This window comes from Celeribacter sp. PS-C1 (genome assembly GCF_019429625.1).
Taxonomy (GTDB): Bacteria; Pseudomonadota; Alphaproteobacteria; order Rhodobacterales; family Rhodobacteraceae; genus Celeribacter.
This window is the reverse complement of record NZ_JAHXRW010000009.1, coordinates 1-54,040: the sequence shown is the minus strand read 5'-3', so window position 1 is coordinate 54,040 and position 54,040 is coordinate 1. Positions and strand designations below refer to the sequence as shown.

General features: G+C 57.6%; 65 protein-coding genes and 1 tRNA gene. 7 read left to right on the top strand and 59 right to left on the bottom strand.

What is annotated here, in order from left to right; all coding sequences use genetic code 11:
• Positions 1–35 precede the first annotated feature (35 nt).
• Together argB and J5Y17_RS13620 are read left to right on the top strand one after the other, a co-directional pair.
• A complete protein-coding gene (gene argB / locus J5Y17_RS13625) occupies positions 36–932 on the top strand; it encodes an acetylglutamate kinase (protein ID WP_219785797.1) in 897 nt (298 codons plus the stop codon).
• Positions 932–1,447, top strand: a complete 516-nt coding sequence (locus tag J5Y17_RS13620) for a histidine phosphatase family protein (protein WP_219785796.1) — start codon at positions 932–934, stop codon at positions 1,445–1,447. The genes argB and J5Y17_RS13620 overlap by 1 nt, the downstream gene beginning before the upstream one ends.
• A gap of 50 nt (positions 1,448–1,497) precedes the next feature.
• Here J5Y17_RS13620 and J5Y17_RS13615 read toward each other — a convergent pair whose 3' ends face one another.
• The 32 genes from J5Y17_RS13615 to J5Y17_RS13465 all read right to left on the bottom strand — a co-directional run bounded on the left by J5Y17_RS13615 (position 1,498) and on the right by J5Y17_RS13465 (position 23,612).
• Positions 1,498–2,286: an amino acid ABC transporter ATP-binding protein gene (locus J5Y17_RS13615; RefSeq protein WP_107814991.1), complete on the bottom strand. Its 789-nt coding sequence runs from the start codon at positions 2,284–2,286 to the stop codon at positions 1,498–1,500.
• Between the two features lie 15 nt (positions 2,287–2,301).
• Entirely contained in the window at positions 2,302–3,612 is a 1,311-nt protein-coding gene (locus J5Y17_RS13610) for an amino acid ABC transporter permease (protein ID WP_219785795.1), read from the bottom strand.
• A 1-nt stretch (position 3,613) separates the two neighbouring features.
• Positions 3,614–4,834, bottom strand: a complete 1,221-nt coding sequence (locus tag J5Y17_RS13605) for an amino acid ABC transporter permease (protein ID WP_219785794.1) — start codon at positions 4,832–4,834, stop codon at positions 3,614–3,616.
• A gap of 249 nt (positions 4,835–5,083) precedes the next feature.
• Positions 5,084–6,109: an amino acid ABC transporter substrate-binding protein gene (locus J5Y17_RS13600; protein WP_219785793.1), complete on the bottom strand. Its 1,026-nt coding sequence runs from the start codon at positions 6,107–6,109 to the stop codon at positions 5,084–5,086.
• A gap of 229 nt (positions 6,110–6,338) precedes the next feature.
• A complete protein-coding gene (locus tag J5Y17_RS13595; protein ID WP_219785792.1) occupies positions 6,339–7,046 on the bottom strand; it encodes an ATP12 family protein in 708 nt (235 codons plus the stop codon).
• Positions 7,047–7,049: 3 nt separating this feature from the next.
• Positions 7,050–7,718: an HAD-IA family hydrolase gene (locus J5Y17_RS13590; RefSeq protein WP_219785791.1), complete on the bottom strand. Its 669-nt coding sequence runs from the start codon at positions 7,716–7,718 to the stop codon at positions 7,050–7,052.
• Positions 7,715–8,764, bottom strand: coding sequence for an RluA family pseudouridine synthase (locus J5Y17_RS13585; RefSeq protein WP_219785790.1), 1,050 nt, complete (start codon positions 8,762–8,764; stop codon positions 7,715–7,717). The genes J5Y17_RS13590 and J5Y17_RS13585 overlap by 4 nt, the downstream gene beginning before the upstream one ends.
• Positions 8,761–9,135, bottom strand: coding sequence for a fluoride efflux transporter CrcB (crcB, locus tag J5Y17_RS13580; protein WP_219785789.1), 375 nt, complete (start codon positions 9,133–9,135; stop codon positions 8,761–8,763). Before crcB ends, J5Y17_RS13585 begins: the two co-directional genes overlap by 4 nt.
• A gap of 49 nt (positions 9,136–9,184) precedes the next feature.
• On the bottom strand, positions 9,185–10,510 hold the full coding sequence (locus tag J5Y17_RS13575; protein ID WP_219785788.1) for a replication-associated recombination protein A: 1,326 nt from the start codon (positions 10,508–10,510) through the stop codon (positions 9,185–9,187).
• Between the two features lie 89 nt (positions 10,511–10,599).
• Positions 10,600–11,187 carry an acyl-homoserine-lactone synthase gene (locus tag J5Y17_RS13570; RefSeq protein WP_219785787.1) on the bottom strand — a complete coding sequence of 196 codons (588 nt, stop codon included), beginning with the start codon at positions 11,185–11,187 and terminating at the stop codon, positions 10,600–10,602.
• 54 nt (positions 11,188–11,241) lie between these two features.
• Entirely contained in the window at positions 11,242–11,853 is a 612-nt protein-coding gene (locus J5Y17_RS13565) for an autoinducer binding domain-containing protein (protein WP_219785786.1), read from the bottom strand.
• 242 nt (positions 11,854–12,095) lie between these two features.
• Positions 12,096–12,524, bottom strand: coding sequence for a 50S ribosomal protein L17 (gene rplQ / locus J5Y17_RS13560; RefSeq protein WP_219785785.1), 429 nt, complete (start codon positions 12,522–12,524; stop codon positions 12,096–12,098).
• A gap of 149 nt (positions 12,525–12,673) precedes the next feature.
• The gene (locus J5Y17_RS13555) at positions 12,674–13,690 is read right to left on the bottom strand and encodes a DNA-directed RNA polymerase subunit alpha (protein ID WP_167601453.1); all 1,017 of its coding nucleotides are present in this window, start codon (positions 13,688–13,690) and stop codon (positions 12,674–12,676) included.
• Between the two features lie 123 nt (positions 13,691–13,813).
• Positions 13,814–14,206: a 30S ribosomal protein S11 gene (rpsK, locus tag J5Y17_RS13550; RefSeq protein ID WP_167601452.1), complete on the bottom strand. Its 393-nt coding sequence runs from the start codon at positions 14,204–14,206 to the stop codon at positions 13,814–13,816.
• A gap of 15 nt (positions 14,207–14,221) precedes the next feature.
• Positions 14,222–14,590 (bottom strand): 30S ribosomal protein S13, encoded by a 369-nt coding sequence (gene rpsM / locus J5Y17_RS13545; RefSeq protein ID WP_219785784.1) that lies wholly within the window; start codon positions 14,588–14,590, stop codon positions 14,222–14,224.
• A 215-nt stretch (positions 14,591–14,805) separates the two neighbouring features.
• Positions 14,806–15,381 carry an adenylate kinase gene (locus tag J5Y17_RS13540; protein ID WP_219785783.1) on the bottom strand — a complete coding sequence of 192 codons (576 nt, stop codon included), beginning with the start codon at positions 15,379–15,381 and terminating at the stop codon, positions 14,806–14,808.
• On the bottom strand, positions 15,378–16,736 hold the full coding sequence (gene secY / locus J5Y17_RS13535) for a preprotein translocase subunit SecY (protein WP_219785782.1): 1,359 nt from the start codon (positions 16,734–16,736) through the stop codon (positions 15,378–15,380). The genes J5Y17_RS13540 and secY overlap by 4 nt, the downstream gene beginning before the upstream one ends.
• Before the next feature lie 105 nt (positions 16,737–16,841).
• The gene (gene rplO / locus J5Y17_RS13530; protein ID WP_219785781.1) at positions 16,842–17,318 is read right to left on the bottom strand and encodes a 50S ribosomal protein L15; all 477 of its coding nucleotides are present in this window, start codon (positions 17,316–17,318) and stop codon (positions 16,842–16,844) included.
• Positions 17,319–17,795: 477 nt separating this feature from the next.
• Positions 17,796–17,921, bottom strand: a complete 126-nt coding sequence (locus J5Y17_RS19235; RefSeq protein ID WP_255572094.1) for a hypothetical protein — start codon at positions 17,919–17,921, stop codon at positions 17,796–17,798.
• Positions 17,922–17,959: 38 nt separating this feature from the next.
• Complete coding sequence (locus J5Y17_RS13525; RefSeq protein WP_219785780.1) at positions 17,960–18,181, bottom strand: DUF1127 domain-containing protein; 222 nt, start codon at positions 18,179–18,181, stop codon at positions 17,960–17,962.
• Between the two features lie 421 nt (positions 18,182–18,602).
• Positions 18,603–18,791, bottom strand: coding sequence for a 50S ribosomal protein L30 (rpmD, locus tag J5Y17_RS13520; protein WP_219785779.1), 189 nt, complete (start codon positions 18,789–18,791; stop codon positions 18,603–18,605).
• 12 nt (positions 18,792–18,803) lie between these two features.
• Positions 18,804–19,373 (bottom strand): 30S ribosomal protein S5, encoded by a 570-nt coding sequence (gene rpsE / locus J5Y17_RS13515; protein ID WP_219785778.1) that lies wholly within the window; start codon positions 19,371–19,373, stop codon positions 18,804–18,806.
• Positions 19,374–19,505: 132 nt separating this feature from the next.
• Positions 19,506–19,865, bottom strand: coding sequence for a 50S ribosomal protein L18 (gene rplR, locus J5Y17_RS13510; RefSeq protein ID WP_167601440.1), 360 nt, complete (start codon positions 19,863–19,865; stop codon positions 19,506–19,508).
• A gap of 11 nt (positions 19,866–19,876) precedes the next feature.
• The gene (gene rplF / locus J5Y17_RS13505) at positions 19,877–20,410 is read right to left on the bottom strand and encodes a 50S ribosomal protein L6 (RefSeq protein ID WP_219785777.1); all 534 of its coding nucleotides are present in this window, start codon (positions 20,408–20,410) and stop codon (positions 19,877–19,879) included.
• Between the two features lie 12 nt (positions 20,411–20,422).
• A complete protein-coding gene (gene rpsH / locus J5Y17_RS13500; protein WP_219785776.1) occupies positions 20,423–20,815 on the bottom strand; it encodes a 30S ribosomal protein S8 in 393 nt (130 codons plus the stop codon).
• 13 nt (positions 20,816–20,828) lie between these two features.
• A complete protein-coding gene (rpsN, locus tag J5Y17_RS13495) occupies positions 20,829–21,134 on the bottom strand; it encodes a 30S ribosomal protein S14 (protein WP_219785775.1) in 306 nt (101 codons plus the stop codon).
• Positions 21,135–21,156: 22 nt separating this feature from the next.
• Positions 21,157–21,720, bottom strand: coding sequence for a 50S ribosomal protein L5 (gene rplE, locus J5Y17_RS13490; protein WP_219785774.1), 564 nt, complete (start codon positions 21,718–21,720; stop codon positions 21,157–21,159).
• Complete coding sequence (rplX, locus tag J5Y17_RS13485; protein WP_219785773.1) at positions 21,720–22,025, bottom strand: 50S ribosomal protein L24; 306 nt, start codon at positions 22,023–22,025, stop codon at positions 21,720–21,722. Before rplX ends, rplE begins: the two co-directional genes overlap by 1 nt.
• On the bottom strand, positions 22,025–22,393 hold the full coding sequence (gene rplN, locus J5Y17_RS13480; RefSeq protein WP_090060723.1) for a 50S ribosomal protein L14: 369 nt from the start codon (positions 22,391–22,393) through the stop codon (positions 22,025–22,027). The genes rplX and rplN overlap by 1 nt, the downstream gene beginning before the upstream one ends.
• 89 nt (positions 22,394–22,482) lie before the next feature.
• Positions 22,483–22,710, bottom strand: a complete 228-nt coding sequence (rpsQ, locus tag J5Y17_RS13475; protein WP_219785772.1) for a 30S ribosomal protein S17 — start codon at positions 22,708–22,710, stop codon at positions 22,483–22,485.
• Between the two features lie 14 nt (positions 22,711–22,724).
• A complete protein-coding gene (gene rpmC / locus J5Y17_RS13470; protein WP_167601433.1) occupies positions 22,725–22,922 on the bottom strand; it encodes a 50S ribosomal protein L29 in 198 nt (65 codons plus the stop codon).
• A 198-nt stretch (positions 22,923–23,120) separates the two neighbouring features.
• The gene (locus J5Y17_RS13465) at positions 23,121–23,612 is read right to left on the bottom strand and encodes a hypothetical protein (protein ID WP_219785771.1); all 492 of its coding nucleotides are present in this window, start codon (positions 23,610–23,612) and stop codon (positions 23,121–23,123) included.
• Positions 23,613–23,764: 152 nt separating this feature from the next.
• On the opposite strand from J5Y17_RS13465, the gene J5Y17_RS13460 reads away from it, so the two are divergent.
• Positions 23,765–24,388: a TIGR02466 family protein gene (locus tag J5Y17_RS13460; protein WP_219785770.1), complete on the top strand. Its 624-nt coding sequence runs from the start codon at positions 23,765–23,767 to the stop codon at positions 24,386–24,388.
• Positions 24,389–24,695: 307 nt separating this feature from the next.
• Here the strand turns inward: J5Y17_RS13460 and J5Y17_RS13455 are convergent, their stop codons facing one another.
• From J5Y17_RS13455 to J5Y17_RS13380, 16 genes are all read right to left on the bottom strand, one after another.
• Entirely contained in the window at positions 24,696–25,463 is a 768-nt protein-coding gene (locus tag J5Y17_RS13455; protein ID WP_219785769.1) for an ion transporter, read from the bottom strand.
• 209 nt (positions 25,464–25,672) lie between these two features.
• Entirely contained in the window at positions 25,673–26,086 is a 414-nt protein-coding gene (gene rplP, locus J5Y17_RS13450) for a 50S ribosomal protein L16 (protein WP_219785768.1), read from the bottom strand.
• A 13-nt stretch (positions 26,087–26,099) separates the two neighbouring features.
• Positions 26,100–26,810, bottom strand: a complete 711-nt coding sequence (gene rpsC / locus J5Y17_RS13445) for a 30S ribosomal protein S3 (protein ID WP_219785767.1) — start codon at positions 26,808–26,810, stop codon at positions 26,100–26,102.
• The gene (gene rplV / locus J5Y17_RS13440; protein WP_167601426.1) at positions 26,810–27,190 is read right to left on the bottom strand and encodes a 50S ribosomal protein L22; all 381 of its coding nucleotides are present in this window, start codon (positions 27,188–27,190) and stop codon (positions 26,810–26,812) included. The genes rpsC and rplV overlap by 1 nt, the downstream gene beginning before the upstream one ends.
• A 3-nt stretch (positions 27,191–27,193) precedes the next feature.
• Positions 27,194–27,472, bottom strand: coding sequence for a 30S ribosomal protein S19 (rpsS, locus tag J5Y17_RS13435; protein ID WP_090060730.1), 279 nt, complete (start codon positions 27,470–27,472; stop codon positions 27,194–27,196).
• 3 nt (positions 27,473–27,475) lie between these two features.
• A complete protein-coding gene (rplB, locus tag J5Y17_RS13430; protein ID WP_219785766.1) occupies positions 27,476–28,318 on the bottom strand; it encodes a 50S ribosomal protein L2 in 843 nt (280 codons plus the stop codon).
• 798 nt (positions 28,319–29,116) lie between these two features.
• Positions 29,117–29,413 (bottom strand): 50S ribosomal protein L23, encoded by a 297-nt coding sequence (locus tag J5Y17_RS13425; protein WP_090060732.1) that lies wholly within the window; start codon positions 29,411–29,413, stop codon positions 29,117–29,119.
• Positions 29,410–30,006 carry a 50S ribosomal protein L4 gene (gene rplD, locus J5Y17_RS13420; RefSeq protein WP_167601422.1) on the bottom strand — a complete coding sequence of 199 codons (597 nt, stop codon included), beginning with the start codon at positions 30,004–30,006 and terminating at the stop codon, positions 29,410–29,412. Before rplD ends, J5Y17_RS13425 begins: the two co-directional genes overlap by 4 nt.
• Positions 30,003–30,740 (bottom strand): 50S ribosomal protein L3, encoded by a 738-nt coding sequence (gene rplC, locus J5Y17_RS13415; RefSeq protein ID WP_167601421.1) that lies wholly within the window; start codon positions 30,738–30,740, stop codon positions 30,003–30,005. The genes rplD and rplC overlap by 4 nt, the downstream gene beginning before the upstream one ends.
• 15 nt (positions 30,741–30,755) lie before the next feature.
• Positions 30,756–31,064 (bottom strand): 30S ribosomal protein S10, encoded by a 309-nt coding sequence (gene rpsJ, locus J5Y17_RS13410; protein WP_066707020.1) that lies wholly within the window; start codon positions 31,062–31,064, stop codon positions 30,756–30,758.
• A gap of 178 nt (positions 31,065–31,242) precedes the next feature.
• Entirely contained in the window at positions 31,243–31,896 is a 654-nt protein-coding gene (locus J5Y17_RS13405) for a GIY-YIG nuclease family protein (protein WP_219785765.1), read from the bottom strand.
• Positions 31,897–32,047: 151 nt separating this feature from the next.
• Positions 32,048–33,223, bottom strand: a complete 1,176-nt coding sequence (tuf, locus tag J5Y17_RS13400; protein ID WP_219785749.1) for an elongation factor Tu — start codon at positions 33,221–33,223, stop codon at positions 32,048–32,050.
• Between the two features lie 71 nt (positions 33,224–33,294).
• On the bottom strand, positions 33,295–35,412 hold the full coding sequence (gene fusA, locus J5Y17_RS13395; RefSeq protein ID WP_219785764.1) for an elongation factor G: 2,118 nt from the start codon (positions 35,410–35,412) through the stop codon (positions 33,295–33,297).
• A gap of 30 nt (positions 35,413–35,442) precedes the next feature.
• Complete coding sequence (gene rpsG / locus J5Y17_RS13390) at positions 35,443–35,913, bottom strand: 30S ribosomal protein S7 (protein WP_219785763.1); 471 nt, start codon at positions 35,911–35,913, stop codon at positions 35,443–35,445.
• Between the two features lie 12 nt (positions 35,914–35,925).
• Positions 35,926–36,297 carry a 30S ribosomal protein S12 gene (gene rpsL, locus J5Y17_RS13385; protein WP_008204009.1) on the bottom strand — a complete coding sequence of 124 codons (372 nt, stop codon included), beginning with the start codon at positions 36,295–36,297 and terminating at the stop codon, positions 35,926–35,928.
• 318 nt (positions 36,298–36,615) lie between these two features.
• Entirely contained in the window at positions 36,616–37,512 is an 897-nt protein-coding gene (locus J5Y17_RS13380) for a DMT family transporter (RefSeq protein WP_255572093.1), read from the bottom strand.
• Positions 37,513–37,696: 184 nt separating this feature from the next.
• Between J5Y17_RS13380 and J5Y17_RS19330 the strand changes: the two genes are divergently transcribed.
• The 3 genes from J5Y17_RS19330 (at position 37,697) to J5Y17_RS13365 (ending at position 38,433) form a co-directional block, all read left to right on the top strand.
• Entirely contained in the window at positions 37,697–37,870 is a 174-nt protein-coding gene (locus J5Y17_RS19330; protein WP_370628960.1) for a glycosyltransferase family 2 protein, read from the top strand.
• Positions 37,871–37,875: 5 nt separating this feature from the next.
• A complete protein-coding gene (locus tag J5Y17_RS13370; RefSeq protein ID WP_219785761.1) occupies positions 37,876–38,049 on the top strand; it encodes a glycosyltransferase family 92 protein in 174 nt (57 codons plus the stop codon).
• A 237-nt stretch (positions 38,050–38,286) separates the two neighbouring features.
• Complete coding sequence (locus J5Y17_RS13365) at positions 38,287–38,433, top strand: hypothetical protein (RefSeq protein ID WP_219785760.1); 147 nt, start codon at positions 38,287–38,289, stop codon at positions 38,431–38,433.
• 237 nt (positions 38,434–38,670) lie between these two features.
• On the opposite strand, the gene J5Y17_RS13360 is transcribed toward J5Y17_RS13365, so the two are convergent.
• From J5Y17_RS13360 to rplJ, 5 genes are all read right to left on the bottom strand, one after another.
• Entirely contained in the window at positions 38,671–39,393 is a 723-nt protein-coding gene (locus tag J5Y17_RS13360) for an NAD(P)-binding domain-containing protein (RefSeq protein WP_219785759.1), read from the bottom strand.
• 125 nt (positions 39,394–39,518) lie between these two features.
• Entirely contained in the window at positions 39,519–43,763 is a 4,245-nt protein-coding gene (gene rpoC / locus J5Y17_RS13355) for a DNA-directed RNA polymerase subunit beta' (RefSeq protein ID WP_219785758.1), read from the bottom strand.
• A 55-nt stretch (positions 43,764–43,818) separates the two neighbouring features.
• Entirely contained in the window at positions 43,819–47,955 is a 4,137-nt protein-coding gene (gene rpoB / locus J5Y17_RS13350; protein ID WP_219785757.1) for a DNA-directed RNA polymerase subunit beta, read from the bottom strand.
• Between the two features lie 254 nt (positions 47,956–48,209).
• Complete coding sequence (gene rplL / locus J5Y17_RS13345; protein WP_219785756.1) at positions 48,210–48,584, bottom strand: 50S ribosomal protein L7/L12; 375 nt, start codon at positions 48,582–48,584, stop codon at positions 48,210–48,212.
• A gap of 72 nt (positions 48,585–48,656) precedes the next feature.
• Positions 48,657–49,169 (bottom strand): 50S ribosomal protein L10, encoded by a 513-nt coding sequence (gene rplJ / locus J5Y17_RS13340; RefSeq protein WP_219785755.1) that lies wholly within the window; start codon positions 49,167–49,169, stop codon positions 48,657–48,659.
• A gap of 466 nt (positions 49,170–49,635) precedes the next feature.
• On the opposite strand from rplJ, the gene J5Y17_RS13335 reads away from it, so the two are divergent.
• Positions 49,636–50,037, top strand: coding sequence for a hypothetical protein (locus tag J5Y17_RS13335; protein ID WP_219785754.1), 402 nt, complete (start codon positions 49,636–49,638; stop codon positions 50,035–50,037).
• A gap of 52 nt (positions 50,038–50,089) precedes the next feature.
• Here J5Y17_RS13335 and rplA read toward each other — a convergent pair whose 3' ends face one another.
• The 6 genes from rplA to tuf (J5Y17_RS13305) all read right to left on the bottom strand — a co-directional run bounded on the left by rplA (position 50,090) and on the right by tuf (J5Y17_RS13305) (position 54,039).
• On the bottom strand, positions 50,090–50,788 hold the full coding sequence (gene rplA / locus J5Y17_RS13330; RefSeq protein ID WP_219785753.1) for a 50S ribosomal protein L1: 699 nt from the start codon (positions 50,786–50,788) through the stop codon (positions 50,090–50,092).
• On the bottom strand, positions 50,788–51,237 hold the full coding sequence (gene rplK / locus J5Y17_RS13325; protein ID WP_219785752.1) for a 50S ribosomal protein L11: 450 nt from the start codon (positions 51,235–51,237) through the stop codon (positions 50,788–50,790). Before rplK ends, rplA begins: the two co-directional genes overlap by 1 nt.
• Positions 51,238–51,357: 120 nt before the next feature.
• Entirely contained in the window at positions 51,358–51,897 is a 540-nt protein-coding gene (nusG, locus tag J5Y17_RS13320) for a transcription termination/antitermination protein NusG (protein ID WP_219785751.1), read from the bottom strand.
• 243 nt (positions 51,898–52,140) lie between these two features.
• Positions 52,141–52,341 (bottom strand): preprotein translocase subunit SecE, encoded by a 201-nt coding sequence (secE, locus tag J5Y17_RS13315; protein ID WP_219785750.1) that lies wholly within the window; start codon positions 52,339–52,341, stop codon positions 52,141–52,143.
• A 107-nt stretch (positions 52,342–52,448) separates the two neighbouring features.
• Positions 52,449–52,524, bottom strand: a tRNA-Trp gene (locus J5Y17_RS13310).
• Positions 52,525–52,863: 339 nt separating this feature from the next.
• Positions 52,864–54,039, bottom strand: coding sequence for an elongation factor Tu (gene tuf, locus J5Y17_RS13305; RefSeq protein ID WP_219785749.1), 1,176 nt, complete (start codon positions 54,037–54,039; stop codon positions 52,864–52,866).
• Between the last annotated feature and the right edge of the window lies 1 nt (position 54,040).

The window sequence follows — 54,040 nt, the reverse complement described above, 5'->3', positions numbered from 1 at the left end:
TATTGAGGAACAAACCCTCATCTGGATTCCCGAATATGAAGAAGCAAGACATGAACAGAGACTGGATCGCGACCGCCCGCACTCTTTCCCAAGCGCTGCCGTATTTGCAGCGATATGAGGGCGCGACCGTCGTGATCAAGCTAGGCGGTCATGCGATGGGCTCGGATGAGGCCATGGAAGGCTTTGCCCGCGACGTCGTGCTGATGCAGCAAGTTGGCGTGAAGCCGGTGGTCGTCCATGGCGGCGGCCCGATGATCAATAAGATGCTCGCCGATCTCAACATCCAGTCCGAATTCGTCAACGGAAAACGGGTGACCGACAAGGCGACCGTCGAGGTCGTCGAAATGGTGCTCTCGGGCCTCGTCAACAAACGGATCGTGCAGGCGATCAACGGACAGGGTGGCCGCGCCGTCGGGATTTCCGGCAAGGACGCGAACCTGATGGTCTGTGAGCAAACCGATCCGTCACTGGGCTATGTGGGCACACCGGTGTCGATGAACCCGTCGATCATCAAGGAATTGGGCGACGAGAACCTGATCCCGGTGATCGCGCCAGTGGGTGCGGGTCGCAATGGCGAGACCTTCAACGTCAACGGCGACACGGCAGCCGGTGCAATCGCCGGCGCTCTGCACGCGGACCGCTTGCTGCTTCTGACCGATGTGTCGGGCGTGAAGGACGGAAATGGAGAGGTTCTGACCTCCCTGAGTTCGCAACAAATCAAGGACCTGACCAAATCCGGCGTCATCGCGGGCGGCATGATCCCGAAAACCCAAACCGCGCTCGATGCGCTCCGGGACGGGGTGCGGGCCGTGGTGATCCTTGATGGGCGCGCGCCGAATGCCTGTCTTTTGGAGCTTTACACGGAGCACGGTGCTGGCTCGCTCATTCGCGACACCCAGCCGCGTGTGAAACCGTCAAAGAAAAAATCCTGATGGCCCCCCGCCGTCTGATCCTGATGCGCCACGCCAAATCGGGATGGGACGATCCCCGGCTGGACGACATTGATCGCCCGCTCAGCACGCGCGGTCAGCGCAACGCGGTCACCATGGGGACATGGTTGAAAGACAATGGATATATTCCCGATCAGGTGCTGGTCTCTTCGGCCGTTCGAACCCGCGAGACGCTTGAGCGGGTGACGCGCGGGCTCGGGAGCCGCCCGTTGGAGACAGTGCTTGATACGCTCTATCTCGCCTCGGAACACCGCATCTTGAGCGCTTTGCGAAAGGCCAAAGGCGATTGCATTCTCCTGCTGGCACATAACCCCGGCATCGGGGAATTCGCGACGAATTTCGCCTCTCGTCCCTCGCAGCATCCAGATTTTCTGCGCTACCCGACCGCAGCTACAGCGGTGTTTGATCTCAAGGCAGCGACATGGGCCGAAGCGCGGTTTGGGGAAAATGAGGTGATAGATTTCGCCATTCCCCGCGAATTGGAAGCCGCCGAATAAGAGCAAAAAAGGGCGCCGAAGCGCCCTTTTGTCTGTCCTGAGGACCGATCTCAGTGACCCAAAATCTGCGACAGGAAAAGTTTCGTCCGTTCCGATTTCGGGTTGTTGAAGAACTCTTCCGGCTCGTTCTGTTCGACGATCTGACCTTGGTCCATAAAGATCACGCGGTTCGCCACCTGACGGGCAAAGCCCATCTCGTGGGTCACGCACAGCATGGTCATACCCTCTTCCGCCAGTTCGATCATGGTGTCGAGCACCTCTTTAATCATCTCCGGGTCGAGCGCCGAGGTCGGTTCATCGAAGAGCATGATCCGCGGCTTCATGCAGAGCGAGCGTGCGATGGCCACACGCTGTTGCTGACCGCCCGAAAGCATGCCGGGGTATTTATGCGCCTGATCCGGGATTTTCACCTTTTCAAGGAAATGCATCGCGATCTCTTCTGCTTCGCGTTTCGGCGTTTTGCGGACCCACATCGGCGCCAGCGTGCAGTTTTCCAGAATGGTCAAATGCGGGAAGAGGTTGAAGTGCTGAAAGCACATGCCGACTTCCGAGCGGATCTTGTCGATGTTCTTCAAATCCGAGGTCAACTCGGTTCCATCGACGATGATCTTGCCCTGCTGGTGCTCTTCGAGGCGGTTGATGCAGCGGATCATGGTGGATTTCCCGGAGCCAGACGGCCCCGCGATAACGATCCGCTCGCCACGGTTCACGGTCAGGTTGATGTCACGGAGAACGTGAAATTCGCCGTACCATTTGTTCATATTCGTGATCTGAATGGCCACCTCATCGGAGACGGTCAATTTAGAACGGTCAATAGCGCGGTCTTCTGCGAGAGACATATCTGGTCTCCTTTCTTAACGATGATCGGTGCGGAGCTTACGCTCCAGCCACTGAGAATATTGCGACATGGCGAAACAGCAGATCCAAAAGACCAAGCCGATGAAGATGAACAGCTCCCAATAGATGCCGTTCCACGCCGCGTTGGCGCGGATGGCGTTGGAGAGGCCCAGCATGTCGTAGATGCCGATGAACATCACCAGCGTGGTGTCTTTGAACAGACCGATGAAGGTGTTCACGATGCCGGGGATGGAGATCTTCAACGCCTGCGGCATGATGATCAGACGCTGCGCCTTCCAGTAGTCGAGACCGAGCGCGTCAGCCGCCTCATACTGGCCTTTGGGCAGAGCGGCGAGACCGCCGCGGATCACTTCGGCCATGTAAGCCGACGAGAACAGCGTCACCATGATGATCACCCGCAAGGTGAGGTCAAACGTCGTGCCCGGCGGCAGGAAGTAGTTCAACAAAAGCGAGGCAGTGAACAGCAGGGTGATAAGCGGCACGCCACGGATGAACTCGATGAACCCCACACAGATGGTTTTCACGATGAACAGGTCCGACTGGCGGCCAAGTGCCAAGACGATGCCGATGGGCAAGGAGAGCGCGATGCCGGAGATGCCGATGATCACACAGATCATGAAGCCACCCAAGTCGCGGCTTTGGACCTCTTCGAGATGTCCCAAAGGCAGCGTGGAGTTGAGCCCTTCGACCACCGACGGACCGATGAGCAGCCACCAAACCACGGCAACGGCAACAGCGGCAATCGCCGACAACGCCATGGAGCCGAAACGGTCTACGAGTTTAAACGCCACGCCACCGAGGACGAAACCGACAGCCACGGAGGTCACACCCCAGATCGCGCCCCCCCAGACCAGCCAGACAAGCAGGAAGGGGAAAGCCATTGTGAGGTAGAGCATCTTGCGCGGCACTTTGTCGAAAAGCACCGGCGCCAAAGCAGCCAACATAAGGAAGAAAGCTAGGTTGGCGCGCCAGTATTCAGTCTCCGGATAAAACCCGTAGAGCAACTGGTTCCAGCGTTCCGTCAAAACGGCCCAGCAGGCGTAATGGGTGTTGCCGAAGCGCTCGTTGAGGATAGTGCGGCATTGCTCCAGAGAGGTCGCATCCCAGACGCCACCAAAGAGCCATGGAAGTGTGCCCGCGAGGATTTTGTAGATCACAAAGATCGACACAATCGTCAGGATCGAATTGAACCATCCGGAGAACAGGTTTTCACGCATCCAACGCGTAAATCCGACCTGCGAGCGTGGCGCAGGCTGCTGTTCCAGCATCTCCTTGCGCACGTAAGAGAGGGAGTTTGTATTGCTCATCTCAGCGCTCCTTCAGTCTGACGGATTTGTTGTAGACGTTCATGCCCGAGGAAATCAGCAGGCTGACCACGAGGTAAATCGCCATCATCAAGAGCATACATTCCAACTCCCGCCCCGTGGTGTTGAGCGTGGTGCCGCCCAACGTGGATCGGAGGTCCATATAGCCCACGGCCAAAGCCAGCGAAGAGTTCTTCGTCAGGTTCAGATATTGCGAGATCAGCGGCGGGATGATGACCCGAAGCGCCTGCGGCAGGATCACGAGGTTCATCGTCCGCGACGGCCGCAGCCCCAGCGCGAAAGCGGCCTCGGTCTGGCCTTTGGAAATGGCAAGAATACCGGAGCGCACGATCTCTGCGATGAAGGAGCCGGTGTAGAAACTCAGCGCCAGCCACAGCGCCAACATCGAGTTGCGCATGTGCAGACCACCACCGAAGTTGAAACCCTTGAGTTCCGGGTACGACAGGGTGATCGGCCCGCCCATCACGAAATAGACGAGGATCGAGGGAACGAAAAAGATCGCCAGTTTGATCCAGAAATTTGGCAGGATCTGCCCGGTCGCCTCAAAGCGGCGCTGGGAAAATTTGCCAAAGGCCCAGATGCCCAGAAGCGACAGAAGGAAGGTGATGACAACGAAAACCGATCCGTCACCCCAAACAGGCGCCGGGATATAAGTGCCGCGATTGGTCACCGCCACACTGTCCCACAGCCACATAGAAGCCGCGGGATCTTCACCCCGGAAGGCGCGCGGCGCTGGGAGTGCTTCGGAAAGCACCGCCATAAAAGCGAGAATCCACAAAAGCACCGGAATGTTGCGGAAGCTCTCGACATAGAACGTCATGATACGCGCCGTCAGCCAATTCTTCGACAGGCGCAGAACCCCAGCGATGACCCCGATGACCGTTGCGAGAATACAGCCCAAAAACGCGATCAAAAGCGTGTTGAGCAACCCCACCAAGGTCGCCCGCCAATGCGAGTCGTCCGAGGTGTAGGGAATGATTTGTTGGTTGATGTCATAGGCCGCACGATTGAACAGGAACCCAAAGTTGATGTCCTTGCCCAAAGCCGAAAGGTTGATGATCGTGTTGCGAATGAGAAATGCCGCGATCAACATGAACGCCAGCATCGCAATCACCTGAATGGTGATCGAACGATACCGCGTGTCATAGATCAGCTGGCTCAGCCGAAAGCCCTGGTCTTCCGGCGTGTTTGTCGCTGTCGTCATGAGTGACGGTCCCCTGTTTATAGCATCCGGCCTATCACCTGAGACCTCAGAGAAAGGCAGGGCGCGTGCAACGTCCAGTTGTTGCGCCGCATTCAACCAAAAGCCGTGACGCCGATTTTGGTCAAACACTTTCGATATAGCCCCACCACCGCCCGGGCTTTCCCGTTCGTCTCTTTGATGGACTTGAAGTAAGCGGAGCCGGAAAGGCAAAGGGCGCGGAGTGATCCGCGCCCTTCCCTTTAGTCAGTCTTAGCGGAAGGGCGGCGAGTAGATCAGGCCGCCTTCGGTCCACTGGGCGTTCAGGCCACGAGCCAGACCCACCGGAGTGTTCTCGCCGATGTTTTTCTCGAAGCTTTCGCCATAGTTACCAACCTGGGTCAGGATGTTCAGAGCCCAAGCGTTGTCGAGGCCGAGCATCGCGCCCAGTTCACCTTCAACACCCAGAAGACGGTTGATTTCCGGGTTTTCGGTGCCATTGGCCAGCTCGGAAGCATTCGCGGAGGTCACACCGTACTCTTCAGCGGCGATCATCGCGTTCAAAGACCAGCGCACGATGTCGCCCCAGTTGTCATCGCCATGACGCACGAGCGGGCCGAGCGGCTCTTTGGAGATGATTTCCGGCAGAACCACATAGCCTTCCGGGTTCTCGAAGGACGCACGTGAGGCGGCCAGAGCGGAGGCGTCGGTGGTGTAAACGTCGCAAGCACCGGCGAGGAACTGCGTCTGAGCTTCGGTGAAGCTTTCGACCGGAACCGGTTCGTAATCCATGTTGTTCACACGGAAATAGTCAGCAAGGTTCAGTTCGGTGGTGGTGCCGGTTTCGATACAGACCGTTGCGCCGCCCAGCTCTTTCGCGGAGGACACACCGAGATCTTTCGGAACCATGAAGCCTTGACCGTCATAATAGTTCACGCCGACGAAGGTGTTTTTCAGGTCGACGTCACGCGAGAAGGTCCAGGTGGTGTTACGGGCCAGCATGTCGACTTCGCCGGATGCGAGTGCGGTGAAACGCACGGCGGAGGTCAGCGGCGTGTATTCTACGGCTTCGGAGTCGCCCAGCACGGCAGCAGCCACAGCACGGCACACATCAACATCAAAGCCAACGAAGTTGCCGTTTGCATCCGGTGCAGCAAAGCCCGGGGTGCCCGGGTTCACGCCGCACTTGAGAACGCCACGCTCTTTGACGGCGGCAAGCGTGGAGGAATCTTGGGCCATCGCGGTGCCAGCAGCCAGACCGGCCAGCGTCAGCGCGCCAAGAAATACGGATTTTTTCATATTTACCTCTTCCTGATAGTGCGCCGTTCGCGGCGCTTCTTCTCCGGCCCTCCCTGTGGGCCGGGGGCGATATCGAAATGAGCAAATGCCCTTTCAATGGGCTTAGTTTGGGAGGATTCATTCCAGAACGTCAAGGCTATGATCAAATTTACGCATGGTTACGCGGCGTTTGATCAAATTGCTCGCAGGATTGCGCGGGAATTAAACGCCTAGCGACAGCAAGCGCCTTTTAATTGACCACGCGGTAAAACAAGGCTGCCTGAACAAAGCTTTGGCGCTTGATCTCGACCGCCTCAGCAGCCTCTTCATCTTCGCCCCATTGCTCGATCTGGTAGTCTTCATCCACGCGAGAGAGCCGCCAGGCCTCCTCTGCGTCAAGATGTCCCTCCGTCACCGCAAAGCCCAGAATCAAAGAGCCCGACAGGCTGACAAGATCGTGAAAGGCCGCGAGTTCAAAGGCCGTGAAGCCATGGGTCTTGTCCCGCAGCGCGGCCAAAGCGGCCTCAGCTTGCGGCGCATGCATGATGCCCGTCCGGGGCTCCAACCGAGCCCCAAGTGCGTCTTCCGCCCAGTCGAGAAGCGGATCCCAGAGATCAGCTTGGCGTGCGACAAGCTCCTGCGGGTGATCGGCGCGATAGCACAAAAGATCGCTGTCGCCATACTCTGCCAGCATATCCGCCACTTCGGCGTGCTGGATCGACACCTTGTCGATCGCCGCATTGGCGCCACGGGTCGCGGGCATGGTATTCGGATCAATCGCCCCCTCTTGCGCATCCCATTCCGCCGCGACCAGATCGGCCAGCGCACGGGTCGGCAGGATCAGCGGCACCTTCGCAGGCGTGCGCACCGGACGACCATCGAGTTGCACCTCGAAGCCATCCTTCGCCTCTGCCACAGTCGTGTCTTTCCAGAACCGTTTCGCTGCCCACTCTGCCACGTTTTAGCCTTTCCAATTCTCATCAAGCGCGCCGTCGAGCTGGTCGAAATGATCCAGAACGGTGACCGCTCCCGCACTCAAAAGCGCCTCTTTGCCGTGATAGCCCCACCGCACGCCGATGCCATGCACCCGCGCGGCGCGTGCCATTTCCATGTCATAGGTCGTATCGCCGATCACGACGGCATCTTCCGCCGCAACACCACAATCCACCAGACAGGTCAACACCATCGAAGGGTGCGGTTTCGAAGGATGATCATCCGCACTTTGCGTCGACATGAACAGATCGGCGAAGTCCCAACCGTCAAGCAGCGCTTCCAGCCCGCGACGGCTCTTTCCCGTGGCAATTGCCAGATAAAGATCATCTCGTGCACCCAAGCGACGAATGGCATCCTCAGCACCGGGATAGAGCGGCGAAGCGGCGGCACCTTGCGCCAAGCGGTGCTGTTGAAAGGCCTCTTTATAGGCATCGACCATCTGAGACAGCGTATGTTCCTCCGCTTCAGGCGCCAATTCGCGCATCGCAAGCGGCAGCGACAGGCCAACAATCGACAGGATGGCGTCACGCGCCGGCGTAACGAGGCCGACTGCCTCAAACGCCGCCATCATCGAAAGCACGATATGCGCCTGACTGTCGACCAGCGTTCCATCTACGTCAAAAATGACGAGCTTCATCCACGAAGTTCCTCAAAAGGATCGTCGGCTGCGAGGTCTTCGGTCCAGCCAAAGGTTTCCCAGCTGTGTTCCATATGCTCCGGCAGGGGCGCAGTTACTGTGATCACCTTGCGGGTCGCCGGGTGTTCAAAGGTCAGGCTGCGCGCATGCAGGTGCAGTTTTTTCGAGATGATACCGCCCAATTGCGCACCCCAGCCATCGCCGAGGTTCTCCTGCCCTGAGCCGCCATATTTGCCATCGCCGATGATCGGGTGACCGATCTCCGCCATATGCGCCCGAAGCTGGTGGGTGCGGCCGGTGATCGGCTCCATCGCGACCCACGATGCGCGCGCGCCGACACGGTAGAGCGTGGCGTAAAGCGTATGCGCGCGTTTCGCGCCCTCGGTCGCATCGATGTCGCGCGGGTGGACGGCGATCATCTTTTCGCCCTCGCCCGATTTGCCACGACCTCGGGCTTTCACCAGACCGTATTTGATCTCTCCAAGGTAGGGCGTCGGCACGCCAGCAACCAAGGCCCAGTAGATTTTGCGCGTGTTCTTGTGACGGAAGGCTTCCGTCAGCTTCGACGCCATCGCCGGCGTTCGCGCCAGCGCAAGCACGCCCGAAGTGTCCTTATCAAGCCGATGCACGAGGCGCGGCTTTTCCGGGAAATCACCCTGAAGTGCGGCCGACAGCCCATCGACATGGCGCGTCTGTTTAGATCCGCCTTGTGTCGGGAGCCCCGCCGGTTTGTTGATCACGATGATATGCTCGTCCTGATAGATCACCGCATCGCGCATCATCTTGGCGTCCGCCGCCGATATGTTAGTTGTGTCGCGTTTCGGTTTTGGCGCGTTTTCATCCGGCAGCGGCGGCACACGGATTTCCATCCCCGGCCCCACCCGCGTATTGGATTTCGCCCTCGCGCCATCGACGCGGATCTCGCCCTTACGGCACATCTTTTCGATATTGCCCTGCGTCACCTGCGGAAACATTTTGCGGAACCAACGGTCGAGGCGCTGCTCCGGTTGATCCTCTTCGATGGTAATCATCTGAACCCGGCTCATGCGTAAAAACTCCGTGCGGAATAAAGCCCGAGCGCGATGCCGCCCAAGGCAAGGATCAAGGTGCCGATGACATAGCTGGCGGCAAGTCCGTAGTCGCCGCGCTCAAAGATTGTCATCGCATCAAGGGAAAATGCCGAATAGGTCGTGAACCCGCCCAGCATGCCAGTCATCAGCAGCGGCGCGAAACGGTTGCCGTTTTCATGCGCCAGCACCACGACGAGCACCCCCATAAGAAAAGAGCCAAGGAAATTCACGAACATCGTGTTCCACGGAAAGCTCTTGCCGAAAAGATGGGTCATGCCCAATCCCGACAAATAGCGCGCCGATGCGCCGATCGCGCCGCCCAGTGCGACTTGTATCAAAGGTGCCATATCCGTGTCTCCGTCTCAGACCCTGCCATGCGGGGCGAGGGGTAAAATGTCAAGTTTTGCCGGAGTTTTTGCGCTCGGAACGCAATTTCTCAAAGTAGGCCACGCGTTTCGAGAGATCCCGCTCAAACCCGCGCTCGACTGGTTTGTAGAACTGGGTGCGCGGCAGCGTGTCGGGGAAATAGTTCTGCCCGGAAAACGCATCCTCGGCGTCGTGATCATAGGCATAGCCCGCGCCATAGCCCTGTTCGGACATGAGTTTCGTCGGCGCGTTGAGGATATGTTTCGGTGGCGGCTCCGATCCGGTTTTGCGGGCCGCTTCGCGCGAGGCCTTGAAGGCCGTGTAGACTGCGTTGGATTTCGGCGCGAGGGCCAGATAGACCACGGCTTGAGCTAGGGCCAATTCGCCTTCGGGAGAGCCGAGGCGTTCGTAGCTTTCCCAAGCATGAAGGGCGATGGTGTGCGCCTGTGGGTCAGCAAGCTGAATGTCTTCAATCGCCATACGCAGCAACCGACGCGCGAGGTAGCGCGGATCTTCGCCGCCCTCCAGCATCCGGTTGAACCAATAGAGCGCCGCATCCGGGTCCGAGCCGCGCACGGACTTATGCAGCGCCGAGATCAGGTTATAGTGCTCATCGCCGGATTTGTCGTATTTCGCAGCGCGACGCATCAAGCGTTTCCCAAGCTGCTCCGGATCCAGCGGCTCCGACACTTTCCATGCAGCGACCTGTTCGATTAGATTCAAAAGCGTGCGCCCGTCGCCGTCGGCCATATCAAACAGCGCCCGCCGTGCGGCCTCCGTCAACGGCAGGGTTTTACCAAGCTCTTGCTCGGCCCGCTGCGCCAGCTGATCCAAATCTTCCGGCGACAGGCGGGTCAGCACCATGACCTGCGACCGAGACAGCACAGCCGCGTTCAGCTCAAAGGACGGGTTTTCGGTCGTGGCCCCGACCAAAAGGATGGTGCCGTCTTCCATATGCGGCAGAAAACTGTCCTGCTGCGCTTTGTTGAAGCGGTGGATCTCGTCGACGAACAAAAGCGTCCCCTGCCCGTTCCCGCGCCGAAGCTTGGCGGCCTCAAAGACTTTACGCAGTTCGGGTACGCCCGAGAAGATCGCAGAGATTTGCACAAAATGCAGATCCGTTTCATCCGCCAAAAGACGCGCGATGGTGGTCTTGCCCACCCCCGGCGGCCCCCAGAACACGATGGAGGATAGCGAGCCAGAGGCCAGCATCACTCCCAAAGGCGCGTCGGGGCCAAGCACCTGTTGCTGGCCGATGACTTCGGACAGGTGTTGCGGGCGCAAACGATCCGCCAAAGGGCGGTGCGCGGTGCTTGGTTCCGGGACAGGATCGTCTTTTGAAAACAGGTCGGCCATGGCCGGAGATTACGCCGCCACACAAGCAGACGAAAGAGGTTTCGGGGCCGAAATTTCAGCGTTTCGACCCCGCTTCCCAACGCATCGCTTCAGTGCAGTTTGTTGATCAAATTGATCCGCATACAGGCGTTTCGCGCACCGCCGATGTCCATCACCGGACCAATCACGTCGATGTCAAGCCCGACCCGACGCCCCCAGCGGTTGCCATTTTCAGGAATCAGGCAAATGACGGACGTCGCGCCTAATGCACGCGCTGAATTGGTCATTTCGCCAATCAGGCTCATCTGAACCCGCATCCGTTGCTTGGCCGGCACTCGTGGCGACACGAAAATCCGGCTGGATTCCCAAACATGTGGCGCGACAGGCGCCTCTTCATACAACAGATTACTCGGAATACTCTCCAGCAAACCGCGTTGAGCATCGCGGATCATATAGGAATAGATGCCACATTTGGTGGTCGTAGGGGTCAGACGGATGCCGGCCAACACATCGCCGAACTCATGAACCGCAATCCAACGGGATGCGGGAGTATCATACTGGTCGTATTCCATGCCATCTGCCTGGGGCAAATCCCACTTCGCATGCTGGATAAAGGTTTCGTGTCTGGCGCGAAGCATGTTGGCGAAAAGATCGCCATAGTTGTGCAGATTGGCAAAAGAAAGCGTGGTCGTTTGCATGGTACGTCTCCGGTGTTGGTTGATTTCTTCAACGCAACGCAGGAGCGAGTACCGTCATAGCAGCTTGATCTCCTTGGCTTTCTGAATGGCCTCTGAGGTGGTCCGGGCCATGAGACGTTCTCGGGCAGAGACAAGTCGTGCTTTGAGCGCGCTTTCCGAAATCCCGAGCTTGGCCGCGGCTGCTGCATGACGATCACCGCCTGCGATGCACCGGAGGGCCTGAATTTGAGCCTGTGTCAGATCTGTTTGAGGTTCTGAAATTTCATGAAGGGTGCGCACGATCTTGGCGATTTTACTGACTTCCTGATCGGTAAACTCGCGGTCAGACCTTGCACATCCGACGATAGATCTCGATTGAACCGGGCCACAGGACACGGCAACACCAAAGTTCAGGCCGAAATCGGCGGCCTGCCTCCAAATATTAAATGGATCGGGGAGTTCTATTTCGCTCCACCTTATTGCCCCTTCGCAAGACAATCCCCATGCGATCATCGGGTCCCTGAGCGCGTAAGCGTTCACTGCATAATGTTCGAGCCATTTCGGATCGTAATTTGCCTCAGAAACAATTGGGGCAGCGAAACGAATATGCAGCCCGGCGGAGTATCCCGCAGGCGACATGGCTCTCAATTGAGCAAACTGTCGATTCAGTTCCGTGGTGTCAGACATTGAAAATACATTCTCTTACGAAAGGCGTGACAACCTATAGGCGACCACTGATTTAAGATTTAAACCACAGAGTCACTTTTGGGAAGCCCAAATAGAACGAATGGTAAAAAGCGACATAAAATGACGGCCTTTTGCCCCGATATTACGCGTTTCACGTTCAAACTTGGCCCCACCCCATCCGAAAGCAAAAAGCCCCGCTGAAGAGCGGGGCTTTCGCATTCGATCCAGAGGACTGAAAAAGATCAGTCTTCAGCGGCCAGAGCAGCGTCTTCGGCTTCGAGGCGTGCACGGTCGGCAGCGCCTTTGGCGGCCGGATCGCGATCCACAAGCTCGATGATCGCCATCGGAGCCATGTCGCCGTAACGGAAGCCAGCTTTCAGAACGCGGGTGTAACCACCAGCACGCTCAGCGTAGCGCGGGCCCAGAACCTCGAAGAGTTTGGCGACGTCTTTGTCTTGTTTCAGCTGAGCAGCAGCCTGACGACGGGCGTGAAGATCGCCACGTTTGCCGAGGGTGATCAGCTTGTCCATGATGCGCTTAAGCTCTTTGGCTTTCGGCAGCGTGGTTTTGATTTGTTCGTGCTCGATGAGCGAGCCAGCCATGTTGGAGAACATCGCTTTGCGGTGTTCGTGGGTCCGGTTCAGGCGGCGGTAACCTTTAGCATGACGCATTTTCTATCTCCTTTAGCGTGTTTTGCTTTGTCTGGCAGCCGATGCGTGTCAGCCGCTCTCCTTGGGGCCCTCCTCATTGGGAGATGTGCCCAGATGTTCCCCGCACAGAGCGGGCATTTTGCGGAGGCCCGAAGGCCCCCGCGAAGCTCTTAGAACTGGTCTTCGAATTTCTTCGCCAGATCTTCGATGTTCTCAGGCGGCCACTCTTCGACATCCATGCCGAGGTGCAGGCCCATGCCGGACAGAACCTCTTTGATCTCGTTGAGCGACTTGCGGCCGAAGTTCGGGGTGCGGAGCATCTCGGCTTCGGTTTTCTGGATGAGATCGCCGATATAGACGATGTTGTCGTTCTTGAGGCAGTTTGCCGAACGGACAGACAGTTCCAGCTCGTCCACTTTCTTGAGAAGCAGCGGGTTGAACTCGAGACCATCGTCTTCTTCCTGACGACCAGCCGATTCCGGCTCGTCGAAGTTCACGAAGATGCCCAGCTGATCCTGAAGGATGCGCGCAGCGAAGGCCACGGCGTCTTCCGGGGTTACGGATCCGTCGGTTTCGATTTTCATCGTCAGCTTGTCATAGTCGAGCACCTGACCTTCACGGGTCGGCTGCACGTCGTAGGACACTTTCTTGACCGGCGAATAGATCGCGTCGACCGGGATCAGGCCGATCGGCGCATCTTCCGGCTTGTTCTTGTCGGCGGAGACGTAACCTTTGCCGGTGTTCACGGTGAGTTCCATGAACAGATCGGCGCCATCGTCGAGGTGGCAGATCACGTGATCCTTGTTCAGAACCTCAATGCCGGCGGATTCAGAGATGTCACCGGCGGTGACAACCATCGGACCCTTGGCGGAGATGGAAAGACGCTTCGGCCCTTCGACTTCCATGCGCAGGGACACGCCTTTGAGGTTCAGAATGATGTCGGTGACGTCTTCACGAACGCCAGCAACAGAAGAGAATTCATGCAGAACGTTGTCGATCTGGACGGAGGTGATGGCCGCGCCCTGAAGCGACGACATCAACACGCGACGCAGCGCGTTGCCCAGCGTCAGACCAAACCCGCGCTCAAGCGGTTCGGCAACGAGGGTAGCTTGACGTGCCGGCTCATTGCCCGGCTTTACATCCAGCTGTTGCGGTTTAATGAGCTCGGCCCAATTTTTGTGGATCATGCTGGTGCCTCCATTCTTGTTCTTACGCCCATGTCCGGAAGCGAAAGAACGCCCGAGGGGTCTCTAAAACGCACAAAAGGACCGCGGGCACGAAGACCCGCGATCCGAAATCTATACGGTCGATTACACGCGGCGACGCTTCGGCGGGCGGCAGCCGTTGTGTGCAATCGGGGTCACGTCGCGGATGGACGTGATGTTGAAGCCGATAGCAGCCAGAGCGCGCAGAGCGGACTCACGGCCAGAGCCGGGGCCCTGAACTTCGACTTCGAGGGTTTTCACGCCGTGATCCTGAGCTTTTTTACCAGCGTCCTCAGCAGCCATCTGAGCGGCGTAGGGCGTGGATTTCCGGGAGCCTTTGAAGCCCATCGTGCCAGCGGACGACCAGGAGATCGCATTGCCTTGCACGTCGGAGATCAGGATTTTGGTGTTGTTGAAGGTGGAGTTCACGTGAGCAACGCCTGCGGCGATGTTCTTGGAAGCCTTCTTCTTTGTCGTACGACGGGTATCGCGTGCCATTGGTCAGTTCTCCCCTTACTTCTTCTTACCAGCGATGGCCTTTGCCGGGCCTTTGCGGGTGCGAGCGTTGGTGTGGGTACGTTGACCGCGAACCGGGAGGTTACGACGGTGACGCAGGCCGCGGTAGCAGCCGAGGTCCATGAGACGCTTGATGTTCATTTGAACTTCACGGCGCAGGTCGCCTTCCACGGTGTAGTTGGCGTCGATGTGCTCGCGGATGGCGAGAACTTCGGCGTCAGACAGCTCGTTGACGCGACGGGTGAGGTCGATGCCAACAGCTTCGCAGATAGCAACGGCAGAGGTGCTGCCAATGCCCGTGATGTAGGTGAGCGCGATCGGAACGCGCTTCGCGGTTGGGATGTTTACGCCGGCGATACGTGCCACGTTATTTTCCTTTCGTTGCGGTTCCGTAGTCCCGGAACCTTTTTTCACAACGGAGGCTCGCGGGACAAAACCAGCGAGCCACAGCTGAATTCAGGTGATGATTGATACAAGCTTTTCAGGGTGAAACGCCTGCATTCGATTCTTTTCCCCAAAGGGGATGGGTTGCCATAGAGGCGAATCGCCGGAGGGTCAAGGCCTTCCGGCGAGAGAAATGATCAGTCCAGCGCCTTTGCGATATCAGCAGAGACCTGATCCATGCTCTGAAGGCCATCAACGGTCTTCAGATCGCCTTTGGCGTAGTAGTAGCCAATCAGCGGAGAGGTCTTTTTGTAATATTCCATCAGGCGGATTTTGACGCTCTCTTCGTTGTCGTCCGCACGCGCCTCTTTGCCGGCAGCAACCGCCTCGGCAGCGCGATTGACGATGCGCTTCACCAGCGTGCCGTCATCCACCTCGAGCAGAACCACCGAATCGAGCTGCGCCCCGTTGCGGGACAGAAGCTCGTCGAGCGCGTCGGCTTGGCCCAGCGTACGCGGGAAGCCGTCGAAGATGAAACCAGCGGCGTTGCCACCTTTGATCTTCTCTTCGATCAGGCCGATCACGATCTCGTCGGTGACGAGTTGACCGGCATCCATGATGGCCGCAACCTTTTTGCCCATTTCCGTGCCGGAGGTCTTTGCTTCACGCAGCATATCCCCGGTGGAAAGTTGCACCATGCCTCGCTCCTCCACGAGACGTTGCGCCTGAGTTCCCTTGCCCGCGCCCGGCGGTCCAAGCAGAATAATGTTCATCGTCTTGCTGTCCCTCTTTTGCTGCGCTTCCTCCCGCGCAGCTGAGATTTCTCGATCAGCCCCTCATACTGGTGCGCCAGCAGGTGGGACTGGACTTGTTGAATCGTGTCCATCGTCACCGATACCACAATCAACACCGAAGTGCCGCCAAAATAGAAGGGGATGGCGAACTGGCTCCGAAGAATTTCCGGCAACAGACAAACTGCGGCCAAATAGGCGGAGCCGATCACGAGGAGACGGGCCACGATGTAATCGAGGTGTTCCTCGGTCTTCTTCCCCGGACGGATGCCGGGAATGAATCCGTTCTGATTCTTCAGGTTCTTGGCCACGTCTTCCGATTTGAAGGCGACGTTGGCGGTATAGAAGTAGGCGAAGAAGACGATCATCGCCGTGAAGAACAGAAGGTAAAGCGGTTGACCCGGGCCGAAGTAGGCGAGGATCGTGGACATCACCGGACCCACATCTTGCTGACCGGAGAAAGTCGCGATGGTGGTCGGCAGAAGCAGCAGAGACGATGCGAAGATCGCCGGGATCACGCCCGCCGGGTTCACCTTGATCGGCAGGTGCGACGACTGCGCGTCATAGATTTTCATGCCCTGCTGGCGGCGCGGATATTGGATATGCACCTTCCGCAACGCGCGTTCCATGAAGACTACAAAGGCGATCACGGCGACGACCATGGCAATCACGATCAGCGTCACGATCGGAGAGATCGCGCCAGAGCGGCCGGAGGCAAAGAACTGAGCCAGAGCACCCGGGATCTCGGCGACGATGCCGACGAAGATGATCAGAGAGATACCGTTGCCGATGCCGCGGTTGGTGATCTGCTCACCAAGCCACATCAGGAACATGGTGCCGCCCACAAGCGTGATCACGACGCCAGCACGGAAATACCAACCCGGATCATGGGCCAGGTTCCCGGCCTCAAGGGAGGCGGCGAGACCATAGGCTTGGAACAGCGCCAGAGCGACCGTGCCGAAACGGGTGTATTGGTTGATCTTCTTGCGGCCCGCTTCGCCCTCTTTCTTGAGGTTCTCAAGCGAAGGCACCATCGAGGTCAGAAGCTGGACGATAATGGAGGCGGAAATGTAGGGCATGATGCCGAGCGCAAAAATCCCCATCCGACCCAGCGCACCGCCGGTGAACATCGACAGGATGCCGCCCAGACCGGATGCGGCCTGATCCATAAAGTCACGAAGCGCGTTGCCGTCGATCCCCGGCACCGGAATAAAGGTGCCCAAACGGTAAACGATCAAAAGACCGATGGTGAAAAAGATACGCTGGCGAAGCTCCTTGGCCTTCCCGAAGGTGCCCCAGTCGAGGTTCGCCGCCATTTGTTCTGCTGCGGATGCCATTAATGGTCTCTCTATTCACGACAGCGCCGCCCGACCGGGCTTTCCGGGGGCGGCGCTTGGAAAACTCAAACCTGATGTAAGGGGACAGGCCCCTCGTCACAAGTCTTATTCGGCTGCCGCGTCGGCCTTTGCGGCCACGGTGAGCGAGCCGCCTGCTTTTTCGACAGCTTCGACAGCGGATTTGGAGGCGCCGGTGACGGTGATGGTCAGTTTGGATTTGACATCGCCTTTCGCCAGAACGCGGATACCGTCCAGTTTACGACGCACCAGACCGGAGGCCACGAGGCTGTCTTCGGTCACGTTGGCGGCGTCGAGTTTGCCGGCTTCAATGAATTTCTCGATCAGGCCGAGGTTCACAACAGCGAATTTCGCGCGGTTCGGCTTGTTAAAGCCACGCTTCGGAAGACGCTGGTAGAGCGGCATCTGGCCGCCCTCGTAGCCTTTGATGGCCACGCCGGAACGGGATTTTTGACCTTTGATACCACGGCCACCCATTTTACCTTTGCCCGAACCCGGGCCACGGCCAACGCGCATGCGTTTCTTGGTTGCGCCTTCGTTGTCGCGCAGTTCATGCAATTTCATGTCGCTTCTCCTTGCCGGATGTGCCCTCCAGCGACGGAGTGGGCAACCACGGCTTACATGTGTTGATTCTTATGGACGCGGTTGTCCACCGGGCGCGTATAGACGCTTGATGCTTTACGATCAAGCGTCCTCATAAATTTAGTGACAGTGAACTTGTCCCGTCGACGTTTGCATATGGCAGCATTTGCCGGGAGGGGACGATTTCCGACAACCACCTCCATGCGCGATTTCGGTTTCCGAGGCTAAAGGAGCATCAATGAGAGATGCGGCTGCAACCGGAGACGCCATCAAAAGGGGAAAAGTCACAAGACAAAGCATGCGAGACATAGATCGACCTCAAAAAGTTAACAAATGGTTAACCTTCATCGCATGGTTTACATGTAACGCAAGACCTTTCCCGAAAACCAAAACACCCCACAGTGTCCTGCGGGGTGCGTGTCTTGTCCTAAGTCCGACGCACATGCGCCGCGCTGGGTGTCACTCTGCGGTGGCGCGCAGGTATTCTTTCCAGGTCGGAACGGGGCCAGCCTGCCAATGGGAGCGCAAGGCGCAGGCACCATTGAAGAGCGGGCGTAGGAGAGATTGGAAAGAGGCGGCGAGCATGGTCGGATCCTTTGACGTCGTTTGCGCTAAGCGAAGGCTCAGAGGCGCGCAGCGGTGCTGCGGGCGATGTCCATGATGTCGGAACGGCCAAGGCCGATATCGGCCAGCTCGTGATCAGACAGGGCATTGAGTTCGTTGTAGGTTTTTGCGAACGCGCGCTGACGTGCGATGCTGGAGCGCATGCCTTCGATGATGTCGCGAACGGTGTCGATCAAACCTACGCCTGCGGCGATGCGGGCCGTGTCATTGTAGTGTGCCATAGTGTTTTTCCTTTTGTCGGGACCGTATGTCCCGCGAATCTGAATGTTTGGTTCTCTTTAGGAGCACGGCTCATGTAGAGGTGGCCGCCAAAGATGACATCCCCCTGTTTTTGCGACCCTGCTATGCACAAAATGCATGCAGTTTATAAACTGATTAGTTTTTGCGCACATCTCAGATCAAAGATGCCGGCTTGGCTGGGTTCACTTCCAGTTTTTCCCCGACTCCACCTCAGGAATACGACCGATCAAGGGACAATCGTTAGACTTTGTCGAATTCGCCCTGCCCTCGCGCAGTCATAAGCAGGTCAGAGCGAGAGGGAATTCATGTCCAACCAATATAATCCGCACAAAAGAAAACGCCCCACCGATCAGGCAGGGCGTTTGAATTCTTAATGTTGGAGCTTGCGCCCCAAACCGGCGTTTAGCCGCGCTCTTCGACGATTTCGACGAGGTGCGGGATGGATGCAACCATGCCACGGACGGAAGGAGTATCTTCCAGCTCGCGGGTTTTGTGCATCTTGTTCAGGCCGAGACCGACGAGGGTCTGACGCTGTTTGGCCGGGCGACGGATCGGGGAGCCGATCTGTTTTACAACGATGGTTTTAGCCATGTCTCAGTCTCCTTACGCGTCTGCTTCAGCGGCTTCAGCAACCGGAGCATCGTCCTTGCGGAGGATGTCGGCGACTTTCTTGCCACGGCGCTGAGCCACGGAACGCGGGGAAGCCTCTTTCTTGAGACCGTCCAGCGTAGCGCGGATCATGTTGTACGGGTTCTGGGAGCCAATGGATTTGGCAACCACGTCCTGAACGCCGAGCATTTCGAACACGGCACGCATCGGACCACCGGCGATGATACCAGTACCGGTCGGAGCGGTGCGCATGACGACTTTACCAGCGCCGTGACGACCTTCGACGTCGTGGTGCAGGGTACGGCCCTCTTTCAGAGCGACGCGGATCATCTGGCGCTTGGCTTGCTCGGTGGCTTTGCGGATGGCCTCGGGGACCTCTTTCGCTTTGCCTTTGCCGAAGCCAACGCGGCCTTTTTGGTCGCCCACAACCACGAGAGCAGCAAAGCCGAAACGCTTACCACCTTTCACGGTTTTGGACACACGGTTGATCGCGACGAGACGATCGGCGAATTCCGGGGTTTCTTCGCGTTCGCGACGGTCCCGGCGGTTTTCACGTTCTGCCATAGAACTTTCCTTACAAAGGTAGCGCGTTTCCCATGAAACAGGGGCGCTGTTGAACTCGATCCTGGTGGTTGCCTGCGAACACAGGACCCCGGATCATCGGGAAGGGGAGCTTTCGCCCCCCTCCCTCAAGTCTTAGAACTTCAGACCACCTTCACGGGCAGCGTCGGCCAAGGCCTTCACTTTGCCGTGGAAGAGGAAGCCACCACGGTCGAAGTAGCACTCTTCGACGCCGGCTTTCTTCGCGCGCTCTGCGATCGCAGCGCCAACTTTGGCGGCTGCTTCGACGTTGTTCTTGCCGACCACACCGAAATCTTTTTCGAGCGTGGATGCGGAAGCCAGGGTTTTGCCCTGAACGTCGTCGATCAGCTGAGCGCTGATGTTCTTGTTCGAACGATGGATCGACAGGCGAAGCTTGCCGACATTGTTCTTGCGAAGTTTGTTCCGAACGCGCAGGCGGCGTTTCAGAAACAGTGTCCGTTTGCTGTTTGCCATGATGAGCGTCCTTACTTCTTCTTCCCTTCCTTGCGGAAGATATACTCGTCTTTGTATTTGATGCCTTTGCCTTTGTAGGGCTCGGGCTTACGCCATTCGCGGATGTTGGCCGCGACTTGACCGACGAGTTGCGGGTCGGAACCCTCGATGGTGATCTCGGTCGGTTTCGCGGACGTCACGGTGACGCCAGCGGGAACCTCAAAGTTCACCTCGTGGGAGTAACCCAGGTTGAGTTTGAGCACGTTGCCCTGCATCTGAGCACGATAACCAACACCGTTGATTTCGAGCTCTTTTTTGAAGCCGTCGGACACACCGGTCACCATGTTGGCGACCATGGTGCGGGACATGCCCCACTGCTGGCGAGCGCGCTTGGATTTACCACGCGGGGTGACGGTGACGGCGTTGTCTTCGACAGCGATGGTCACGTCGTCCGTGGCGGTGAAGGAGTGAGTGCCTTTCGGGCCCTTCACTTCGATGGTCTGGCCAGACACAGTGGCGGAAACGCCGCTGGGCAGCTCGACCGGTCGTTTACCAATACGAGACATCGATAGACCTCCTTAGAAGACGGTGCAAAGCACTTCGCCACCAACGTTGTTGGCACGAGCGTTTGCGTCCGACATCACACCCTTCGGGGTGGAGACAATCGACACACCGAGGCCCTGACGGACCGACGGGATGTCCTTAACACCGAGGTACACGCGACGGCCGGGTTTGGAGACCCGTTGCAGTTCGCGGATGACCGGGGTGCCTTCGAAGTATTTCAGGCTGATTTCAAGGGTCGGGTGACCATTGACGTCGGTGCCTTTTTCGTAGCCGCGGATGTAGCCCTCGTCGAGCAGCACGTCCAGAACCCAGCCACGCAGCTTGGAAGCCGGGGTGGATACGGTGGATTTGCCACGCAGTTGAGCGTTACGGATACGGGTGAGCATATCGCCGATAGGATCGTTCATATCTCTGCCCTCCTTACCAGCTGGATTTCACGAGGCCGGGGATCTGGCCGAAAGAGCCGAGTTCCCGCAACATGATCCGGGAGACCTTCAGCTTACGATAGTAAGCGTGCGGACGGCCGGTCAGCTGGCAACGGTTGTGAAGACGGGTTGCCGAGCTGTTGCGCGGCAGTTCTGCAAGCTTCAGGGAAGCGCGGAAACGCTCTTCCATCGGCTTATCTTGGTCGTAGATAACCTCTTTGAGCGACGCGCGCTTAGCGGCATATTTTGCCACCAGCTTCTCGCGCTTGCGCTCACGGGCGATCATGGATTTCTTAGCCATGTTCTCTAAACTCCTCGCGCGATCAGCTGTTGAAAGGCATGTTGAAAGCTTTCAACAGGCTCTTTGCTTCAGCGTCGGTTTTCGCCGTGGTGGCGATGACAATGTCCATACCCCAGGTCTCATCGACTTGGTCGAAGTTGATCTCGGGGAACACGATGTGCTCTTTCAGGCCCATGGCGTAGTTGCCACGGCCGTCAAAGGATTTGCCGGACACGCCGCGGAAGTCGCGGATGCGGGGCATAGCAATCGTGATCAGACGGTCGAGGAATTCGTACATACGGTCGCCACGAAGGGTCACCTTCGCACCGAGCGGCATGTCTTCACGAACGCGGAAACCAGCGATGGATTTCTTGGCTTTCGTGATGAGAGCCTTTTGGCCGGCGATCGCGGAAAGATCTTCCTGAGCGGATTTCGCTTTCTTGGAATCTTTCACAGCTTCAGCGCCGCAACCGATGTTCAGAACGATTTTGTCCAGACGCGGGATCTGCATGTCGTTTTTGTAGCCGAACTCTTCTTTGAGAGCGGCACGAATGCTGTCCTTGTACGCCGCCTTCAGACGCGGGGTGTAATCGGTGGTGTCGAGCATCAGATCACGTCTCCCGTGGTCTTGGCGAAACGCACTTTCTTGTCACCTTCGAATTTGAAGCCGACGCGGGTGGCTTTGCCGTTGGCGTCCAGAAGCGCGAGGTTGGAGAGGTCGATCGGCATGGCGACCGGACGACGGCCCCCTTGATCACCTTGGGTCGCGCGGGTGTGACGGATGGCGATGTTCACGCCTTCCACGATGGCTTTGCCTTTGGACGGCATCACAGAGGTGATTTCACCCTGTTTGCCTTTGTCCTTACCGGCAAGCACGACGACCTTGTCGCCTTTACGCAGTTTCGCAGCCATTAGAGCACCTCCGGTGCCAGCGACACGATTTTCATCATGCCTTTTGCACGCAGCTCACGAACCACCGGCCCGAAGATACGGGTGCCGACAGGCTCGTTGTTGTTGTTGAGGATCACGGCCGCGTTGCGATCAAAACGGATCGCGGTGCCGTCTTCACGACGGACCTCTTTGGCGGTGCGCACGACGACGGCCTTACGGACGTCACCTTTTTTCACACGGCCACGCGGAATTGCTTCCTTGACCGACACCACGATGATGTCGCCCACGGAGGCGTAACGACGGTGGGAACCGCCGAGGACCTTGATGCACTGAACTCGGCGAGCGCCAGAGTTATCAGCGACATCCAGATTGGTCTGCATCTGGATCATTTGGTTTCTCCCGACCTTTGGGGCGATCTGCAGTGATCGGTGCCCCCAGGGTTTCGATTAAGCTGGGAGGAGGCTTGTTCAATCAGAGATTAAACGAGCACTTCCCAACGCTTGGTTTTCGACTTCGGTGCACATTCCTGGATACGGACGGTGTCGCCGACGTTGAATTGGTTGTTCTCATCGTGAGCCCGGTATTTTTTGGACTTACGGATGGTCTTTTTCAGAACCGGGTGCTTGAAGCGACGTTCAACGGACACGGTAACGGTTTGTTCGTTCTGGTTCGAGGTGACAACACCTTGCAGAATACGTTTGGGCATAGGTCTGTCTCCTCTTACTCTGCTGCTGCAGCTTTTTCGTTCAGGATCGTCTTCACGAGTGCAGCTGCACGGCGTGCCTTACGAATCTGAGCGGTGTTTTCGAGCTGGCCAGTGGCCTGCTGAAAGCGCAGGTTGAAGGATTCTTTTTTCAGGTTGGCAAGCTCGGTTTTGAGCTCGTCCGGCGTTTTCGCACGCAATTCTTGGGCGTTCATATTCGCCTCTCCTTGGTTCCTGTTAGCACCGGAATGCGCCCTTTTGGGGGTGACATTCGGCCCGGTGGGTTATGTCAATGCACACGAATCCCCTGACAGGGAATCTGTGAGATGCTGCTCTATAAGTGGATGGTCCGGCCTTGGCAAGGAAAAGCTCAGGATTTCTTGCGTTTTCACACCAGCCCTGAGCCAGACCCTTCACCGCCCAAGATAGCGCTCCAGCCGCTCCGGGATTTCGCGCAAAAGAGGATAGAGCCTGCGGTCCAGATCGCGGGCGGTCTTTTGATACTCTTCGCCGAGGCTTTCGTCCACATCCGTGCGGCGCTCGATCTCCTCATAGACGCCCACAAAGGCGTCGATCTCACGCGCCGCCTCTCCAAGACCCAGCGGCTCCAAAGCCGGAAGGGCGTCGCGCACCACCGCAGGCTCCATATTGCTCACGCCCTTGTCCAACCCGTCGTCCAAAAGGTAGAGATAGAGCCTATAGGCCCGGTAACAGACCAGCGCCTCGTCAGGCACCTCTGCCTCAGGGTCTTTGCGAAACACCTCGGACACGCCCTCATAGACCTGTACATGCATGGGCGCCTTCTTGGACCGGCGCAAAAGCCGACGGGTGGCCCAGAGGATCAGGACCGCACCGACAAGAGCCAGAGCAATGGGGAGAGCGAGGGAGGTGGGGTTCTGTGTCATACTGCGTCTACGGGCCTGTTGCTGCGCTACGGCCCGAATGCGGCGGGCAGCGTCATTTTTTCACGCTTCTAGCCGCTGACTGTGGGCTGCGGCAACGCTGTTTCTCGTCTATAAGGACGCGAAATCAGAGAATGCCTGAAAGTGAGTCTCCTATGGCCGACATTGAATCCCTCTTCGTGACCCGTCTCTACAAAGCGAAGCTGAACGAATTTTCCCCGACCATCGACGAGGATGAGCTGTTCGACAGCTGCTATGCCATCGCCGAAGACGACGAGGCCGGTCAGCAATGGTGCGATGACAAAGGCTATCCCGGTTACACCTCCTATGCCTCGCTCACCGACCTGCCCTGGCGGTTCCCGATCTTCAAGGACATCGTCGAGAGCCTCGATCAGCACGTCGCGAAATTTGCCGAGGATCTGCAATTCGATCTGGGCGACCGGAAGCTGGTTCTGGAAGACCTCTGGATCAACATCCTGCCGGAAGGCGGCTATCACTCAGCCCACATCCACCCGCATTCTGTGATCTCCGGCACGACCTATGTCGCCATGCCGGACGGGGCGTCCTCTCTCCGTCTCGAAGACCCGCGTCACGCGATGATGATGGCCTCTCCCGCGCGCAAAAAAGATGCCCGCCGCGAGATGCAGAATTTCATCTACATGTCCCCGGAAGCGGGCGACATCATGCTCTGGGAAAGCTGGCTGCGCCACGAAGTGATGATGAACCAGTCGGAATTTGATCGGGTGTCCGTGAGCTTCAACTACAAGTGGGGTGAGTAATCTTGTTCCACTTGCCGATCAGCCTGCTCCATTTTGCTATCTTCGCATTTTTTGCGAGCAACACACCCAGCAGAGTTTATGGTCAGAACTATGAGGAAGACATGTTCCGCTTCACTGAGCAAGTGAACTCGAACGCTTCACTGCAGGGTGCATACTGGTTGGAAATGCAAAATGCATTCGGTGAGTGGGAAAAGATGATGCTCATATTCGGATACGCGGACCCAGGTGACCTAGCGACATGTGAAGCCGTCACAACCTTCGCGCAAGAAGCAAACCCAAATCGCGCATATCGCTGCAACCCCGTGAATTAAGACCGCCGCTCCAACGCCTTCTCGATCCGCTCCAAGCGCTTCACCACGTCGTCCCGGTAAATATCCGTGGCGGCGTGTTCTTCTTCGACGTGGGCGTCTTGCATTGTCGACACGATCAAACCGACAACGAGGTTCATCACCGCAAAGGCCGTGATGAGGATGAAGGGCACAAAGAACAGCCAGCTCTCGGGATGCACCTCCATCACCGGACGCACGATGCCCATCGACCAGCTTTCCAGCGTCATGACTTGGAACAGGGTGTAGAGCGAGGCGCCCAGGGTGCCGAACCATTCGGGAAAGCTCGGCCCGTAAAGCTTCGTCGCGATCACCGAGCCAATATAAAAGATGATGCCTGTAAGCAGGAACACCGAAGCCATCCCCGGCAGCGCGAGAATAAAGGCCTCGACCACACGGCGCAGGCTCGGCACGACGGAGACGACACGAAGTAGTCGCAGGATACGGAGCGCCCGGAGCACGGAAAGCCCCTCCCCCACCGGCGATAGGGAGATGCCGACAATGGCAAAGTCGAAGAGGTTCCAACCGTCCCGAAAGAACCGCGGCCCCTGCGCGTAGATTTTCGCCAAAAGCTCGACCACAAAGATGCTCAGACAGATCATATCGAGCGCCACGATCAACCCGCCTGCCCGCGCCATGATGTAACCAGAGGTTTCAAGTCCGAGGATCACTGCGTTGAACAGGATCACGCTCATGATGAAGTGGCGGGTGATGGGACGATCGAGGAGGTGGGAAATCTGTGCGCGCATTTTGGCCTCTGTGGGGTCGTTTCGCTTTGACATAGGCGAGCAGGCCGCGCCCTTCCAGACCTGTCCTCATTTGTTTTGCATCCGCAGAAAGAAAAACCCCCGCCGATCTCTCGGCGGGGGTTTTTTAGTTTTTAACCGGGCATATTCTCATCGTTTCGTCGAAACGACTGCGAAACGCGCGTGACAGTCCGCTTACGCGGACTGTACGTTCACCAGTCTTCGCGAACCACTGTGCGGGTTTTGATCGGGAGTTTCATCGCAGCAAGGCGCAGAGCCTCACGAGCGACTTCTTCCGAAACGCCGTCCAGTTCGAACATCACGCGGCCGGGTTTGACTTTGCAGACCCAACGGTCCACGGAGCCTTTACCTTTACCCATACGAACTTCGACGGGCTTTGCGGTCACCGGGGTGTCCGGGAAGATACGGATCCAGACACGGCCCTGACGCTTCATGTGACGCGTCATGGCACGACGTGCAGCTTCGATCTGACGCGCGGTGATGCGCTCGGGCTCGACGGCTTTGAGGCCGAAGGTGCCGAAGTTCAGATCGGAACCGCCTTTTGCCTCACCGTGAATCCGGCCTTTGTGCATTTTGCGGAATTTTGTACGCTTTGGCTGAAGCATGTCTCAGACCTCCTTAGCGACGGCCGCCGCGGTCACCGCGAGGTGCCGGACCGGCTTGGGCTTCTTCGGCGCGACGGTCACGAGCCTGCGGGTCGTGTTCCATGATCTCGCCTTTGAAGATCCAGGTTTTGATGCCGATGATGCCGTAAGCGGTCGAAGCTTCAGCATGCGCGTAGTCGATGTCTGCGCGCAGGGTGTGAAGCGGAACGCGACCTTCGCGATACCATTCGGTACGCGCGATTTCAGCACCACCAAGACGACCGGCAACGTTCACGCGGATGCCGAGGGCCCCCATGCGCATGGCGTTCTGCACGGCGCGCTTCATGGCACGACGGAAGGACACACGACGCTCGAGCTGTTGCGCGATGCTTTCGGCCACGAGTTGGGCGTCGAGCTCCGGCTTGCGCACTTCAACGATGTTGAGGTGCAGCTCGGAATCGGTCATCGCAGCGACTTTCTTGCGCAGACCTTCGATGTCAGCGCCTTTCTTGCCGATGATGACACCCGGACGGGCGGTGTGGATCGTGACGCGGCACTTTTTGTGCGGACGCTCGATGATCACACGGCTGATGCCGGCTTGTTTGCACTCTTCCTTGACGAACTCACGGATTTTCAGGTCTTCGAGAAGAAGATCACCGTAGTCCTTGCTGTCAGCGTACCAGCGGCTATCCCAGGTGCGGTTGACCTGGAGACGCATGCCAATCGGGTTAACCTTATGACCCATTAGTTTTGCTCCTCAACTTGACGCACCTTGATGGTGATTTCCGCGAACGGCTTCATGATCTTGCCGAAACGACCACGGGCACGCGGGCGACCGCGTTTCATGGTCAGGTTCTTGCCGACCCAAGCTTCGGCGACGATAAGCTCATCGACGTCGAGACCGTGGTTGTTCTCGGCGTTGGCAATCGCAGACTGAAGGCATTTCTTCACGTCCACTGCGATACGCTTGTTGGAGAAAGTCAGGTCCGTGAGGGCCTTGTCGACTTTCTTGCCGCGGATCATCTGAGCCACGAGGTTCAGTTTTTGCGGGGAAACGCGAAGCATTTTGGTTTTCGCCATTGCTTCGTTGTCAGCCACGCGACGGGGATTTGCTACCTTACCCATGACTTATTTCCGTTTCGCTTTTTTGTCAGCGGCGTGACCGTAATAGGTGCGAGTCGGTGCATATTCACCGAACTTCTGACCGATCATGTCTTCCGAGACGTTGACGGGGATGTGCTTCTGGCCGTTGTACACACCAAAGGTGAGGCCAACGAACTGAGGCAGGATGGTGGAACGGCGGGACCAGATCTTGATGACCTCGTTGCGACCGCTCTCGCGAGCTTTTTCGGCCTTCTTGAGGACGTAAGCGTCCACAAACGGGCCTTTCCAGACAGAACGTGCCATATCTTAGCGACCCTTCTTCTTGGCGTGACGCGAGCGAATGATGAGCTTGCTGGACGCCTTGTTCTTGTTGCGCGTTTTCGCGCCTTTCGTCGGTTTACCCCACGGCGTCACCGGGTGACGACCACCAGAGGTCCGGCCTTCACCACCACCATGGGGGTGATCGATCGGGTTCATAACCACACCACGCACGGAGGGACGGATGCCCTTGTGGCGGTTACGACCGGCTTTACCGATGTTCTGGTTGGAGTTGTCAGGGTTGGACACGGCACCGACGGTGCACATGCATTCCTGACGCACGAGGCGCAGTTCGCCAGAAGAGAGGCGGATCTGGGCGTAGCCACCGTCACGACCAACGAATTGGGCGTAGGTGCCGGCTGCGCGGGCGATCTGACCACCTTTGCCGGGCTTCAGCTCGACGTTGTGGACGATCGTACCGATCGGCAGACCGGAGAACGGCATGGCGTTGCCCGGCTTCACGTCAGCTTTGGCGGAGGCGATGACTTTGTCGCCAACGGCCAGACGCTGCGGAGCCAGGATGTAAGCCTGTTCGCCGTCTTCGTATTTGATGAGCGCGATGAACGCGGTGCGGTTCGGGTCATATTCGATCCGTTCCACGGTTGCTGCTACGTCAAACTTGGTGCGTTTGAAGTCGACGATGCGATAGAGACGCTTTGCCCCGCCGCCTTTGCGGCGCATCGTGATCCGTCCGGTGTTGTTCCGGCCGCCGTTCTTGGTCAAACCCTCGGTGAGAGATTTGACCGGACGCCCTTTCCAAAGCTCCGAACGGTCGATCAGAACCAACCCACGTTGGCCAGGCGTCGTCGGTTTATACGACTTGAGTGCCATAGTTTCTGTCTTCCGTTTGCTTTGGGTCATGTATTGTAGCTCGTTTGCTACGACCCGTTTTCGTCTAAGGCCGGGGGTTCTCGCGACTGTCGTCTGACCCTCGTCCCACACAAATCACGGGCCCCAAGAACGAATCCGGGGCCGTGAGATGGGCGGGGTATAGTGGGTGTTGGGAGGGGAGTCTAGTGCGGAGTGGAAATAATCCACTCTGGGTGGGATTTGAGCTCGAGCGCCTGCCCGTGGGGTGGCGCACTATGTTCTAATCGGCGCACTTTATCCCAGCCAAGTTACTCTATGATCTAAGCGTTACACGAAGATGGCAAAAGCGCCAGCCCGCCGGAACGGGCAGGCGCTCGCGCGGCGGCTACGCCTTGATTCCGCGCGGTTAAGTCCTGTCAAACCTTCCACAAAGTTGAGGCAGCACCACTAGGGTGCTGCCTCGGATGTCGATCAGCTAAAAATACGAACAAGCCAAACCAAGGCCGTTAGGCCAAGAGCAAACTCGAAACGATATTCATTACCGCTCGACATGCTGGCTTGGAATGAAATGCCTATTTTCATAAGCGCTCCTCCAACTAAGTCAGTCGCATTCGGCTCTTATAGTAGTCAGTTAGAACGCGATTGAACCAGCTGCCGGAAATTTTGAAATAGTCTACCGGCGCTCTGACTATGTCGATGCGATTACCGCTCATTCTGACAGATAAGAATAGATTACTAATCTTCAAGCCGTAACTATCCCAAAAAAAGCCCCCCGGCTCTCACCGAGGGGCTTCTTCATTTCTACCTGATCTCTAAAACTTAGAGACCAGTGGTCACGTCGATGGCGTTGCCGTCTTCGAGGGTGACGTAGGCTTTTTTGACGTCTTTACGCTTGCCCGGCTGACCGCGGAACCGCTTGGTCTTACCTTTGGTGACAACCGTGTTGACCGCTTTCACCTTAACACCAAAAAGCTCTTCAACAGCTTTTTTGATCTGCGGTTTGTTGGAGTCGATGGCGACTTCGAACACCACAGCACCAGCCTCCGAAGCCATGGTGGCTTTCTCGGTGATGATCGGCTTGCGGATCACGTCGTAGAGTTCAGCTTTGTTGGTCATTTCAGGCGAGCCTCCAGAGCTTCGACACCTGCTTTGGTGATCACGAGCGTGTCACGTTTCAGGATGTCATAGACGTTGGCGCCAATGGTCGGCAGCACGTCGACGCCAGCGAGGTTCGCAGCCGCAGCTTTGAAGTTCGCATCAACGTCAGCACCGTCGATCACCAGAACGCGTTTCCAGCCCTGCTCCTTGACCGCCTTGGCGAGCAACGCGGTTTTGGCTTCGGCGAGTTTCGCATCTTCGATAATCACGAGGTTACCGGAGGCGGCTTTTGCCGAAAGAGCGTGACGCAGACCGAGCTTACGGAATTTCTTCGTAAGATCGTGGCCGTGCGAACGCGGGGTCGGGCCTTTGTAGATACCACCTTTGCGGAAGATCGGCGCCTTGCGGGACCCGTGGCGTGCGCCGCCGGTGCCTTTTTGGCGATAGATCTTCTTGGTGGAGTAGGACACTTCCGAGCGGGTCTTGACCTTGTGGGTGCCCTGCTGCGCGTTGTTGCGCTGCCAGCGAACCACACGGTGCAGGATGTCTGCACGCGGCTCAAGACCGAAGAGAGCCTCGTCGAGGTCCAGTTTGATCACGTTGAAAGTCATGCTTCACCCCCTTCTGCCGGAGCTTCTTCAGCCGGAGCTGCAGTTGCTTCAGAGGCAGCGGATTTCAGAGCAGCCGGGAGAGGCGCGTTCTCGGGGAACGGCTTTTTCACGGCGTCTTTGATGGTGACCCAGCCACCTTTGGAGCCCGGAACAGCGCCTTTGACCATGATCAGACCACGGTCGGCGTCCGTGCGGACAACCTGAAGGTTTTGGGTGGTGACACGGGCAGCACCCATGTGACCGGCCATCTTTTTACCTTTGAACACACGACCCGGGTCTTGACACTGACCGGTGGAACCGTGGGAACGGTGGGAGATGGACACACCGTGCGAGGCACGCAGACCGCCGAAGTTGTGGCGTTTCATGGCACCGGCAAAACCTTTACCGATGGAGGTGCCGGAAACGTCAACGAACTGACCTTCGAAGTAATGGTCAGCGGAGATTTCCGCGCCAACTTCGATCAGCTTGTCTTCGTCCACGCGGAACTCGGCCACTTTGCGTTTCGGGGCAACATTCGCCGCAGCGAAGTGACCACGCATCGCTTGCGAGGTGCGTTTTGCTTTTGCGGAGCCAGCACCGAGCTGAACGGCGGTGTAGCCGTCTTTCTCAGAGGTGCGCTGAGCGACCACTTGCAGGTTGTCGAGTTGGAGAACGGTCACAGGAATCTGTTTGCCGTCTTCCATGAAGAGGCGGGTCATGCCGACCTTCTTCGCGATAACACCAGAGCGCAACATATCTGATTGCCCCCCTTAGACTTTGATCTCGACGTCCACACCAGCGGCGAGGTCGAGCTTCATCAGCGCGTCCACGGTCTGGGGGGTCGGGTCAACGATGTCGAGCAGACGCTTGTGCGTGCGGATCTCGAACTGATCGCGGGATTTCTTGTCGATGTGAGGACCACGGAGAACCGTGAACTTCTCAATCTTGTTCGGCAGCGGGATCGGGCCACGGACCTGAGCGCCAGTGCGCTTTGCCGTGTTAACGATTTCCTGGGTCGACGCATCGAGCACGCGGAAATCAAATGCCTTCAGCCGAATACGGATGTTCTGGCCTTGCATAGCATTGCCTTTCTTAGGCTTATTGAGGTTGAGAGGTCGAGACCGGCTTATTCCGTCCCCACGTCGAACCTTATGAAGCGAGTGCTCAGGGTATGAGCGAATCCCTCTTCATGCGTTCTCCCATGAGAGAACTCGCGCGATATAGAGGGGTAGCCCCTCTCTGGCAAGCCTTTTCCCCTCATTTCCTGAGATATTCCAAAGCAGGGTTCTCCACCTTTTCAAACGACACCTCAAACCATTCGGTTCCCGTGCCGCCGAGGATACGCTCTTTGTCAAATTGTCTGTGAAGAAAGCCTTCTAAAGATACGGCATCATTCGTCCGAATTATATAACGCAAAATCGGTATCCCCGGGTTACCCGTTCTATATTGTTGAAAAATGCGTCCGAGCACTGCGCCAATATCTGAACTTACATGTCTCCCAATTTTGCAACATGGGAACTTGGCCCGATCCAAAATGCTGTCAGTGTAAACATAGACGCATTCTGCTCCGTCCCCGAATATTTTGGTCTTTTCCGAGGATTTTTTTCGTTCCTCGATCAGACGGCTATTCCCACCATGCTCTATCTCCAGATTGCCAGCTTCTGTAAGAGTGTAAACATCTGTTTTCCAATTCGTCAGCGCGTCCGTTTTCTCGTCGAAATCAACGGCACCTCCGCGTACTAGCCCATTTCCGAAAAGGCACCTAATGGCTGCATGCCGAATATCATCGGCCCACCCCTTTTCGGTGTCAAAGCTAAACCCCGCCCCCAGTTTGGGCGTGTATCGTTCCAATGCTTCGGTAAGTGAAATCGGCAGAGTGCCTCGCTCAGAGTCAACCAGAATGAAACCCATAGCTTTTTTCTGAAGCGGCCTCATTTCTCGAACCACTTGGGCATGCCCTATTAGACGCCTCTCCAATTCTTAGCCCCTTTCCTAAAGTACTAAATAAAACAAAAAGGGCTCCACTTTCGTGGAGCCCTCTCAACAGTCAAATCCGAGCTAATTAAGCGAGGATTTTGGACACCACGCCCGAACCGACGGTGCGGCCGCCTTCGCGGATGGCGAAGCGAAGACCTTCTTCCATCGCGATCGGAGCGATCAGCTCAACCGTGAATTTCAGGTTGTCGCCCGGCATCACCATCTCGGTGCCTTCCGGAAGAACAACAGTCCCGGTCACGTCCGTCGTACGGAAGTAGAACTGCGGACGGTAGTTCGCGAAGAACGGGGTGTGACGGCCACCTTCTTCCTTGGTCAGAATGTAGACCTCGGATTCGAATTTGGTGTGCGGGTTCACGGAGCCCGGCTTACACAGAACCTGACCACGCTCAACGCCTTCACGGTCCACACCGCGCAGCAGGGCGCCGATGTTGTCGCCAGCTTCACCGCGATCGAGCAGTTTGCGGAACATTTCAACGCCGGTACAGGTCGTTTTCGTGGTGTCTTTGATACCAACGATTTCGATCTCGTCGCCCACGTTGATCACGCCGCGCTCAACACGACCGGTCACAACCGTACCACGGCCGGAAATCGAGAACACGTCTTCGATCGGCATCAGGAACGGCTGGTCGATCGCACGCTCGGGTTCCGGGATGTACGCGTCAACAGCGGCCATCAGCTCTTTGATTTTCTCTTCGCCGATTTCCGGATCGCGGCCTTCCATAGCGGCCAGAGCGGAACCTGCGATGATCGGAATATCGTCGCCCGGGAAGTCGTATTCGGACAGAAGCTCACGGATTTCCATTTCGACGAGCTCGAGGAGCTCTTCGTCGTCAACCTGGTCAACTTTGTTCATGAACACGACCAGAGCCGGCACGCCAACCTGACGCGCAAGCAGGATGTGCTCGCGGGTCTGCGGCATCGGGCCGTCAGCTGCGTTCACAACCAGGATACCGCCGTCCATCTGGGCCGCACCGGTGATCATGTTTTTCACGTAGTCGGCGTGGCCGGGGCAGTCGACGTGTGCGTAGTGACGGTTCTCGGTCTCGTACTCGACGTGTGCGGTCGAGATCGTGATGCCGCGGGCTTTCTCTTCCGGTGCGCCGTCGATCTGGTCGTAGGCTTTGAAGTCACCAAAGTATTTGGTGATCGCTGCCGTCAGGGTGGTTTTACCGTGGTCAACGTGGCCGATCGTGCCGATGTTCACGTGCGGTTTCGAACGCTCAAACTTTTCCTTAGCCATAATGGCCTCCTGTGTAATTCTGATTGGGGATCAGGTTTCCCTGATCCCCGAGGTTGGGGTTCTGGCCACGCTTACGCGTATTTGGCCTGAATTTCTTCCGAGATGTTCGAAGGCACAGCTTCGTAGTGATCGAACTGCATCGAGAACTGCGCGCGGCCCGAAGACATGGAACGCAGGGTGTTGATGTAGCCGAACATGTTCGCGAGCGGCACGTAGGCGTCGATCGCAATGGCGTTGCCGCGGGTGTCTTGACCCTGCACCTGACCACGACGGGAGGTGAGATCGCCGATGATGCCGCCGGTGTATTCTTCCGGGGTAATCACTTCGACTTTCATGATCGGTTCAAGCAGTTTCGCGCCAGCTTTCTTCATCCCTTCACGCATACACATACGCGCAGCGATTTCGAAGGCGAGGACGGAGGAGTCCACATCGTGGAATTTACCGTCGATGAGGGCCACTTTGAAGTCGATCACCGGGAAGCCTGCGAGCGGACCGGAGTCCATCACCGACTTGATGCCTTTTTCGACACCCGGGATGTATTCCTTCGGAACGGCACCGCCAACGATGCGGGATTCGAAGGAGAAGCCTTCGCCCGGCTCTGTCGGAGAGATGATGAGTTTGACCTCACCGAACTGACCCGAACCACCCGACTGTTTCTTGTGGGTGTAGGCGTGCTCGACCTCGTGAGAGATGGTCTCACGATAAGCCACCTGCGGCGCACCGATGTTGGCTTCGACTTTAAACTCGCGACGCAGACGGTCGACGAGAATGTCGAGGTGAAGTTCGCCCATGCCCTTCATGATGGTCTGACCGGACTCGAGGTCGGTTTCGACACGGAAGGACGGGTCTTCGGCAGCGAGACGTGCCAGACCTGCGGACATTTTCTCTTGGTCGCCTTTGGTTTTCGGCTCGACAGCAATCTCGATCACCGGATCGGGGAAAGTCATCGTTTCGAGAACCACCGGGTCCTTCGGATCGCAAAGCGTGTCACCCGTGGTGGTGTCTTTCAGACCCGCCAGAGCGATGATGTCGCCTGCAAACGCTTCTTCGATCTCCTCACGGTTGTTGGAGTGCATCATCATCATACGACCGACGCGCTCTTTCTTACCTTTGGTGGAGTTCAGCAGGGTGTCGCCCTTGTTCATCACGCCGGAGTAGATCCGGGTGAAGGTCAGGGTACCGACGAAGGGGTCGTTCATGATTTTGAACGCCAGACCGGAGAAGGCCATGTCATCGTCCGCACGACGTGCGATGTTCCGGGTTTCTTCTTCGTCGCCCGGTTTAAAGCCCATGTAATCAACAACGTCGAGCGGGCTCGGCAGGTAGTCGATCACAGCGTTCAAGAGCGGCTGAACGCCTTTGTTTTTGAACGCAGAACCGCCCAGAACCGGCACGAAGTGCAGGGCCAGGGTGCCTTTGCGGATCAGCTTGCGCAGGGTCGGAACGTCCGGCTCTTCGCCTTCGAGGTAAGCCATCATCGCGTCGTCGTCTTCTTCGACGGCGGCTTCGATCATTTTACCACGCCATTCGTCGGCCATGTCTTTGAGCGAGTCGCGGATCGGAGCTTTGATCCAGGATGCACCCAGATCTTCGCCCTGCCACAGCCACTCTTCCATGGTGACGAGGTCAATCAGGCCTTCAAGTTCGTTTTCTGCACCGATCGGAATACCGACGGGAACAGCACGCGCACCGGTGCGGTCTTCGATCATGCGAACGCAGTTGAAGAAGTCTGCACCGATCTTGTCCATCTTGTTGACGAACACGATCCGCGGGACCTTGTAGCGGTCAGCCTGACGCCACACGGTTTCGGTTTGCGGTTCAACGCCAGCGTTGGCGTCGAGAACAGCAACGGCACCGTCAAGAACAGCCAAGGAACGTTCAACTTCGATGGTGAAGTCAACGTGGCCGGGGGTGTCGATGATGTTCATCCGGTGCTTCGGCGTGTCGGCGGTCTCGCCGTCTTCCGTACGCTCCCAGAAGGTGGTCGTCGCAGCGGAAGTGATGGTGATACCACGTTCCTGCTCCTGCTCCATCCAGTCCATGGTGGCTGCACCGTCGTGCACCTCACCAATGTTGTGGGACTTGCCGGTGTAGAAGAGGATGCGCTCGGAACAGGTGGTTTTACCTGCGTCGATGTGCGCCATGATACCGAAGTTACGGTACCGGTCGAGGGGATAATCGCGTGCCATTGGTGTTCGGTCCTAAAGGCCTGAGTTGAGTTACCAGCGGTAATGGCTGAACGCTTTGTTCGCGTCGGCCATCTTGTGGGTGTCTTCGCGCTTCTTCACAGCGGCGCCACGACCGTTTACCGCGTCAAGCAGCTCACCGGCAAGGCGTTCTTCCATTGTGTTTTCGTTGCGAGCGCGGGACGCGTTGATCAGCCAACGGATGGCAAGAGCTTCGCGGCGCTCGGTGCGCACTTCGACCGGAACCTGGTAGGTTGCACCACCCACACGACGCGAACGAACCTCAACAGAGGGTTTCACGTTGTCGAGGGCTTCGTGGAACACTTCAACCGGCGCTTTTTTCAGCTTGTCTTCGACGCGGGTCAGCGCGTTGTAGACAATTTTCTCGGCGGCAGATTTTTTGCCGTCGATCATCAGGTTGTTCATGAATTTGGTCAGCACGCGATCGCCATATTTGGCGTCGGGCAGAACTTCGCGCTTCTCAGCGGCGTGACGACGGGACATTCCGTGATCTCCTTATTTAGGACGCTTAGCGCCGTATTTCGAACGACGCTGCTTACGGTCTTTGACGCCCTGGGTATCCAGAACACCACGAAGGATGTGGTAACGGACACCCGGAAGGTCTTTCACACGGCCGCCACGGATCAGAACCACGGAGTGCTCCTGAAGGTTGTGGCTTTCACCGGGGATGTAAGAGATGACCTCGAAACCGTTGGTCAGGCGCACTTTGGCGACTTTCCGCATAGCGGAGTTCGGTTTTTTCGGGGTGGTGGTGTAGACGCGCGTGCAGACGCCGCGCTTCTGGGGGCATTGCTCCAAGTGCTGCGACTTGGAAACCTTACGTTTGGGCTGACGCGGTTTGCGGATCAGCTGTTGAATCGTTGGCATAGGGGTATCCCGTTCCTAGATTTTTATGAACCTCGGTGGCGACCATGACGGACCTGCCGGGGCGATTACGATGTCGATGTGCCACTTGCGTCCAAATAGCACGAAAACCCGCAATCGTTCCCATTCCGAGGTGAACGACGCGGTGAGTTCCCAGAGGATCAGAGCGCCTTAAATTGCTCGGATCTTGATCACTACGATTTAGAAGTCGGCGGGCGGGGACGTCCCCCTAGTGCCGGATGGCTCGCCGTATATGGAGAGTCGGGAGGCTTGTCAACACTCGCGCCCGGATTGTCCCGTGGTGGCACCTTTATGCGCGCTTTAGGCACGTTGCCGTCGCAAGCGCGCCTCGCGCAGGACGGTGTAAATCCCTGTCCCAGCAATAATGGCCGCGCCCGCAAAAGCCAAGCCATTTGGCCATTCGCCGAAAGCGAAGAGGCCAATAACCAGCGCCCAGACCAGTGCGGTATAGCGAAATGGAGATACGAAGGACATCTCCCCCACCCGCATCACAGCCACAGAGGAGACATAGCCCACGATCAGACAGGCGGCCGAGCCGAAGATTTGCCCCCAGGCCTTGATCTCGACGGGGGCCCAGCCCTGTCCGATCGACGCAATCCCTGTACAAATCCAGACGGCGGTGATCGCCCCGAAAGTCACGGTGGAATTCGGCACGCTATGATGCATCTTGCGCACGATGATGTCGCGCAGCGTGACACAAAGCATCGCCAGAACCGCAAACAGGGCATAGCCACTGAACCCGTCCGTGCCGGGCTGCACGATCAACAGAACGCCTGCAAACCCGACCACAATCGCCACCATGCGGCGCCAGCCCAGAGGATCGCGAAACAAAAGCCATCCTGCGATGGTAATCGAGAGCGGCAGGGTCTGCATGATCGCCGTGGCATTGGCCAAAGGCATATGGCTGACCGCCGTCAGGAAACACATCGCCGCGCCCACTTCGGCCATCGAGCGAACCAAGACCAGCACCCAGTCCTTTCGCGACAGATCGAAGCGCACCGGACCGATGATCGGCGCAAGCACAGCAAAGAGCATCACGAAATTCAAAGTCGCCCGCAGGAACAGCGCCTGAAACAAAGGCACCTCGGCCAGGGCGCCCTTCATAAAGCTGTCATTGGTGGTAAAGGCCGCCATCGACAGCGACATAATCACCGCCCCGCGCGTGTTGTCCGGCAATTTCGACAAGAGATTGAGCATGCGTGCCCCTTTCTCTTCTCCGCTACCATTGCTTTTGCGCGGCGTGAAGAGGATATGCGCCAGACTTGCCCCGAAACAATTCGCATGCATAGTGGCAGATAGATTTTAAGACCTGCATAGAACGTGAAAGCCAAGCCGTGAAAGAGCGTCTCGTCACCACCACCATGCGCAACAAAGGCCTTTCATTTTAGAATGGGTTGCCTGGTATCTCATGCTTGGCGTCGATCATATCGTGGTCTTCCACAAAAATTGCACCGATCACTCGCCTGAGCTTTTGCAAGCGCTCGATGCGGCGGGCATCCTCACCGCGGTGCCTACCCCCCGGTCCCTGAACTTCCCGTCAAACGCACCTCTCTGAAACTCATGGCTGAACATCCGCATATCCGGGCGGCGGAATGGGTGTTCAACATCGACGTCGACGAATTTCTCGTGATCCACAAAGGCGCGGGCCGGCTGCACGATCTCTTCCACGCATTCAACATGAAGCAAACCCACGCTATTGCAGTTCACTGGCGGTGCCTTGGCGACAACGGCTAAACCGCGTGGGAGGACACGTTCACCCGCCGACGCTTTACGCGCGCATCTCTTCGGCGCCACAAGGGCAATGTCTTTTTCAAAACCCTGCTCCGCTGGCCAAATCACTTTTGGCGCTTTGGTGTTCATTCGCCGAAAGGATGGCGCGGACAGGGGGATTGGGGCACGCCCCCCAATCTGATGAAACGCTGTGCCGGGGCGACTTTGCGACGCTTTCACCCCAAAGACAGCTCGGTCAAAATGACCCAGCCGCGCTGGATCACGGACGAATACGCCCAGCTCAACCATTACGCGTCACGGACCTGGGAAAGCTTTGCGCTCAAAATGGGAACGCCTTCGTCTGCCGCCAACAAGGACCGCTACACAGACACCTTCTTCAAGGGATAGAACCGCAACGAAGAACTGGATGAGGACGCGCTCAAATATGCAGGGCCCTTTGATACGGTTTATGCGGAGTTGACCGCCCTCCCCGACGTGATGTGTCTGCATCACCTGTGCTGCATGGACTATGTCGAGCGGCTGGCCCAAGCACATGGGTTTGACGCCGAAGACGACCCACGGTGGCAACATCATCGCGATCAGGTGTCGCGTTCAAGCGCCTAACAGGCAACGCAAACCGCGGCCTCAGAGCATATCGTCCAACCCGGATTTCAGTGCCGGTCCGATACCTTGCGCTTCCATGTGCAAGCGCAGCCTCTGGTTATACCCGCCCGGCGTGTTGAGCGCGTCGATCAAAGGCGCGCAAGCCATCCCCGACAGGCTTGATGCGACCAGTTCACGAAGAAACGTCTCGCCCTGCGCCTTGTCCGACACTTTCTCCCCGAGCCACTCCGCCGCATCGGAGACCATACGCGCGACCGGAGACAACACCGCCTGTGCGCAAAGATATGCCGCCATCTCCTTGGCATTCGCGACGGGAAAGATGCTGTTTCGCGCGCCGAAGATCTCCGAGACGATCGCGCTGTCGCCATACATCATGATCGGCGTGCCGCCCTCGGAGATGCCGGGAAAGGGCATCATGATCGCCACGGCCCGCGCCGGGTTCACCATCGCGTCCACCTCCTCAAGCGAGAGCCCGGCCATAAAGGTGATCACCTTCTGATCCGCGCGAAACCTCAATGCGCCAAGAACATCCGGAGCCACGTCGGCCATCAACCCCAGAAACAGCACCTCGCTTCGGTCCACGACAGTCTGATTGTCCGCCACCCGCACGTTGTCGAATATCTCGGACAGTGCCGCGGCGTGGTGCGCGCTGCGTTCCGAGACAGCGATCTCATGCCCATCGCCTGCAATCCCTTGCACCGCCGCGCTGGAAATTGTTCCGCATCCAATGACCCCGATACGCATGTCATGCCTCCGTTTTGCTTGGCCCCTTACTCTAATCTACCATGGCGCCCCTGCCGCACAAACCGCCCCCAAAACAAAAGGCCCCGCGTTTCCGCAGGGCCTCTCAAGTCTCATATCAGGTCGACTTACTCGTCGGAGCTTTCCGGCGTGTCCACGACCAGCGTATCGTCGCCAAAGCTCGCATCCGCTTCCATCACCGGAGCGGCGAGTTGTGCGGCGGCTTCAGCCTCTGCACGGGCCTCTTCGATCACCACGTTGTCGCGCTCAGCGGCGATGCGGCGGACGCGTTGCGTTGCGCCACCCGTACCGGCCGGGATCAGGCGACCCACGATGATGTTCTCTTTGAGACCCACCAGCTTGTCGCGCTTGCCCTGCACAGACGCCTCGGTGAGCACGCGCGTGGTCTCCTGGAAGGAGGCAGCCGAGATGAAGGACCGCGTTTGCAGCGAGGCCTTGGTGATCCCGAGAAGGATCGGCTGACCTTTCGCCGGGCGGGCACCTTTCGATTCAGCCTTTGCGTTGGCTTCGTCGAACTCGACCTTATCGACCGCTTCGCCTTTGAGCAGAGTGGTGTCCCCAGAGTCGGAGATTTCCCACTTTTGCAGCATCTGGCGCACGATGACTTCGATGTGCTTATCGTTGATCTTCACACCTTGCAGACGATACACGTCCTGCACTTCGTCGATCATGTAGTTGGCGAGAGCCTCGACACCCATGATGGCGAGAATGTCGTGCGGGGCCGGGTTACCATCCATGATGTACTCACCCTTCTGGATGAAGTCACCTTCAGCCACCGGGATGTGTTTGCCTTTCGGCACCATGTATTCGACGGTTTCCTTGGTCTCGTCCGACGGTTCGATCGAGATGCGACGCTTGTTCTTGTAGTCCTTGCCAAAGCGCACGTAACCATCGATTTCGGCGATGATTGCGTGGTCTTTCGGGCGACGGGCTTCGAACAGTTCGGCCACACGCGGCAGACCACCGGTGATGTCCTTGGTCTTCGCACCTTCGCGCGGGATACGCGCAACCACGTCACCGGCCTGAATGTCCTGACCGTCCTCGATGGAGAGAATGGCGTCCACAGACATCAGGTAGGTCACCGGGTTACCCGCTTCGTTGCGCATCGGTTCGCCATCTTCGCCGAGGATCAGGATCTCCGGTTTCAGATCGCCACCACGCGGCACGGAGCGCCAGTCGGTCACGATTTTCTGCGTCATGCCGGTTGCGTCATCGGTCTCGTCACGCACGGACAGGCCCGTGATGAGGTCGACGAATTTCGCTTTACCTGTTTTCTCCGCCATGATCGGAAGCGTGTACGGATCCCACTCAAAGAGTTTCTCGCCGCGGGACACTGTCTTGCCCTCTTCCGCGAACACCTTGGTGCCATAGCCCAATTTGTAGGAGGCACGTTCCACGCCGTTCTCATCAACGATGACGAGCTGCATGTTCCGGCCCATGACGATTTTCTCGCCATGTTTGTTTTCCAACAAGTTGGCCTCACGGAAGACGATCTTGCCTTCCTGGTTGGCTTCCTGGAACGACTGCTGACCACCCTGAGCAACGCCGCCGATGTGGAAGGTCCGCATCGTCAGCTGCGTGCCCGGTTCACCGATGGACTGAGCCGCGATGATGCCGACGGCTTCACCTTGGTTCACCAGCGTACCGCGAGCAAGGTCGCGACCGTAACAGGCCGCACAAACGCCCTCTTCGGCCTCACAGGTCAGCGGGCTGCGGATGCGCATGGAGGCGACACCGGCCGCTTCAATCGCATCAGCTTTGCGCTCATCGATCAACTCGTTCTTGGAGACCAGCACCTCGTCGGTGCCCGGACGCAGAACGTCGTCGGCGGACACACGACCAAGGATACGCTCAGCCAGAGTTGCCACGACCTCACCGTCATTGACGGCAGCTTCTGCGGTCACGGCACGCTCCGTGCCACAGTCGACTTCGCGCACGATGCAGTCCTGTGCCACGTCGACGAGACGACGGGTCAGGTAACCGGAGTTCGCGGTTTTCAAAGCGGTATCCGACAGACCCTTACGGGCACCGTGTGTCGAGTTGAAGTACTCAAGCACGGTCAGACCTTCTTTAAAGTTCGAGATAATCGGCGTTTCGATAATCTCGCCCGACGGTTTTGCCATCAGGCCGCGCATGCCGCCCAGCTGTTTCATCTGGGTCACGGAGCCCCGTGCACCGGAGTGGGCCATCATGTAAACCGAGTTCGGTTCCATTTCTGCACCGTTCTCGTCACGTTTCGCAGCCGAGATGGTGTTCATCATGGCTTCGGTGACTTTGTCGTTACACTTGGCCCAGGCGTCGACGACTTTGTTGTACTTCTCGCCCTGAGTGATCAGGCCGTCCATGTACTGTTGTTCAAAGTCTTTCACCTGATCGCGGGTCGCATCGACGATCGTCCATTTGTTGTCCGGGATCACCATGTCGTCCTTGCCGAACGAAATGCCGGCCTTGAACGCTTCTTTGAAGCCCAAGGACATGATCTGGTCACAGAAGATCACAGACTCTTTCTGACCGCAGTAACGGTAGACGGTGTCGATGACGCGCTGCACGTCTTTCTTCCGCAGAAGCTGGTTCACCAAAGAGAACGGTGCTTTTGCGTTCAGAGGTAGCAGTGTGCCGAGGCGCAGACGGCCCGGGGTCGTCTCGTGACGCTCCCAAACTTCCTGACCATGCTCGTCGATCTGCTTGATCCGTGCGGTGATCTTGGCGTGCAGGTGCACTTCGCCAGCGGTCAGCGCATATTCGACCTCTTCGATGTCGGAGAAGACCATGCCTTCACCCTTCATCCCATCACGCTGCATGGTGATGTAATAAAGGCCCAAGATCATATCCTGCGACGGCACGATGATCGGCGCGCCGTTGGCGGGCGACAGCACGTTGTTCGTGGACATCATCAGAACACGCGCTTCGAGCTGTGCCTCAAGAGACAACGGCACGTGAACAGCCATCTGGTCACCGTCGAAGTCGGCGTTAAAGGCCGAACAGACGAGCGGGTGCAGCTGGATCGCTTTGCCTTCGATCAGCGTGGGTTCGAACGCTTGGATGCCGAGACGGTGCAGCGTCGGCGCACGGTTCAGCATGACCGGGTGCTCGCGGATCACCTCGTCGAGGATGTCCCACACTTCCGGACGTTCTTTTTCCACCAGTTTCTTCGCCTGCTTCACGGTCGAAGACAGACCTTTGGCTTCAAGCCGCGAGTAGATGAACGGCTTGAACAGTTCGAGCGCCATCTTCTTCGGCAGACCACACTGGTGCAGCTTCAGTTCCGGGCCGGTCACGATGACCGAACGACCGGAGAAGTCGACGCGTTTCCCCAAAAGGTTCTGACGGAAACGACCCTGTTTACCTTTCAGCATGTCGGAGAGCGACTTCAGCGGGCGTTTGTTCGCACCGGTGATGACGCGGCCACGACGGCCGTTGTCGAACAGAGCGTCGACAGATTCTTGCAGCATCCGCTTTTCGTTGCGGACGATGATGTCCGGCGCACGCAGTTCGATCAGGCGTTTCAGACGGTTGTTCCGGTTGATCACACGACGGTAGAGATCGTTGAGATCGGAGGTCGCGAAACGGCCACCGTCGAGCGGCACCAGCGGGCGAAGCTCTGGCGGGATCACGGGGATCACGGTCAGGATCATCCACTCCGGGCGGTTGCCGGATTCGAGGAAGGATTCCACGATCTTCAGACGCTTGATGATCTTCTTGGGCTTCAGCTCGCCGGTCGCTTCCTTGAGGTCCTCGCGCAGCTGTTCTGCGGTGGATTCAAGGTCAATGTTCGACAGCATCTTACGGATCGCTTCGGCGCCGATGTCGGCCTCGAAGGCGTCCATGCCGTAGAGGTCTTGCGCGTCCATGTACTCTTCTTCGGTCATCATCTGACCATAGGAGAGGTCCGTCAAACCCGGTTCGATCACCACGTAGTTTTCGAAATACAGCACGCGTTCCAGATCACGCAGCGTCATGTCGAGCATGAGGCCGATCCGGCTCGGGAGCGATTTCAGGAACCAGATGTGCGCGACAGGTGCGGCCAGTTCGATGTGGCCCATGCGCTCGCGACGCACTTTCTGGAGGGTGACTTCAACACCGCATTTCTCGCAGACAACGCCGCGATATTTCATGCGCTTATATTTGCCGCAAAGACATTCGTAGTCTTTGATCGGGCCAAAAATCCGCGCACAGAACAGACCGTCACGCTCCGGCTTGAAGGTCCGGTAGTTGATGGTCTCGGGCTTTTTGATCTCCCCGTAGGACCACGACAGGATGCGCTCCGGGGACGCCAGAGAGACCTTGATCTCGTCAAACGTCGACGGTTGCGCCAGCGGGTTGAACGGGTTGGTTGTGAGTTCCTGGTTCATCTTGTGAGTTCCTCAGATTGTCTCGGAAAGGGAGGGAGGGTAAAGGCCGAAGCCCTTACTCCTCACCCTCCGAGTCCAGGAGTTCCATGTTGAGGCCGAGGCCGCGGACTTCTTTGACAAGCACGTTGAAGGATTCCGGCACGCCGGCTTCAAAGTTGTCTTCGCCCTTGACGATCGACTCGTAGACTTTCGCACGACCGGCCACGTCATCCGACTTGACCGTGAGCATTTCCTGCAGGGTGTAGGCGGCACCGTAAGCTTCGAGAGCCCAGACCTCCATCTCCCCGAAACGCTGACCACCGAACTGCGCCTTACCACCGAGCGGCTGCTGGGTGACGAGCGAGTACGGACCCGTGGAACGGGCGTGGATCTTGTCATCGACGAGGTGGTGAAGTTTCAGCATGTACTTCTTACCAACCGTCACCTTACGGGCGAATTGCTCACCGGTGCGACCGTCGAAGAGAACGGACTGACCGGATGTGTCGAAACCGGCACGGCGCAGAGCGTCGTTGATGTCGGCCTCTTTCGCACCGTCGAAGACCGGAGTCGCGATCGGCACACCGTTGACGATGTTCGATGCTGCCTCGATGAGAAGCTCGTCGTCCATGCCGGCGATGCCCTCTTCGTAGACTTCTTCGCCATAGACGAATTTCATAGCATCGCGCACCGGGGTCATGTCACCCGAACGACGGTATTCTGCCAGAGCGTCATCCACATGAATACCCAGACCGCGCGCGGCCCAGCCCATGTGAATTTCGAGGATCTGACCGACGTTCATACGCGACGGCACACCCAGCGGGTTGAGACAGAAGTCGACCGGCGTACCATCGGCGAGGAACGGCATGTCTTCCATCGGAACGACGCGCGAGACCACACCTTTGTTGCCGTGACGACCAGCCATCTTATCACCCGGCTGAAGCTTGCGCTTCACGGCGATGAAGACTTTGACCATTTTCATCACGCCCGGCGGCAGGTCGTCGCCACGACGGACTTTCTCGACCTTGTCTTCGAAACGGTGCTCAAGCGCACGTTTCTGAGCCTCATACTGAGCGTTCAGCGCCTCAACGATGGTTGCATCGTCCTCGTCTTCGAGGGCGAGTTGCCACCACTGACCGCGGGACAGCATGCCCAGCAGTTCGTCATCGACAGTCACACCGGCTTTGACGCCTTTCGGACCTTTCGCGATCACTTTGCCCATGATCAGGTCTTTCAGACGCGCGTAGATGTTGCGGTCCAGAATGGCCATCTCGTCGTCGCGGTCACGCGCCAGACGTTCGATTTCCTCACGTTCGATTTGCAGCGAACGCTCGTCTTTTTCGACGCCGTGACGGTTGAACACGCGGACTTCCACGACCGTACCGTAGTCACCCGGCTTCACACGCAGCGAGGTGTCACGCACGTCGGAGGCTTTCTCACCGAAGATGGCGCGCAGGAGTTTCTCCTCCGGCGTCATCGGGCTTTCGCCCTTCGGCGTGATTTTACCGACAAGGATGTCACCCGGCTCAACGTGAGCGCCAATGTAGACGATACCGGCTTCGTCGAGGTTGCGCAGAGCTTCCTCGCCGACGTTCGGGATGTCGCGGGTGATCTCTTCCGGCCCGAGCTTCGTGTCACGAGCGGCGACTTCGAATTCCTCGATGTGCACCGAGGTGAAGACGTCGTCACGCGCGATGCGCTCGGAGATCAGGATGGAATCCTCGTAGTTGTAGCCGTTCCACGGCATGAAGGCGACGATGATGTTTTTACCGAGCGCCAATTCACCCATATCGGTGGACGGGCCGTCGGCGATCACTTCGCCCTTCTCGACCGTCTGACCCACTTTCACCAGCGGACGCTGGTTGATGCAGGTGTTCTGGTTCGAGCGCTGGAATTTGCGCAGACCGTAGATGTCCACGCCCGCGTCGCCCAACTCAAGGTCAGACGTGGCGCGGATCACGATCCGGGTCGCGTCGACCTGGTCGATGATACCCGCACGCTTCGCCTGAATGGCGGCGCCGGAGTCGATGGCGACCTTGGCTTCCATGCCGGTGCCGACGAGCGGCGCCTCGGCACGCAGAAGCGGCACGGCCTGACGTTGCATGTTCGCACCCATCAGAGCGCGGTTGGCGTCGTCGTTTTCCAGGAACGGAATAAGAGCCGCACCCACGGAGACCAGCTGTTTCGGCGACACGTCGATCAGGTCGACGTTAAGCGGCGGGTTCAGCGCGTGTTCACCGGACTGTCGGGTGGACACGAGATCGTTCACAAAACGGCCTTCTTCGTCGAGCGTCGCGTTGGCCTGAGCCACAGTGTGACGCATCTCTTCGGTGGCGGACATGTATTGCACGTCATCCGTCACCTGACCCTCGATCACCTTACGGTAGGGGGTTTCGATGAAGCCGTATTTGTTCACGCGGGCAAAGGTGGCCAGCGAGTTGATCAGACCGATGTTCGGACCTTCCGGAGTTTCGATCGGGCACATACGACCGTAGTGGGTCACGTGCACGTCGCGGACCTCAAAGCCAGCGCGTTCACGGGTCAGACCGCCCGGCCCAAGTGCCGAAAGACGACGCTTGTGCGTCACTTCGGAGAGCGGGTTGGTTTGGTCCATGAACTGCGACAGCTGCGAGGAGCCGAAGAATTCGCGCACGGCGGCGGCGGCCGGTTTCGCGTTGATCAGATCTTGCGGCATGACGGTGTCGATCTCGACGGAGGACATCCGCTCTTTGATCGCACGTTCCATACGCAGGAGACCCACGCGGTACTGGTTTTCCATCAGCTCGCCAACGGAGCGCACACGACGGTTGCCGAGGTGGTCGATGTCGTCCACGTCGCCATGGCCATCACGCAGCTCGACGAGCGCCTTGATGCAGGACACGATGTCCTCTCGGCGCAGCGTGCGGTGCGTATCCGGGGCGTCGAGATCGAGACGCATGTTCATCTTCACGCGGCCCACCGCGGAAAGATCGTAACGCTCGGAGTCGAAGAACAGGCTGTCGAACAGGGTGCTTGCTGCCTCAACGGTCGGCGGCTCGCCCGGACGCATGACGCGGTAGATGTCCATGAGCGCGGTTTCGCGGTTCATGTTCTTGTCTGCAGCCATCGTGTTGCGGATGTACGGGCCAACGTTCACGCCATCGATGTCGAGAACCGGAATCTCGGTGATGCCAGCGTCCAGCAGCTCTTTCAGGGAGCCGCCGATGACGTCGCCGTCTTTGTCCATCTCAAGGGTCAGCTCATCGCCAGCCTCGACATAGATCGCGCCGTTCTCTTCGTTGATGATGTCTTTCGCGACGAATTTGCCGATGATGTGCTCGTAGGGCACGAGCAGCTCGGTGATCTCGCCAGCGTCGATGATTTTCTTCACCGCGCGCGGGGTCATCTTGTCGCCCGCTTTACAGATCACTTCGCCAGTGGCCGCGTCGACGAGGTCATAGGTCGGACGGGTGCCGCGCACACGCTCCGGGAAGAACTTGGTCACCCAACCTTTGTTCTTCTCAAGCTTGAACTCGACAGTGTTGTAATAAGCGTCGCAGATCGCTTCCTGGTCGAGACCAAGCGCGTAGAGCAGCGTCGTGACAGGCAGTTTGCGGCGACGGTCGATACGGGCGAACACGATGTCTTTCGCATCGAATTCGAAGTCCAGCCAGGAGCCGCGGTAGGGAATGATGCGGCAGGCGAACAGCAGTTTGCCCGAAGAGTGGGTTTTACCTTTGTCGTGGTCAAAGAACACGCCCGGCGAACGGTGCATCTGAGACACGATCACGCGCTCAGTGCCGTTCACCACAAAGGTGCCGTTCGGCGTCATCAGAGGCATGTCGCCCATGAACACGTCTTGTTCTTTGATGTCCTTGACGGATTTCGCACCGGTGTCTTCATCCACATCGAACACGATGAGACGGAGCGTCACCTTGAGCGGCGCGGAATAGGTCATGTCGCGCTGCTGACATTCCTCGACGTCGTATTTCGGGGTTTCCAGTTCGTATTTCACGAACTCGAGCACGGCAGTTTCGTTGAAATCCTTGATCGGGAAAACCGACTGGAACACGCCTTTGATGCCTTCGCCGTCTTGCGGCTCGGATGCATCACCGGATTTCAGGAAAAGATCGTAAGAAGATTTTTGAACCTCGATGAGGTTCGGCATTTCAAGCACTTCGCGGATTTTGCCGTAATACTTGCGGAGCCGTTTCTGGCCGAGGAAGGACGATGCCATAAGCGTCTATACCTTTCGAATTTTCGCGAGCGACGTCTACCGTTGGGCGCCGGCAGATGTGCCCTGACGAAACAGAGAGTTCGGTCTATTCCTGCCCCCGTCCCAAAGGGGGCTCCCGACCTTTGAACCTCTCCTGAGAAAAGACCCTTTATGTAACGCTTTCGCGAAAGGCCCTTTCTAAGACAGGTTAAGCTGGACCCAAGATTGCTTGGGTCCAGCCATTATTTTGTGTGGCCCGAAAGGACCAAAGGCGATTAGGCCAGCTCGACAGTCGCGCCAGCTGCTTCCAGCTTGCCTTTGATGTCTTCAGCTTCAGCTTTGTCGACGCCTTCTTTGATTTTGCCGCCAGCTTCAACGAGCTCTTTGGCTTCTTTGAGGCCCAGGCCGGTGATGCCGCGGACTTCTTTGATGACGTTGATTTTGGAAGCGCCAGCGTCTTTGAGAACGACGTCGAATTCGGTCTTCTCTTCAGCAGCTGCACCAGCTTCAGCAGCCGGGCCAGCCATCATGACAGCGCCGCCAGCAGCGGGCTCGATGCCGTATTCTTCTTTGAGGATTTCTTTCAGCTCTTGAGCTTCGAGAAGGGTGAGACCAACGATCTCTTCTGCAAGTTTCTTCAGATCAGCCATTGTACTGTTTCCGTTCGTTTTAAGTGTGTTCCAACGTGAGGTGTTTCAACCCACGCAGGTGCATAAGGATGCTTAGGCAGCCTTTTCCTCGATGGTGGAAAGGATGCCCGCGATGTTCGAAGCGGGTGCGCCAATTGCGCCTGCGATGTTGGATGCCGGTGCGCCGATGCAGCCCACGATTTGAGCAAGAAGCTCTTCGCGAGACGGCATTTTGGACACACGGGTCACACCGTTGGCGTCAAGACCTTCGCCGCCCATTGCGCCACCGAGAATCTGCAGTTTCTCGTTTTCTTTGGCGTAATCCACGACCACTTTCGCTGCTGCGACAGGGTCTTCGGAATAGGCGAGAACGGTCATGCCATTGAGAAGATCGCTGATCGGTTCGTTCGGCGTTCCTTCAAGGGCGATTTTGGCGAGCCGGTTCTTGGCAACGCGAACTGCACCACCTGCGTCACGCATTTTCGCGCGCAGATCCTGCATTTCAGCAACCGTAAGACCTGCGTAGTGTGCAACCACGACCACGCCAGAGCTTTCAAAGATCTGACCGAGCTCGTCGATCACCTTTTCTTTTTGTGCTCTATCCACAGTTTTACTCCAAGTATGGGAGGGTCGCCCCTCCCGGCTCAATTCTACCTCTGCCACATGGCATCGGCTCGAAGTCCGTATACGGGGCTGCGCCAAAGTCGCCCGAGGAATACCGCTAAGGGAATGCCTTGGAAACTTATCGTCTTTCCCGTCTCAGGCAGGAATTATGCCAGCCAGATCGCTGACACCCACCGTCTAGGACGAAACGCAAAACAGCGCACGACGAATCGCACGCTGGGATGCAAGAGGGTGTTTAGAGGGGATTAATGGAGAGTGCAAGGGGATGAATGTTTCCGCTACAATCAAGCGGAAGCTTCACGCACACAGTTAGGGAAATACTTGAAAGAGACACATAACAATTACTGTCGGCTTCGACTATCTGGCATTTCAAAATGCGAAAGGCTTTTATGAAGCCGCACAAATTGCACCCACTGGCTACCATCGGGAACATGTGAGATCAGCCCTTATGGCTTTCGCCATCGAAGTCTTTCTAAAATCTCTTTGCATGAAGCGTGAACTCAAACAGGTACTAAAACAAACCGCACCAACCACTTTTGAAATTAGTGATGAAGAATCCTACTGTGAAACAGCCCCGCCGAAAGGCGGACATGATGTCGGAAAAGTCTTCAAAAATCTGCCACAGAATGTTCGCGAGAGACTTCAGGCACAATACCTTGACCAGACAGGCCGATCGCTTCTTGAAGACCTTCTAGAAATTGGACCACTCTTCGCATCACTTCGATATTTGCATGAGCTACACAACTTCACATACCAACCACATCAAATAGAGGAAATTGCAAAATTTCTCTGCGAGCAGATCGAGAGCGACAAGTGGTATTCACAGCAAATCGGCATTGATGCTCGATAGCAAAAGGCGCCCCTCTCGGAGCGCCTTTCAAATCTCATACTAAGCCTAAAGCTCAGTTGCCAGTCGCGGAGTCCACGGAGATGGACACGCCCGGACCCATGGTCGAAGACACGGAGACCTTCTTCATGTAGGTGCCTTTGGCGCCGGTCGGTTTGGCTTTCTGAACGGCATCCACGAAAGCGCGGATGTTTTCGGCCAGTTTGGCAGCATCGAAGGACGCTTTGCCAACGCCACAGTGCACAACACCGGCTTTTTCAGCCTTGAACTGCACTTCGCCGCCTTTGGCAGCTTCAACAGCCGCTTTGACGTCCATGGTCACGGTGCCGACTTTGGGGTTCGGCATCAGGTTGCGCGGGCCGAGGATCTTACCCAGACGGCCAACGATCGGCATCATGTCCGGGGTCGCGATGCAGCGATCGAACTCGATGGTGCCGCCCTGGATGGTTTCCATCAGGTCTTCTGCGCCCACGATGTCTGCGCCAGCAGCGGTTGCTTCGTCAGCCTTCGGGCCACGAGCGAACACTGCAACGCGGACGGTTTTACCCGTGCCGTTCGGCAGGGACACAACGCCGCGGACCATTTGGTCAGCGTGGCGCGGGTCAACACCGAGGTTCAGCGCGATTTCAACGGTCTCGTCGAATTTTGCGGTCGCGTTGGCTTTGATCAGCTCAACAGCTTCCTCGACGGAGATGTTCTCTTTGCCAGCGAAAGCTTCACGGGCAGCAGCGGTACGTTTGCCAAGTTTCGCCATCACTTCACCTCGATGCCCATAGATTTCGCGGAGCCGACGATGATCTGCATTGCGCCTTCGATGTCGTTGGCGTTGAGATCTTTCATCTTGGCCTCTGCAATTTCGCGCACTTGCGCGATGGTGACGGAAGCAACGGTCTCACGACCCGGCAGAGCAGCGCCTTTGGGGCGGTTGCGCTTGCCGACCGGCTTAAGGCCAGCAGCCTTCTTGAGGTAATAAGAAGCCGGCGGCGTCTTGATGTCCATCGAGAAGGATTTGTCGGAGTAGTAGGTGATCACGGTCGGGCACGGTGCGCCGGGCTCCATATCCTGCGTCTTGGCGTTGAACGCCTTACAGAATTCCATGATGTTGATGCCGCGCTGACCCAGCGCCGGACCCACGGGCGGGGACGGGTTCGCTGCACCGGCGGGGACTTGCAGTTTCATCGTACCTGCGAGTTTCTTAGCCATTGGCTTTTCCTTTTCAACTGTCACGAAACGCGTTTCGCGACGACTACGTTGTGTGGTCTGATTTGATCCGCGCGCGGACCGCCTCTCCCACAAGTGATGCCTGAAAAATCAGGCGGTCGCTCAGGCCGTCTTGTTGACCTGAGTGAATTCCAGCTCGACCGGGGTAGCCCTGCCAAAGATCGACACGGAAACCTTGAGACGCTGGTTGGCGTCGTCCACTTCCTCGACCATACCATCGAAGCCCTCGAAGGCGCCCTCGGCCACAGAGACCTGTTCGCCCACCTCGAAGGTGATGGTGCTGCGCGGCGCGTCGGCCTCGGCGCCCTCCTGGACACGGCCCAGGATCGCCTCGACTTCGCTGTCACGCATCGGCATCGGCTTGCCGAAAGAGCCCAGGAACCCGGTCACGCGGTTGATCGAGTTGATCAGGTGATACCCCTGGTCGGTCATCTCCATGCGCACGAGCACATAGCCCGGCATGAAGCGACGCTCGGTCGTCACCTTTTTGCCCCGGCGCACCTCGATGACCTCTTCGGTCGGCACCAGAACTTCTTCGATCTGATCCTGCAGGCCCTTTTCTTCCACGGCCGTTTTGATCGCTTCGGCGATTTTTTTCTCGAAGTTCGAGAGAACGCTCACCGAATACCAACGCTTCGCCATGGTGCCTTTGCCTTTTCATCTCACCGGCCCTTCGGACCGGATGTCGTTAAATTCCAAACGCTTGCGCGCAACTCCCCGCAACAATAAAGCGGCGCGCAACTCGAATCGCTGCACGCCCGTCTGTGAGAGTGCGCCCGCTCTATACGCTCAAGGGCATAAGTTCAACCCTTTAGCCACCCTCCAAGACGACCAAAGCCCCCGCATGTGCGGAGGCTCTTCGTCACGTCCAGCTGTTCTGGGCGATCACCCGAACAGGTTCAGGAACGCTTGCAGGCCATTGCGGATCAGAAGATCGACGAGGAAAAAGAACGTCGCCGTCAAAGAAGCCATAATGAAGACCATCAGCGTGGTCAGCATCACTTCGCGACGCGTCGGCCAAACGATCTTCGACGCCTCAGCGCGCACCTGCTGAATGAACTGAAGCGGATTGGTTTTCGTGGCCATCTTGTCGTCCTGAAGATTTGATTACCCGGCGCAGATACGCGAGCAGCGCGTTAATTTCAAGCCCGACAGCGCATCTCATGCCCAGATCGTGTAAAGATGGGAGGAAATGGCAGGGGCAGCAGGGTTCGAACCCGCGACCTACGGTTTTGGAGACCGTCGCTCTACCAGCTGAGCTATACCCCTAAGGCCGAGGGTGGAGATAGCCAAGCCACGCCACCTTTGCAAGCCCGTTTTCAACGGCGCGCCCAGAATTCCGCAGGTCTTTTCTGTCCTGAGTGCCTGATCCCGCATACGCGGGGCACAGAGACACCCAAAGGCGCCGACTTTCGTGGGGGCATTCTTTGCGTCAATCGCCCCACCTGCGTCTCGCCACTGCATCAAAGGCTAGCCTTTGCGAATGAGAATGAGGCTGACACGAAAACCGTGGGCCCACGTTGATTTGTGCGCCGCCAAATCCAAGCCTCCAAAAGCAAAAGAGGCACCCGAAGGTGCCTCTTTCGTTTTGATCATTAGCAGAGCTAATTAAGCGAGGATTTTGGACACCACGCCCGAACCGACGGTGCGGCCGCCTTCGCGGATGGCGAAGCGAAGACCTTCTTCCATCGCGATCGGAGCGATCAGCTCAACCGTGAATTTCAGGTTGTCGCCCGGCATCACCATCTCGGTGCCTTCCGGAAGAACAACAGTCCCGGTCACGTCCGTCGTACGGAAGTAGAACTGCGGACGGTAGTTCGCGAAGAACGGGGTGTGACGGCCACCTTCTTCCTTGGTCAGAATGTAGACCTCGGATTCGAATTTGGTGTGCGGGTTCACGGAGCCCGGCTTACACAGAACCTGACCACGCTCAACGCCTTCACGGTCCACACCGCGCAGCAGGGCGCCGATGTTGTCGCCAGCTTCACCGCGATCGAGCAGTTTGCGGAACATTTCAACGCCGGTACAGGTCGTTTTCGTGGTGTCTTTGATACCAACGATTTCGATCTCGTCGCCCACGTTGATCACGCCGCGCTCAACACGACCGGTCACAACCGTACCACGGCCGGAAATCGAGAACACGTCTTCGATCGGCATCAGGAACGGCTGGTCGATCGCACGCTCGGGTTCCGGGATGTACGCGTCAACAGCGGCCATCAGCTCTTTGATTTTCTCTTCGCCGATTTCCGGATCGCGGCCTTCCATAGCGGCCAGAGCGGAACCTGCGATGATCGGAATATCGTCGCCCGGGAAGTCGTATTCGGACAGAAGCTCACGGATTTCCATTTCGACGAGCTCGAGGAGCTCTTCGTCGTCAACCTGGTCAACTTTGTTCATGAACACGACCAGAGCCGGCACGCCAACCTGACGCGCAAGCAGGATGTGCTCGCGGGTCTGCGGCATCGGGCCGTCAGCTGCGTTCACAACCAGGATACCGCCGTCCATCTGGGCCGCACCGGTGATCATGTTTTTCACGTAGTCGGCGTGGCCGGGGCAGTCGACGTGTGCGTAGTGACGGTTCTCGGTCTCGTACTCGACGTGTGCGGTCGAGATCGTGATGCCGCGGGCTTTCTCTTCCGGTGCGCCGTCGATCTGGTCGTAGGCTTTGAAGTCACCAAAGTATTTGGTGATCGCTGCCGTCAGGGTGGTTTTACCGTGGTCAACGTGGCCGATCGTGCCGATGTTCACGTGCGGTTTCGAACGCTCAAACTTTTCCTTAGCCATA

What these genes read in the sequence shown, in the direction of transcription:
- argB (WP_219785797.1), top strand. Translation starts at nt 36, where the DNA reads ATGAAGAAGCAAGACATGAACAGAGACTGGATCGCGACCGCCCGCACT.
- J5Y17_RS13620 (WP_219785796.1), top strand. Translation starts at nt 932, where the DNA reads ATGGCCCCCCGCCGTCTGATCCTGATGCGCCACGCCAAATCGGGATGG.
- J5Y17_RS13615 (WP_107814991.1), bottom strand. Translation starts at nt 2,286, where the DNA reads ATGTCTCTCGCAGAAGACCGCGCTATTGACCGTTCTAAATTGACCGTC.
- J5Y17_RS13610 (WP_219785795.1), bottom strand. Translation starts at nt 3,612, where the DNA reads ATGAGCAATACAAACTCCCTCTCTTACGTGCGCAAGGAGATGCTGGAA.
- J5Y17_RS13605 (WP_219785794.1), bottom strand. Translation starts at nt 4,834, where the DNA reads ATGACGACAGCGACAAACACGCCGGAAGACCAGGGCTTTCGGCTGAGC.
- J5Y17_RS13600 (WP_219785793.1), bottom strand. Translation starts at nt 6,109, where the DNA reads ATGAAAAAATCCGTATTTCTTGGCGCGCTGACGCTGGCCGGTCTGGCT.
- J5Y17_RS13590 (WP_219785791.1), bottom strand. Translation starts at nt 7,718, where the DNA reads ATGAAGCTCGTCATTTTTGACGTAGATGGAACGCTGGTCGACAGTCAG.
- J5Y17_RS13585 (WP_219785790.1), bottom strand. Translation starts at nt 8,764, where the DNA reads ATGAGCCGGGTTCAGATGATTACCATCGAAGAGGATCAACCGGAGCAG.
- crcB (WP_219785789.1), bottom strand. Translation starts at nt 9,135, where the DNA reads ATGGCACCTTTGATACAAGTCGCACTGGGCGGCGCGATCGGCGCATCG.
- J5Y17_RS13575 (WP_219785788.1), bottom strand. Translation starts at nt 10,510, where the DNA reads ATGGCCGACCTGTTTTCAAAAGACGATCCTGTCCCGGAACCAAGCACC.
- J5Y17_RS13570 (WP_219785787.1), bottom strand. Translation starts at nt 11,187, where the DNA reads ATGCAAACGACCACGCTTTCTTTTGCCAATCTGCACAACTATGGCGAT.
- J5Y17_RS13565 (WP_219785786.1), bottom strand. Translation starts at nt 11,853, where the DNA reads ATGTCTGACACCACGGAACTGAATCGACAGTTTGCTCAATTGAGAGCC.
- rplQ (WP_219785785.1), bottom strand. Translation starts at nt 12,524, where the DNA reads ATGCGTCATGCTAAAGGTTACCGCCGCCTGAACCGGACCCACGAACAC.
- J5Y17_RS13555 (WP_167601453.1), bottom strand. Translation starts at nt 13,690, where the DNA reads ATGATCCACAAAAATTGGGCCGAGCTCATTAAACCGCAACAGCTGGAT.
- rpsK (WP_167601452.1), bottom strand. Translation starts at nt 14,206, where the DNA reads ATGGCACGCGATACCCGTCGTACGACAAAGAAGAAGGCTTCCAAGAAC.
- J5Y17_RS13540 (WP_219785783.1), bottom strand. Translation starts at nt 15,381, where the DNA reads ATGAACATTATTCTGCTTGGACCGCCGGGCGCGGGCAAGGGAACTCAG.
- secY (WP_219785782.1), bottom strand. Translation starts at nt 16,736, where the DNA reads ATGGCATCCGCAGCAGAACAAATGGCGGCGAACCTCGACTGGGGCACC.
- rplO (WP_219785781.1), bottom strand. Translation starts at nt 17,318, where the DNA reads ATGAAATTGCATGAACTGCGCGACAACGAAGGCGCAACCAAGAAACGC.
- J5Y17_RS19235 (WP_255572094.1), bottom strand. Translation starts at nt 17,921, where the DNA reads ATGCTCGCCGCCTCTTTCCAATCTCTCCTACGCCCGCTCTTCAATGGT.
- J5Y17_RS13525 (WP_219785780.1), bottom strand. Translation starts at nt 18,181, where the DNA reads ATGGCACACTACAATGACACGGCCCGCATCGCCGCAGGCGTAGGTTTG.
- rpmD (WP_219785779.1), bottom strand. Translation starts at nt 18,791, where the DNA reads ATGGCTAAAACCATCGTTGTAAAACAGATCGGCTCCCCGATCCGTCGC.
- rpsE (WP_219785778.1), bottom strand. Translation starts at nt 19,373, where the DNA reads ATGGCAGAACGTGAAAACCGCCGGGACCGTCGCGAACGCGAAGAAACC.
- rplR (WP_167601440.1), bottom strand. Translation starts at nt 19,865, where the DNA reads ATGGCAAACAGCAAACGGACACTGTTTCTGAAACGCCGCCTGCGCGTT.
- rplF (WP_219785777.1), bottom strand. Translation starts at nt 20,410, where the DNA reads ATGTCTCGTATTGGTAAACGACCGGTCGAGCTGCCCAGCGGCGTTTCC.
- rpsH (WP_219785776.1), bottom strand. Translation starts at nt 20,815, where the DNA reads ATGAACGATCCTATCGGCGATATGCTCACCCGTATCCGTAACGCTCAA.
- rpsN (WP_219785775.1), bottom strand. Translation starts at nt 21,134, where the DNA reads ATGGCTAAGAAATCCATGATCGCCCGTGAGCGCAAGCGCGAGAAGCTG.
- rplE (WP_219785774.1), bottom strand. Translation starts at nt 21,720, where the DNA reads ATGCTCGACACCACCGATTACACCCCGCGTCTGAAGGCGGCGTACAAG.
- rplX (WP_219785773.1), bottom strand. Translation starts at nt 22,025, where the DNA reads ATGGCTGCGAAACTGCGTAAAGGCGACAAGGTCGTCGTGCTTGCCGGT.
- rplN (WP_090060723.1), bottom strand. Translation starts at nt 22,393, where the DNA reads ATGATCCAGATGCAGACCAATCTGGATGTCGCTGATAACTCTGGCGCT.
- rpsQ (WP_219785772.1), bottom strand. Translation starts at nt 22,710, where the DNA reads ATGCCCAAACGTATTCTGCAAGGTGTTGTCACCTCGAACCAGAACGAA.
- rpmC (WP_167601433.1), bottom strand. Translation starts at nt 22,922, where the DNA reads ATGAACGCCCAAGAATTGCGTGCGAAAACGCCGGACGAGCTCAAAACC.
- J5Y17_RS13465 (WP_219785771.1), bottom strand. Translation starts at nt 23,612, where the DNA reads ATGACACAGAACCCCACCTCCCTCGCTCTCCCCATTGCTCTGGCTCTT.
- J5Y17_RS13460 (WP_219785770.1), top strand. Translation starts at nt 23,765, where the DNA reads ATGGCCGACATTGAATCCCTCTTCGTGACCCGTCTCTACAAAGCGAAG.
- J5Y17_RS13455 (WP_219785769.1), bottom strand. Translation starts at nt 25,463, where the DNA reads ATGCGCGCACAGATTTCCCACCTCCTCGATCGTCCCATCACCCGCCAC.
- rplP (WP_219785768.1), bottom strand. Translation starts at nt 26,086, where the DNA reads ATGCTTCAGCCAAAGCGTACAAAATTCCGCAAAATGCACAAAGGCCGG.
- rpsC (WP_219785767.1), bottom strand. Translation starts at nt 26,810, where the DNA reads ATGGGTCATAAGGTTAACCCGATTGGCATGCGTCTCCAGGTCAACCGC.
- rplV (WP_167601426.1), bottom strand. Translation starts at nt 27,190, where the DNA reads ATGGGTAAGGTAGCAAATCCCCGTCGCGTGGCTGACAACGAAGCAATG.
- rpsS (WP_090060730.1), bottom strand. Translation starts at nt 27,472, where the DNA reads ATGGCACGTTCTGTCTGGAAAGGCCCGTTTGTGGACGCTTACGTCCTC.
- rplB (WP_219785766.1), bottom strand. Translation starts at nt 28,318, where the DNA reads ATGGCACTCAAGTCGTATAAACCGACGACGCCTGGCCAACGTGGGTTG.
- J5Y17_RS13425 (WP_090060732.1), bottom strand. Translation starts at nt 29,413, where the DNA reads ATGACCAACAAAGCTGAACTCTACGACGTGATCCGCAAGCCGATCATC.
- rplD (WP_167601422.1), bottom strand. Translation starts at nt 30,006, where the DNA reads ATGACTTTCAACGTGATCAAACTGGACCTCGACGAGGCTCTCTTCGGT.
- rplC (WP_167601421.1), bottom strand. Translation starts at nt 30,740, where the DNA reads ATGTTGCGCTCTGGTGTTATCGCGAAGAAGGTCGGCATGACCCGCCTC.
- rpsJ (WP_066707020.1), bottom strand. Translation starts at nt 31,064, where the DNA reads ATGCAAGGCCAGAACATCCGTATTCGGCTGAAGGCATTTGATTTCCGC.
- J5Y17_RS13405 (WP_219785765.1), bottom strand. Translation starts at nt 31,896, where the DNA reads ATGGGTTTCATTCTGGTTGACTCTGAGCGAGGCACTCTGCCGATTTCA.
- tuf (WP_219785749.1), bottom strand. Translation starts at nt 33,223, where the DNA reads ATGGCTAAGGAAAAGTTTGAGCGTTCGAAACCGCACGTGAACATCGGC.
- fusA (WP_219785764.1), bottom strand. Translation starts at nt 35,412, where the DNA reads ATGGCACGCGATTATCCCCTCGACCGGTACCGTAACTTCGGTATCATG.
- rpsG (WP_219785763.1), bottom strand. Translation starts at nt 35,913, where the DNA reads ATGTCCCGTCGTCACGCCGCTGAGAAGCGCGAAGTTCTGCCCGACGCC.
- rpsL (WP_008204009.1), bottom strand. Translation starts at nt 36,297, where the DNA reads ATGCCAACGATTCAACAGCTGATCCGCAAACCGCGTCAGCCCAAACGT.
- J5Y17_RS13380 (WP_255572093.1), bottom strand. Translation starts at nt 37,512, where the DNA reads ATGCTCAATCTCTTGTCGAAATTGCCGGACAACACGCGCGGGGCGGTG.
- J5Y17_RS13370 (WP_219785761.1), top strand. Translation starts at nt 37,876, where the DNA reads ATGGCTGAACATCCGCATATCCGGGCGGCGGAATGGGTGTTCAACATC.
- J5Y17_RS13365 (WP_219785760.1), top strand. Translation starts at nt 38,287, where the DNA reads ATGACCCAGCCGCGCTGGATCACGGACGAATACGCCCAGCTCAACCAT.
- J5Y17_RS13360 (WP_219785759.1), bottom strand. Translation starts at nt 39,393, where the DNA reads ATGCGTATCGGGGTCATTGGATGCGGAACAATTTCCAGCGCGGCGGTG.
- rpoC (WP_219785758.1), bottom strand. Translation starts at nt 43,763, where the DNA reads ATGAACCAGGAACTCACAACCAACCCGTTCAACCCGCTGGCGCAACCG.
- rpoB (WP_219785757.1), bottom strand. Translation starts at nt 47,955, where the DNA reads ATGGCATCGTCCTTCCTCGGCCAGAAACGGCTCCGCAAGTATTACGGC.
- rplL (WP_219785756.1), bottom strand. Translation starts at nt 48,584, where the DNA reads ATGGCTGATCTGAAGAAACTTGCAGAAGAGATCGTTGGTCTCACCCTT.
- J5Y17_RS13335 (WP_219785754.1), top strand. Translation starts at nt 49,636, where the DNA reads ATGGCTTTCGCCATCGAAGTCTTTCTAAAATCTCTTTGCATGAAGCGT.
- rplA (WP_219785753.1), bottom strand. Translation starts at nt 50,788, where the DNA reads ATGGCGAAACTTGGCAAACGTACCGCTGCTGCCCGTGAAGCTTTCGCT.
- rplK (WP_219785752.1), bottom strand. Translation starts at nt 51,237, where the DNA reads ATGGCTAAGAAACTCGCAGGTACGATGAAACTGCAAGTCCCCGCCGGT.
- nusG (WP_219785751.1), bottom strand. Translation starts at nt 51,897, where the DNA reads ATGGCGAAGCGTTGGTATTCGGTGAGCGTTCTCTCGAACTTCGAGAAA.
- secE (WP_219785750.1), bottom strand. Translation starts at nt 52,341, where the DNA reads ATGGCCACGAAAACCAATCCGCTTCAGTTCATTCAGCAGGTGCGCGCT.
- tuf (WP_219785749.1), bottom strand. Translation starts at nt 54,039, where the DNA reads ATGGCTAAGGAAAAGTTTGAGCGTTCGAAACCGCACGTGAACATCGGC.